Raw genomic sequence first — 56430 nt, forward strand, 5'->3', positions numbered from 1 at the left:
TCGCCAGTTCCTCCATCACGTCCCTGGGTGAGAGGTGGGAGAAACGCACCTTACCCTTCAGCGCCTCGGGCACCGGCGAATTCGCCAGTTGTTCAGACAGCACCACCACGGGCCTTTCATAGAACCAAGTGTCAAAGGTCAGTACCTTCTCGTAGCTTCCCCGCCCCATCACAATCACATCCTTGTCAGCAATGAAGTCTGAGTAGCCATGGTCCTCGGTTGGATCGTCGCGTTGCAAAAGCCAGTCGATGTCACCATCGGGCCGGGCGATGAAGCCATCCAGACTGGTGGCGATGAAAACGTGGGCAGTGGTCATCAGAATCTCCTTGCGGTGCGTGATCAAAAGCCGAATGAGAGGCCTTCCTTGTGTTCTGCCGCTCCGGGGTACGGCACGCAAAGAAAGGTACAGCCCTAATAGTTCTGGACTACGCTCTCCCGTTTACCACTGGGCACGAGGGCGTTGCCTTGTGTGGAACACCCCAAGAATTTGAAGCCGATCACCGAGTACCCGATAGGGAATGAGATAGGACCAATTAGGAACTGCCCATTCCCGTGTGTTCTTTACTCGACCTTCACGGCCCATGGTTGGGAATTGGGCCAACCGTTCTACGCTGGCAAAGATTGCATCGGAAAAGTCGTCAGCAGCCTTGGGGGTTTCAAGGGCTATGTAACTGGCTTCGTCTTCCAGGTTTTTAAGGGCTTTTTCCAGCCACTCAACCCGCATCCCTGCTCCAGCGTCGGGAACGCATCGCGGCTACTTGACCATCGGAGGCGAACTTACCTTGATCGGCCTCCTCTACCGCCAGCTCGATTTGTGCGGTCAACGCCTTCTCGTGCTCGATGTAATCACGAAGAACGTCCATCGCCAAATAGCTCACTGTTTGGCCATTCGTCTTGGCCAGATCAGAGAGTGAGTTCGAAAGGTCTTCCGGCAGGTTCAGGGAAATCCCGGTCATGACAGCCTCGATAGTGAGCGTTTGTTGAGCATCTTACACCGGCAAGAGCCCGCTTAAATTAGCAGGTCGTCGCGAGATACTTCGGGGCACTGTAGGAGCGGGCCTCAATCCGTCCGGCTGGAGCTTGGGGGTTTGGGCATGGATAAGAAGCACCGCTCCGCAGCCCAACGGGAGCAAGCGCCCTCGCCACGGGTTCTGGGGATATTCACCTTATCGCTCCCCCCGCCGATAGCCTCAAATAAGAACATCGTCCGCCCCAGGGCTCTGCTGTCACTCGACTACACTTGCCCAGAAATCACCGCTCCAGGAGCAGTAAGCGATGAAGATCCGCACCAAAGTCATAGGCTCGGGGTTGGTCAGTCTTTCTTTTGCGCTGTTGCTCGGTGGCATCGGGTTGTGGGGTTATCACTCCATGTCCGAGGCCCTGGTGCAGAGCGAGACCAGTATTTCGGCCATGCGCAAGCACATGGAGGCGGACATGATGCACGACGCCATTCGTGCCGATGTGTTGGCCGCTTTGTTGGTGGTGCGCGGGGATGCTCAGGGGGCCAAGGATGTGCTGGAGGCGTTTGACGAGCATTCCCAGCGGATGCGCAAGGTTATTGCCGAGAACGCCGAGGCGAAGTTGCCGGGGGCGGTCGCTCAGGCGATTACTGAGTTGAAACCACAAGCCGATACCTACATCGAGAAAGCCAAGCAGGTGATCGGCAAGGCGTTGAGCGGTGCCCAGGATGGTCATGCGTTGCGAGCCGAGTTCGACACGGCGTTTTCAGCCTTGGAGGAGCGCAACGAGGCGGTCAGCGAACTGATCGAAAACCAGGCGCAGACGTCGCGCGAGCATCAGGACAGCAGCATCCAAACTTCACAAAGTTGGTTGGTCATTACCTTGCTGGCCACGTGCGTGGCGTTGGCGCTGTTGTCGTGGAGCTTGCTCAAGGCGGTGCTCACGCCGCTGAACAAGATCATCCTCAATACCCAGGCGATTTCCCAGGGAGATTTGCAGCGGTCGATGGGAGCGCAAAGCAAGGATGAGCTGGGCCAGTTGCAAGGGGTGATCGAGCAGATGCAAACGAATCTGCGGCAGATGATCGCCACGATCCGTGGCCAGAGCGACGAGTTGAACGGCACGTCGCGGAATCTGGGCGACACGGCGCGGCAGATCGTGGCCAGTGCCGATCAGCAGGCGCAGAGTGCGACCAGCATGGCCGCGAGCATGGAGCAGATGATGGCGAACATCAGCCAGATCCATCAACACGCCGACAGCGCCCGGACGATTTCGGCGCAGTCCGAACAATTGGCTAGCAGCGGCGGGCAGGTGATTCTCGGGGTGGTGGAGGGCATGAACCGGATCGCCGAGGTGGTCAACCAATCTTCCAGCAAGATCACGGCGCTGGATGCGTCCTCCGAAGACATTCATTCCATCATCCAAGTGATCAAGAGCATCGCCGAGCAAACCAACTTGCTGGCACTCAACGCGGCCATCGAGGCCGCGCGTGCCGGCGAGGCGGGTCGCGGTTTTGCGGTGGTGGCCGATGAAGTGCGCAACTTGGCGGCACGCACCACTCAGTCCACCCAGGAAATCACCGCGATGATCGAGCGCATCCAGACCAGCGCCCGGGATGCGGTGGCGAATATGCAGGCGTGCGTCAGTCGGGTGGACGAAGGCGTGAACCTGGCCCAGCAGGCCGGGGTGTCCATCAGCGAAATCCGCACCGGCGCCCGGCATGCCGCCGAGGTGGTGGAAGAAATTTCCCAGACCATTGCCGAGCAATCGAAGGCCAGCGATGAAATGGCCCAGCGGGTCGAATCGATTGCCGAGCAATCCCGGAAAAATACCCGCTCGATCCACAACCTGACGCAAACGGCGGATCAACTGAATGACGCGGCGGGGTCGATGCAGGCTTCGGTACAACAGTTCAAGATCTGACCAGATGCCCGTGGCGGGGGCGCTTGCTCCCGCTGGGCTGCACTGCAGCCCTCCTTCACACCTCGCTCACCTCGAACACAAACGATATCTCCCGCTTCTGGGCACTCCAGACGTACCGAATATGCTTGCCTTGCACCGGAATCGACACCGCCGGTGGGCGAAAAGCGGCTACGCATTCGTGGCCGGGCAGGCGAACGCTGTTGTAGAGCAGCCCCCAAGACAAAGTTTCGCGCAGTTGTCGGGCGAACACTTGGGACGGACCGTAGGCGGCAGGGTCCGGATTGTGGAGGTGCGGGTAGTCGTGGCGGATGTCGTGCAGGGGTTTGACGACCTTGTTGACATAGGTGCGCATGGTCAATTCGAGGTCGGGCTCGTTGGTCGCCCCAAGGAATCGCGCCTGGTGATAGCAGGTTTCGGCGATAGCGGCTTCCTGGCTGCTGGCGGCATAGTAGACGCCGAAAGTGCCGTCGCTGAAGCGGCTGCTTTTGCCGATATGGGTAAACGCCGCCATCACGGGCGAGGAGCCGGGCCCGGAAACCCGGTCTTCGGGGCGCACCCGCGACAGCACGCCGGCTTCAGCCATGAGCCGATCATTGGTCAATGCTTCAAGGGCATAGGCAGTGGCCAGGTCCTCGGGGTCGAGCACGTCTTCAAACAATGTGATCGGCGGGAAGCTGCTGTTGACGATCCGATAGGCCCGTTTCCATTGCGGATCCACCAGCGGTGGCGTCATCAACCGCGCACTCCGTCCAGATAGCGCCGTACATCGGCGATGTCCACCACTCGTCCGGCCAGCATGTAGGTCAGCGCCGACTGGCCGTTGAACGGCGCAGCGGTGTTAGGGCTGCTGACCCATTGATAGGCACGGTCCCGACTGTTGCTGAAGATAATGCTCAGCGCCTTGTGAATACCCATCAGATAGGAAATACGCTCAAGGGTGTCGCGAGGCAGCCGTACGTTTTCCGGCAATTGTTTGTACTTATAGAAAGTCGTGTTTCCAACCTTGCCCAACAATATGCGCTGCTGCTCGACAGTGCAGCCCCAAAGCGTCATGAGATTGAAGAAGAATTTCAACGCGACTCGACCCGCGTCCGGGGAATCCAATTGTTGCTGTGCGTTGAGGGCAATCGAGGAAGTGGCCATGGGATTTGGGCTCCGTTGTTACGGGTGACGCCTAAATAGTAGTACACATATGGATGTAAATTAAGTTTTTATTCGCAAGCGAACAGTCTTTATCAGCCAAAGATGATTTACGCGACGTACTACACACTCCAATACACACCGAAACGGCATGAACGCTAAATGTTGCATAAGCTCCAAAGATCGCCTGCCGGAGCTTTTCGGCACAAAATCGCGACAACCGAGCCAAGGTGCATGATGATAGCCAACACGCACTCCCTGGCACGGGCCAGGTGCACAACAATAGCGAGCCCACTTAAGCAGAGGGCATTACCTCATGGATAGCAGAACCCTACGCAACCTCATGCGCATCGTGCAGACCGGTTCGTTGTCGGCTGCGGCCGAGCATTCGTGTCTTACGGTGCAGGCCCTGGCGGCGCAGTTGAATAAAGTCGAGGAGCAGTTCGGTTTCCGGTTGTTCCGGCGCTCGAACAAGGGCCTGACGTTGACGAGCCAAGGCTCGGAACTGACGCCTTTTATGGATCAGGTGCTGATCGCTACCCGGCAATTGGAAGAGAAAGTCGCGGCGCTCAAGACGCCTCGGCAACGCACGCTCAAGGTGGCGCTCAATACCACCCTGCCAACGGACTTCAACCGACGGATGATCGATCGATTGATCGGCGTCTTTCCCCAGTACCAGTTGGAGTTCAGTTACGCCGAGTCGATGGAGAACCTGAGCAAGCTCAAGAACGAAGCGTTTGACCTGGCGATCCTGATCGGCCAACAGCAAAGCGGCTTTTCCAGTATCACCATGCCGGATGTGCAGGTGCGGGTGGTCGGCGCCCATTGTGGCGACGAAGACGATTCCCTTGGCTTGCTCGGTGACAAGTTCCAGGTGCGTCCGGCAGAAGAATGTCCGTATTCCCACAGCTTTCTTCGCTTTTTGGATGCCGGCCTGGGTGAATATGGGTCAAGCCAGCGGATGGTCTATTCCTGCAGTGAAACCCTGACGTTGTCGTTGATCACTCAGCTCGACGGCCTGGGACTGGTGTCCCGGGAGGCGGCGCTGCGCAACGGGCTGACGATTTTCCCGGACTTCGAGGATTTCCTTGAAGTTCGCCTGACAGTGAACAATCCGGAGTTGTCTAGCCAGGCCCTGCACGATGTAGTGGATTTGCGGCTACAGGAAGGAACCGAGCGCGATGTACGCCGCCGTGCCCACCGCCACACTGAGAAACAGGTTGCGACTGAAATACGCACATAACAGCGTCGGGATCGCGGCGTAAAACTCCGGGCGGTCGAGCTGTATTCGCTGATCCTTGATCAGCAGCGGGGTCAGGCTGATGGCAGCGACGATCGCCACCGGCAGGTATTCCAGCGCGCGGGCGACAAACGGCGGCCAGTGTTCGGTATTGACCTGCAAAGGCAAGGCCCGTGGCAGGAAGGTCACGGCCATCATCAGGGCCACCACCAGGATCAGGAACGTTTGGTCAGGCATACGCCCACCCCGCAGCCAACGAACGTGGCAATGAAGACGTTGAACGGCGAACTGCCCAGCAGGCTCAGCACGCCCATGCAGACGACTGCCGCCAGGGCGGCGATCAGTTTGTTACGGGTATTGCACAATGAGACCAGCACGTAGAGCATCATCGCGGTCAGGGCATAGTCGAGCTGGTACTTGATCAGGTGCGCCGCGTATTGCGCACAAACGGCGCCCAACAAGCCACCCAGCACCCAGGACGTGTGGCAAAACAGGTTGAAGCCAATCAGGTAGCGCACGCTCACAGGCGCCCCACTGCCCAGCTTGACGCTGTGGAAGGCAAAGGATTCATCCGTCAGCCCCGCCGCGTAGCACCAACGCTCGAAACGACTCAGCCCCAATGCCCGCAACGCCTTGGCCATGTAGACGGACATGAGCATGTGCCGTGCATTGATCAGGAAGGTGGTGAGCACGATGGTGGTCAGCGACGCGCCGCTGGAGATCAGTGCCAGCGCCGCAAACTGCGACGCGCCGGCATAGACAAACAGGCACATCGCCACGGGTAACCACAAAGGCAGCCCGGCGTTGACCGCCATCAGGCCGAACACAAACGAAACCGTAAAATAACCCGCTACCACCGGACTGGCTTCAGCGAAGGTACGCGAGGCTTGTGGTTCGACCGCCAGCGGTTGGCTGGAAGTCTTGTTCATAAATCCCTCTCGAAGGTAATTTCACCCCGAGGCTCGCAGAACCCCTGGGCAGCCCAAAAGCGCTTGCCGGCCAGATTAGCATCGTCGACAAAAAGGAACATGCGCAGCACGCCGACCCGCTTCATGTCAGCCGATGCGGCTTCCACCAGGCGCTGGCCCAGGCCGCGGGTGCGATGGAGCGGGCTCACGGCCAGGTGATTGATGGTGCCACGGGTGCCGAGCATGCCGCCAATCACTGCCCCGACCACTTCTCCACTGGCATCGATGGCCAGGTACGCGGTGGTGGTTTCTTGCAACAACACACCGCGCAGGAACCGCGCATCCTGCCATTCACAGAACGACACTTCGTCGAAACCGCGGAAAAACCGCTCCAGGCGCTCGGCATCCCTGACCATGGCCCGACGCAACAGAACCTGCTGTTGCCCCGCGTCGTCCATGGGTTCGAGCTGTTCAGCGAACAATGTCGAAAGCGGTCCCGGGCCGCGAGAAGGAAATCGCCAGGATCTGCCTGAACGCCATCTCATGGCCGTGGGTGTTGCGGGCCGGAGTGACGTAATGGCGCATGTCGCGATCGAGGAAGAACGTGGTGTCGAGGATGTCCTCGTAGGTCGTCGCCGCCAGTTGCTCTTCCTGGGCGGTATACAGCCGGCTCTCTGCGCCAGCCACGTTATGACGGCCCCAGAAGTGCACACCGCTGAAAGGATACCCGTCGCAATGAATCCCTTCGGGGGTGATCTCCAGCTGTTTGCCCGGCTTGATCTCGATGCGAATCTGATGAATCTGGCATTGCCAGATTTCGTCGTGCAATTCCGGCGGCAGAACATTCTTGTAAACGTCGAAGTCCGTGTCGATCAGGCTGCGCATGACGGGGGAATTGATCACTTCGTTGGAAAAATCCTCGAAGTGCCGCTCCAGTCCGCCGACATAGCTGTTGTTGGCTTTGGACTGCACATAGGCCCGGTGTTCGAGCTGCTTGAGCTCACGGGTCGTCGGGTTGTATTCGAAGTCGCTGTAGCGGCGAAAACGCATGCCTGACTCGGCCTGGCCGTAATAGCTGTCGGGCTCCATGTTTTCCCAGCTTTTGGTCAGCCGGACAAAATCGCCGAAATGACCGTAGAGATTGAAGTCTCCACCGCGGACGTTGACGAATTTGTCACGTCTTAGCGCTTCGCCTACTTCCCTGTTCAGAACGATCATTTTTCATAGGTCTCCGCTGCGTTGAGCGGCCTAATCTAGTAGGTGCAGGATTTACGTCCATGAGAAAGTATTTGAAGCATTTCAAGCCCTGCTTGAAACGGAGGCTGAAGATCTATCAATAGAACTTTTTCTATGGAAAACAGAGGGATTTTGCGGTGCTTTTGCCGCTAAACGTTAAAAACCCCCGAGCTTGCGGTCGGGGGTTTTAATCAGGCGCTTATAACGCGATCAAGCATCAAAAGACATTGATCGGGTAGTCCACGAACACCCGCAGTTCGTTACCGCTGACGTTGTACTCGCTGGATTTCTGCGACACACGCAGCACGGAACTGCGCAACCTTACGCTCAGATCCTTGGCCGGTCCGCTCTGGACCACGTATTTGAACTGGTTGAAGATCTCGCGCTCGGTCCCGCCTTCGCTGGTGGAGGTAGTGATGTTGTCACCCCGTACATAAGCGACGTTATAGGTCAGGCCCGGTACGCCGAAGGTGGTGAAGTCCAGGCCATAGCCCAACTGCCAGCTGCGCTCGTCCTCGGCGTTGAAGTCGGACCAGTACGAGTTGGCGAGGTAGATGGTGTTGCCGCCATCACCCACACGGTTCTGATCGCGCTGATAACCGCCATAGGCGTAGCCCAGGTTGCTGTCGCCGGTGCTGCGCTGGTGGGCAAGCGTGAAGCTGTGCGGACCTGTGGCGAAGGTGGCGGCCAGGCTCCAGATCTTGTTGTCGTCGCCGGTGACGTCGTTTTCGCGAACGTAGCTGTTGTCCAGCTTGGTGCGATACCCGTTGAAATCCAGGGTCAGGGACTGATCCTTGGCCAGCGGGAACACATAGTTGGCGTTCACATATTGCTTCTTCAACACGTCTTCGACGTCCGAGGCATAGAGCGAAGCCTTGAACTGCTCGGTGAACTGATAGCTGCCGCCCAACACGTTGATCGACTTCAGGCCACCGCTGTCGCGGCCTTCGGCGCTCTTACGCGACTCGGCAGTGAAACGGCCAGCGTTCAGTTCCAGGCCTTTGATCTCTTTGGAGGTGATCAATGTGCCGGTGTAGCTTTCCGGCAACAGGCGCGAGTTGTCATAGCTCAGCACCGGCAGGGCCGGCATCTGGTCGCCATAAGCCAGCACGGTATTGGAGACGCGGAATTTGACCGCTGCACCGAACTTGGACAAGTCATCGGCCGCATTGCCGCTGTCGCCTCGCTTGAAGAAGTCGATGCCTTGTGCCCCGCTACGGCCCTTGCCGCCGTCCAGACGCAATGCGTACAGGCCGAAGGCGTCTACACCCACGCCCACCGTGCCTTGGGTGAAGCCGGACGAGAACGTTCCGATGGCCGCCTGGCCCCATTCGGCCTTGTCTTTGTTGCCGTCTTTGTAGTCGCGGTTGATGTAAGCGTTGCGCAACAGCACTTTCAAGCTGCTGTCTTCAACGAACCCCTTAGACTCAGCCTGGTCGTTGGCCATGGCGTGTGTCGAGCTCAAAATCCCCAATGCGATCAGACCGATGCGCTTGTTCAACATGATTATTTTCCTTATACGGGTTGATACGCACTGCGGCGGGCAGCCGAAACGGCGCTTTTTGCGCTCTTTTCCGGACTCTTGCTCCTGAAATAATGAAAAGGCCCGCCCACGAATATTCGTGTCGGGCCTTTTTATTATTTAAGAGTCATGGCTGTTAGCCACAGGCGTAGGACGAATGCTAGTCGCGCCGTCAATAGCGTGTCAATTTCGTGAATCGTCTGTAATTAGGCGAAAAACGTCTAACAACCTATCAAAGGGAACAGCCATCCAGGCCACAGGCCAGCGCAGCAGCCGGTGCCTGAACCGGCAGGGCTTGCGCCAGCCATTGGGCGAACGCCTCGGGCTTGCCGAACCACTGGCTGACGTCGATCAGCGTGAACCGGCCATCGCGCTCCAAGGCAAAGGTCGGGAAACCTTGCCCACCAACCTTCGCCAACAAGGTACGGCTGGCCTTGATATGGCCCTGCACATCAACCGCGTCCAGCGTCGCTTGAAACGTGCGTGCCTCAAAGCCGATGGATTGTGCAAGCGCCAGCAGGACGGCTTGGTCGGCGATGCGCCGACCCTCGACGTAATGGGCGGTTTGCAGGTGCCCCAGCAGCTCCAGGCCGCGCCCGCCAAGTTGCTCGGCAGCGAGGATCGCCGCAATTGGCGGTGCCGAGTCGAACACCGCGCTGTCATCGCGTAGCAAGCCTTCATAATAAGCATGGCCAAACGGTTGCCCAGTGTATTCAGCGATACGCCGGTCGTGGGGCATCACGTAGTTGCGCAACTGTGGCGAGACCTGTTGGCGATTGGCTCCGGTCATCATGCCACCGCCATGCAGGATTATCGGCAACACAGCACCGGCGGCCTCCACCAAGGGCTTGGCGCCGTAGCACCAGCCGCACAACGGATCGTAGATGTAATGTAGGGTGCTCATGGAAACTCCACTGGCCGTCAAGATTCGAGGGCAACAGAGTAGCCCCGCAGGCTTTGCGGAAAAACGCCGAAATGGTGTCCAGTCTGTTTCATGTATCGGTCAAATGCGCCGCTTGGGTGGATGACCACCTCCCACAAGGGTTTGGTGTCGATTCGGGAATCTCTTCGCATAAAAAAAGCGCTGCCATCCCGGCCAGCGCTTTTTATCAATCCGTCGAATTCTTATCCTTGCATCACATCCCACAATGCTTCGAGCTCTGCCTCGCTGAACAGGCCAGCAGGGTAACGCTCGACAATCATCAGGCGCGGATCAGGTTCTCTGATCTGACGCGTTCCGTTGGACTTCAACCACTGCGCCACAGCTTGAAGCGACTCACCATTGACGGCCAAGGGATGGCATGTGCTCTCGCTTATCATATTCATTCCAGCGACCCTCCTGGTTGATGAGCGGCCAATTTATCCAAGGGTTATGACAAAACAACTCAGCTCCGCTCCCTGGGACTGTCGGCAAACAGATACAAGAGCTATGCCAATGTTATTGGCAACGCCAATAAACAGGCGCAAAAAACCCGCGCCCCAATCGGGCCGCGGGTTTGCTGGTGTGGATCCAAAAGCGCCGGTCTAGAACCGGCGCGATGGATATCAGCTGGTTGTTACATCGACACTCAATTTGCCCGGGGCGCAGGCTGTTGTTGGGTAAGGCAATGGATATTCCCGCCCCCCAGTAACAATTCGCGACCTGGCACCATGACCACTTCGTGCTGCGGGAACAGGCCCTGCAGGATGGCCATGGCCGGTGCGTCCAGGGGATCGTCAAAACTTGGCGCGATGATGCCGCCGTTGACGATCAGGAAGTTCACGTAGGAACCGGCCAGCCGCACGCTCGGGTTGCGCTCTTGGGAACCTTGCACCGCGTCGACGCCGGCGCACTCCTCTTCGGTGGCATACAACGGCCCCGGGATCGGCATTTTATGCACGATGAATGGGCGCCCCTTGGCATCGGTGCTGTTTTGCAACACATCCATCGCGGCGTGGCAGCGACTGTAGTTCGGGTCCTGCGGGTCATCGGTCCAGGCAAGCAGCACTTCGCCAGGGCGGACGTAGCAGCAGAAGTTGTCCACATGGCCGTCGGTTTCGTCGTTGAACAGGCCATCCGGCAGCCAGATGATCTTGTCCACCGCCAACTGCGCGCTGAGCACCGCTTCGATCGCTTCGCGGCTCAGGTGCGGGTTGCGATTACGGTTGAGCAGGCATTCCTCGGTGGTGATCAGGGTGCCCTCGCCATCGACGTGGATAGAGCCGCCTTCAAGCACAAAGCCTTCGGTACGGTAACGTGGGCTGCGCTCGATCTCCAGGATCTTGCCGGCCACTTGCGAATCGCGATTCCACGGCGCATACAGACCACCGTCGAAACCACCCCAGGCATTGAAATCCCAATCGACGCCGCGCACTTCGCCGTTGTTATTGATCACGAACGTGGGGCCGGTATCGCGGACCCAGGCGTCGTCGCTGGACATTTCCACCAAGCGGATATTGGGCACATCAAGCCGCGCCCGGGCATTTTCGTACTGCGCCGCCGACACCGCCACGGTCACGGGTTCGAAGCGGGCGATGGCCTTGGCCACCGCCGCGTGGGCCGCCTGCGCGGGCTTGCCGCCCAGGCGCCAGTTATCCGGACGCTCGGGCCAAATCATCCAGACCTGGGTCTGGGCCGCCCACTCGGCAGGCATGTGGAAACCGTCCGCGCGGGGCGTGCTGTGCAACGTAGTCATGAATCAGGACTCCAGTGAGCCATCGAAATCATCTTCTGAGCGATGGGCAGAGTGGACTTTATAGCCGATAAAAATCGGCTATAAAAGGGAAAAATACGCAGGACTTCCTGCTACAGCCTAAAAAAATATCGACAAAAATCGGCTAAAGCTCACCGCAACACCTCTGTGAAAGCGAGCTGGCTCGCGATAGCGGTTGGTCAGTCAGATAATTATTGACTGAAAAATCGCCATCGCGAGCAAGCTCGCTCGCTCCCACCTGGATGGGGTAGGGATCTGCTACAGCCCCTCCTCCAGCACCTTCGCCAGCATATCGACGAAGAAGTCGACGCTCTGGCGCGAAGTGACCATGGGCGGCTTGATCTTGAGGATGTTCAGGTAATCGCCCGTGGGTTGCATGAAGATGCCCAGCTCGCGCAAGCGGTTGCACAGCGCCGTGGTTTCTTCGGTGGCCGGCTCCAAGGTGTCGCGGTTGCGGATCAACTCCACACCCAGGTAAAACCCGGAACCATGCACCGCGCCGACCAATGGGTAGCGATCGATCAAGGCTTCAAGCCGAGCCTTGAAATGCCCGCCGACCACTTTGGCGTTTTCCCAGAGTTTTTCTTCCTCCATGACGTCCAGCACCGCCATGCCGATCTGACAACTGACCGGGCTGCCGCCAGCGGACGAGAAGAAGTAGCCCTCGGCTTCCAGCGCCTCGGCGATTTCCCGCCGGGTGATGACGGCCCCCAACGGCTGGCCGTTGCCCATGCCCTTGGCCATGGTGATGATGTCCGGCACCACGCCTTGCTCTTCGAACCCCCAGAAAAACTCGCCCATGCGCCCGTAGCCGACCTGGACCTCATCGGCGATGCACACCCCGCCACGCTCGCGCACCAGGGCGTAGACCTGCTTCAGGTAACCGGGCGGCAGCGCGATCCCGCCTGCGTTGCCGTACACCGGCTCGCAAATGAAACCAGCGAGCTGGCGTTTGCTTTCGGCGATTTTCGCCAAGTTATGTTCGACGCTGCGCACATAATCCGGCGCGCTGTCGGGGCCACGGAATTCGCCACGATAGGTATTGGGAGCAGTCACCGGATGCACCCAGTCCGGACGACTGCTCAGGGCCTTGGGGTTGTCGGCGATGGACGTCGACACCGCATCGGCCGCCACCGACCAACCGTGATAGGCCTCCAGCACACTGAGCATGTCCCGTCCGCCGCTGTAGGCCCAGGCCAGGCGGATTGCCAGGTCGTTGGCCTCGGTGCCGCTGTTGACCAGGAATACCCGGTCCATGTTGGATGGCGACAACGCCAGCAGGCGTTCGGAAAAATCGGCGATGGCCGCATAGTGGAACCGCGAGTTGGTATTGAGCAGCGACCACTGCCGCGCGGCGACCGCCGCCATGCGCGGATGGCCGTGCCCCAGCACCGCAACATTGTTGAGCATGTCGAGGTAGGACCGGCCCTGCATGTCGATCAGGTGATTGCGCCAGCCGCGCTCGATGCGTGGCGGGTCGATGTAATAATGCTTCTGGGACCGGGCAAAACTGGCATCGCGGCGGGCCAGCAGCGCATCCGGATCGATCTCCGGTTCAGCATCGCAAGCCAACCCCAACAACACCGCCGGAGACGGGCACAACGCCTGCCAGGCAGCGGCCCTGGATGGCGTGCAGAACAGCGGCGGGTTCAATTGAGCTCCCCGGCACAACTGCACTTGCAATGGCCCCGCCACTTCGCCCAGCACCTGACCCTTGACCAGCGCCGCCCCGGAATGCAGCGGCGACGTCACGCCCCACAACCGTACGCTGAGCTGGGCGCTGTCCAGTTGCAGCATGCCGTCGGCCGACTTGTGCACGACCCCGGCGAACGGTGATTCGAGGGGCGTGCCAAGCGGTACGTTCAGTTCCACGTGCAACGGATAGGTATCAGGCTCAACGGCGCTGTCCGGCCGAGTGCGAGACAAGCGGTACTGCCCGTAGCGGCTGGCGGCCAATCCGTGAATCGCAGCGGCTTCGCTCAACAAGCGCCGGTCGACGTCCGGTTGCTCCCAGTTGCCGGCCTCGAAATGCGGGCTCAACACGCCCAGGTCAATCAGCGCAAATTCGCGGCCGACCAGGGTTGGCAGCAGCGGTGCGAAGCCTTCGCTGGCAATGGCGGGCAGGCTGTGGCCTGCGGCGCTGAGAATCGCCGCTTCCATCAGCTCGAACGGCACCGAATGGGCGACACGAAAGATTTCCCATTCATGGGCCAAATTATCGCGGCTGTACTGGTTGTCCGGGTCGATGGAAACCTGCTGTTCGCCGCTGAGCACCAATACGGCGGCGCGCGCCACGATCAGCGGCCAAAGCGCCAGTAGTTCCTGGCGCTGCAACGGATTGACCGCGTGATAGGCCTTGATTGCCGGCAAGATAAAGAACGGATCACCGTCGGCATGATGCAGCAGGGCGGCGCAGGTCACCGACAGGTCAGTGATGCGCCAAGTGCGAACCAGGTCGCCGAAATCAATGACGCCCTGCATCTGCCACTGGCGCTGGGCATCGCGCTGCCAGACCACATTGTCATCGGTAACGTCCATGTGGATCGCCTGCACCGGCAGGCTGGCCTTGAGCGGCAGCAAGCGCCGCTCGGCCTGTTCGGCGGTCTCGGCGATCAGCGTGCGCCGTGGCTCGTCCTGGATCACCGGTAGCAGATGGCCGATCAACGCATTGGCATGACGGGCGTCCCATTGCAGCGTGCGCTCCAAACCAGGGTGATCGAACGTGGCCAGGGCCAGGTCGATTTCCGCGCACAGGCGCCCCAAGCCGGTCACGAGGGCAGGTTCCAGATACTTGAGCTGCGTGAGGGACTGGCCGTCGATGTATTCCAGCAGCCGGACATGAACCGCTTGCCCATCGACGTCCAGTGTCAGCAGGTCCGAACCGTTATTGGCGACGATCACCTTCGGCACTTTCACCGCGCTGTGCCCGGCCAGCCGCTTGAGGGCCGCATGCTGGGCCTGGAGCTCCTGGACGTCGTAGTCGCCATGGCAGATCTTCAGCACGAATCGCCCGCGCTCGCTGTCGACGCGGTAATTGAGGTCTTGTTGGCTGCCAAGGGGTCGCAGGTCGCCGCTGAGTCCGTAATTTGCGCGCAGCAGCCCCACCGCCTGTTCGGCGTTGAGCTGTGGGCTTGGCAAACTGGCACGGTGGACCAACGTAGCGAGTGGCATACAACGACCCCTGAGGTGGTTTTGTCGGACGCCTATATCGCCACTGAGTCGGGGGATAAGCAACCCCCTTCTCAGCTGTAGCGTGGCTTGGCATATCGGGCAGGCTGCCGGAGCCCTGATACGACAAGGGTCTTGCCAATCCCATACCGGACAAATCCCTTGCACAGCCTTGATCATGCCGACAAGCTATGCTCCTACTGTTTGGTCGTCTCATGGAAAAAGGCTTAACCGGATGCGCATTCTCATCACCGGCGGTGCCGGCTTCATCGGCTCGGCACTTATACGGCACTTGATCCTTGAGACAGGACATCAAGTCCTGAACCTCGACAAGCTGACGTACGCCGGCAATCTCGAATCGCTGAGCAGCATCGATCACGACAGCCGCTACGAATTCGTCCAGGCCGATATCATCGACCAACCGACAGTCAGCGCGATCCTGACGCGATTCGAGCCCGACGCCATCATGCACCTGGCGGCTGAATCCCATGTGGACCGCTCCATTGACGGTCCGGCGGACTTCATTCAGACCAACATCGTGGGCACCTATAGCCTGCTCGAAGCCACCCGCGCCTATTGGCAGACGCTGGCCGAGCCGCGCAAGGGCGAGTTTCGCTTCCATCATATTTCCACCGATGAGGTGTATGGCGACCTGCACGGCCTGGATGATCTGTTCACCGAAACCACCTCCTATGCGCCAAGCTCACCGTATTCGGCGAGCAAGGCGGCGTCCGACCACTTGGTCCGCGCCTGGCAGCGTACCTACGGCTTGCCCGTGCTGCTGACAAATTGCTCGAACAACTATGGACCGTTTCACTTCCCCGAGAAGCTGATCCCGCTGGTGATCCTCAATGCCCTGGCTGGAAAACCGCTGCCGGTGTACGGAAATGGCGAGCAAGTACGCGACTGGTTGTACGTTGAAGATCATGCCCGGGCGCTGCTCAAGGTCGTCACCGAAGGCACGGTCGGCGAAACCTACAATATCGGCGGCCACAACGAGCAAAAGAACATCGACGTGGTGCGCAGCATCTGCGCCCTGCTCGAAGAACTGGCGCCACACAAACCCGACAGCGTCGAGCACTACGCCGACCTGATCACCTTCGTGAAAGACCGGCCCGGCCACGATCAGCGCTATGCCATCGACGCGGGCAAGATCGAACGGGAGCTGGGCTGGACACCCCGTGAAACCTTCGAAACCGGTCTGCGCAAGACCGTGCAGTGGTACCTCGAAAACCTGCTGTGGTGCCGGCGTGTCCAGGATGGCAGCTATCAGGGCGAGCGCCTGGGCTCGCTTGACCACAAGGATGCGATTGCATGATGAAAGGCATTGTTCTGGCCGGTGGTTCCGGCACGCGCCTGCACCCGATTACCCTCGGGGTTTCCAAACAGCTGCTTCCGATCTATGACAAGCCGATGATCTATTACCCGATCTCGGTGCTGATGCTCGCCGGTATCAAGGATATCTTGCTGATCTCTACGCCCCAGGACTTGCCGCAATATCGCAACCTGCTGGGCGACGGTAGCCAGTTCGGCGTGCAGTTCAGCTATGCCGAGCAGCCGTCACCCGATGGCCTGGCCCAGGCATTCCTGATCGGCGAGCAATTTATCGGCACCGACCCGGTGTGCCTGATCCTGGGTGACAACATTTTCCACGGACAACACTTCGGCGAACAATTGCAGGCTGCCGTCAACCGTCCCAGTGGCGCGACGGTGTTCGGTTATTGGGTCAAGGATCCCGAGCGCTTTGGCGTGATCGATTTCGACCCTGAGGGGCGAGCCATTTCCATCGAAGAAAAACCCTCCATGCCGAAATCCAGCTATGCGGTGACCGGCCTGTATTTCTACGATAACGACGTGATCCAGATCGCCAAGACCATCAAACCCTCCAAACGGGGCGAACTGGAAATCACCGACGTTAACAATGCCTATCTGAACCGCGGGGAGCTGCACGTCGAGCGTTTCGGCCGCGGCTTCGCCTGGCTCGACACAGGGACTCACGACAGCCTGCTGGAGGCCTCGCAATACGTGCAGACCATCGAGCATCGGCAAGGCTTGAAAGTCGCGTGCCTGGAAGAAATCGCCTACCAGCAGGGCTGGGTCAGCCGCGAGCATGTCCTGGAACGCGCCCAGTACTTCGGCAAGACCGGTTACGGCCAGTACCTGTTCAAGATCGCTGGTGAGACCCGATGAAAGTCATCGCCACGTCACTGCCGGAGGTGCTGATCATCGAACCGAAGGTGTTCGGTGACGAGCGCGGTTTCTTCTATGAAAGCTTCAATGCCAAGGCGTTTGCCGAGGCCACCGGCTGCACGCTGCAGTTCGTCCAGGACAACCATTCGCGATCGGCCAGGCATGTCCTGCGCGGCCTGCATTATCAGATCGAACAGGCCCAAGGCAAACTCGTGCGGGTGACGGCGGGAGAAGTACTGGATGTGGCGGTGGACATTCGGCGCAGCTCGCCCACTTTCGGCCAATGGACAAGCGCGCGCCTGTCGGCACAAAACCACCGGCAACTGTGGATTCCGCCTGGGTTCGCCCATGGCTTCGCGGTGCTGAGCGATTCGGCGGATTTTCTCTACAAGACCACAGACTATTACGCGCCATCCGCCGAGCGTTGTATTCGTTGGGACGACCCGGAGCTGGCCATCGACTGGGAACTGGATGGCACGCCGATCCTGTCGCTCAAGGATCAGGCCGGCAAGCCCCTTGGTGAGGCAGACCTGTTCCCATGAATGCTTCCTTGCGCATTCTGATCATCGGCGAGAACGGCCAGGTATCCCGGGCGCTCCAATCGCGCCTGGCCGGCATGGGCGAGCTGATCGTACGCGGCAGCGGCCAGCTCGATCTGGCACGCCCGGATTCCCTGCGCTCGCCCATCGTGGCCCTGAAGCCCGACCTGATTGTCAACGCCGCAGCCCACACGGCAGTTGACCTCGCGGAGACCGAACCGGAGCGAGCGTTCACCATCAACGCCACGGCGCCAGGCATTCTGGCCCAGGCGGCGTCAGAGCTGGGCATCCCGTTGATTCATTACTCCACCGATTACGTCTTCGATGGTCTCAAACCCGCCCCTTATACCGAGGACGACACGCCCACCCAGTGAGCGTCTACGGCCGCAGCAAACTGGCCGGCGAAGACGCCATTCGACACATCGTCGGCCAGCACCTGATCCTGCGCACCAGCTGGGTGTATTCCGTCGAAGGCCGCAATTTCTTGCTGACCATGCAACGCCTGCTACAAGAAAAACCGCAACTGCGAGTGGTGGCCGATCAGATCGGCGCGCCAACCTGGGCCGGCACCATCGCCGACAGCACCGCCCAATTGATCGAGCGCTGGCAGACCGGCCAACACGGGGCCTGGGGCACGTATCACTTGGCGGCCCGGGGCGAGACGTCCTGGTTCGGTTTCGCCCAGGCCATTGCCGAAAGCCTGGTCGAACAACACAAGCCTTGCGCCGTGCTCGAGCCCATCCCGTCCAGCGCTTACCCAACGCCAGCCCAACGTCCTTTGAACTCGCGCCTCGATTGCACACGCCTGTATCGCGAATGGGGCGTGAGCCAACCAGACTGGCGCAGCGCGTTACAGCAGTGTCTTGCCGGACAAGTCTAGTACGGCCTTACAAATAGTATTTGCGAGGCAACTAGGCATAATACGCCTGTCCCCACAGGCGCTCGATGCTCATGAATTCCACCCTTCCCCGCAGACCCCGTTGGCGCAGCCTGGCCTTGCTTGCCCTGTGCCTGGCGCCGTTGCTGTGGCCGCTGGAGCATTTGGCCGAGCGCTACTACCGCAGCGAACTGGCCGGGCAGAATCGCCAGACCCTGGACCTTTACGTCGCCAACCTGTTGGGCACCCTGCACCGCTATGAAGTGCTACCACAGATTCTCGCCGACCTGCCGGCCTTGCGCGCAGCGTTGTCGGCCCCGGACGACGGCGTTACTCAAGGCAACGCCAACCGGCTGCTGAAAAACATCAGCACCCAGACGGGGGCCGAAGTCATGTACCTGATGGACGCCACCGGCAAGACCCTGGCCGCGTCGAACTGGGACAAGCACGACAGTTTCGTCGGTCGCAACTTCGCCTTCCGGCCGTATTACATCGAAGCCATGGCCGGACGCCTTGGGCGCTTCTTCGGTTTGGGCACCACCTCGGCCAAGCGCGGTTATTTCTTTGCCGCCGCCGTGCGCGACCGCGAAAAAGTCATCGGTGTGCTGGTGGTCAAGGTCGACCTGGACCACACCGAAAGCCTGTGGGGCAAAACCCCGGAGCAACTGCTGGTGACCGACCATAATGGCGTGGTCATCCTTACGTCGCGACAGGAATGGCGATTCCGTGCGACCCGGCCCCTGAGCGACGACGAGAACAAGTCCATCAGCGCCGTGCAGCCCTATCCAACCCGCGACCCCAAGCCCTTGAACCTGGACGCCAATGCCTGGCTGACACAGACCCAGTCCATCGACGAAACCGGCTGGAGCGTAAGCATCCTGGCCCCGCGTACGTTGATCGATCGCCCGGTGCGCACGGTGGTCGCCATTGGCGGCGCGGCGCTGCTGGTCTTGATGTTATTGCTCGGCTTGATGATGCAGCGTCGGCGTCATTACCTGGATCGGATCGCCTTCGAAGCCAAGGCCCGTCATGAACTGGAAGGCCGCGTAGCCGAGCGGACCAGCGATCTGGAAGGCCTGAACCGGCGCCTGAAGCAGGAAGTACTGGAACGTGAACAGGCCCAGCAGGAATTGGTCCGCGCCCAGGATGACCTGGTACAGGCCGGCAAACTGTCGGCCCTGGGCACTATGTCAGCGAGTATCAGCCATGAACTCAACCAACCGCTGGCGGCGATTCGTAGCTACGCGGAAAACGCCGAGATCCTGCTCGACCACCAGCGCACCGACGACGCCCGTGGCAATCTCAAGCTGATCAGTGAATTGACCGGGCGGATGGCCTCGATCATCGCTCACCTGCGGGCCTTCGCCCGCCGCGACCGGCATGCGCCGGAGAGCGTTGCCCTGCAACCGGCACTGGACGATGCCCTGGCGCTGCTGGCCAAACGTCGGCGCAGCATGGAAGTCGAGCTGATCCGTGACCTGCCGGCCGCCACGCTGTGGGTCGAGGCCGGCGAAACCCGCTTGCGCCAGGTATTGGGCAACTTGCTGGCCAACGCCCTCGACGCCCTGACTGAAAAAGGCCCGCCGCGCAAACTCTGGCTCAGTGCCCAGGCCACCGAAACCGGCGTCAATCTGTGCATCCGCGATAACGGCCCGGGCTTCTGCATGGAAGCCCTTGGCCGCGCCGGCGAGCCTTTCTATACCACCAAGACCCGCACCCAGGGCCTTGGTCTGGGACTGGCGATCTGCGACACCTTGATGCGTGCCTTCGGCGGTGAACTGTCGTTCGCCAACCACAAGGAAGGCGGCGCCCTGATTACCTTGAAGCTGCGCGCGGGTGCGCCCGGAGTGAGCCTGCAACCGTCCGAGGACCGTAGTGTATGACCATCGATAACCAGATTGAGGTGGTGCTGATCGACGACGATGCCCACCTTCGTCAGGCCTTGAGCCAGACCCTCGACCTGGCCGGCTTGAAAATCCTGCCCCTGGCCGAAGCCCGGGGCGTGGCCGGACAACTGCCCCGGGACTGGCCGGGCGTGGTGGTCAGCGACATTCGCATGCCGGGCATGGACGGCCTCGAGTTATTGAACGAACTCCACGCCCAGGATCCGGAGCTGCCGGTGCTGCTGATCACCGGCCATGGCGACGTGCCGCTGGCGGTGCAGGCGATGCGTGCCGGGGCCTATGACTTTCTGGAAAAGCCTTTCGCCAGCGATCACTTGCTCGACAGCGTGCGCCGCGCCCTGTCCTTGCGCCGACTGGTGCTGGACAATCGCAGCCTGCGCCTGGCCCTCAGCGATCGCCATCAACTCAGCGCCCGCCTGGTCGGCCAATCCACGCCGATGCTGCGCCTGCGCGAACAGATCGGTGCCTTGGCGGCCACCCGTGCCGATGTGCTGATCCTGGGTGAAACCGGTGCGGGCAAAGAAGTGGTCGCTCGTGCACTGCACGACCTGTCGAGCCGGCGTAACGGGCCGTTCGTGGCCATCAACGCCGGAGCCCTGGCCGAGTCGGTGGTGGAAAGCGAGCTGTTCGGCCACGAACCCGGCGCGTTCACCGGCGCGCAAAAACGTCGCATCGGCAAGTTCGAGTTTGCCAACGGCGGCACCCTGTTTCTCGATGAAATCGAAAGCATGAGCCTGGATGTCCAGGTCAAGCTGCTGCGCCTGCTGCAAGAACGCATGGTGGAACGTCTGGGGGGCAATCAGCAGATCCCCTTGGACATCCGCGTCATCGCCGCCACCAAGGAAGACCTGCGCCAGGCTGCCGATCAAGGGCGCTTTCGCGCCGACCTGTATTACCGTCTGAACGTCGCGCCGCTGCGCATACCGCCGTTGCGGGAGCGGGGTGAGGACGCGCTGATGTTGTTCCAGCACTTCGCCAACGAAGCCAGCGCTCGCCACGGCCTGCCGCCCCATGAACTGCAACCGGCCCAACGGGCATTGCTGCTGCGCCACAACTGGCCGGGCAACGTGCGAGAACTGCAGAACGCCGCTGAACGCTTTGCCCTGGGCCTGGAATTGGCCCTGGACAACAGCGCACCAGACGGCGGTCCCGGCGCACCAGTAGAATTGGTCAGTGGCGGCTTGAGCGAACAGGTGGAAAACTTCGAGAAAACACTGATCGCCGCCGAACTGGCCCGCCCCCACAGCTCGGTCCGCAGCCTGGCCGAAGCGCTGGGCATTCCGCGCAAAACCCTGCACGACAAACTGCGCAAGCATGGGTTGAACTTCGATAGCAGCCACGGTGCGGCTGACGAATCCGATTGAACGCCCGTCAATCCACTTTCAAGCAAGAGGCCCGGCAATGAATCGCGACAGCCGTTACCTGGAATCGATCCTGCACCACGACATCCCGCTGACACGGGACATGGGCCTCAAGGTGCTTGATTGGCAAGCCCGGCAACTGCGCTTGTTCTTGCCGCTTGAGGCCAACGTCAACCACAAGAGCACCATGTTCGGCGGTAGCTTGTACTGCGGCGCGGTGCTCGGCGGCTGGGGCTGGCTGCACCTGGCCCTGCGCGAAGAAGGCATCGAAGACGGGCATATCGTGATCCAGGAAGGACAGATCAGTTATCCGCTGCCGGTCACCCACGACGCGGCTGTCGTCTGCGACGCGCCTGAGGAGAAGGTCTGGAAACGCTTCCTGGCCACCTACCGACGCTACGGCCGGGCGCGGCTGGCCTTGCAGACGCGGGTGATGAATGTCGCAAGCGAGGAAGTGGCGGTGCAGTTCGAGGGGCAGTACGTGTTGCACCGCTAAAAACACCGCAACTCCCCATAGTGAAGGGATTCATAGGGGGTACACCGCTGAAAAACACCATAAATCCCGTGGCGAGGGAGCTTGCTCCCGCTCGGTTGCGCAGCAACCGCCAAAAGCCGGGGCTGCTTCAGCCCAGCGGGAGCAAGCTCCCTCGCCACGGAACAGCAGCTACGGTTCAGGCGCGAGCCAGCTCGAGCAACTTGCCCCGCCACGCCGCTTTCGCCGGCAACGCCAGGAACGACGCGTTCAACAGCGATTCACGTGGCGGATAACAGAACGGCTCGCCGCTCAAGTCCAACACCTCGCCACCCGCTCCTTCCAGTACGCCCTGGGCGGCAGCGGTGTCCCACTGGGACGTCGGCGCCAGCCGTGGATAGCAATCCGCAGCGCCCTCGGCCAGCAGGCAGAACTTCAGCGAACTGCCAATATTGGTCAGTTGCAGTTCACCCAGGCTCGCGCTCAAGCCACTCAACAACCGCTCCTGTTCAGGACTGGTGTGACGGCGGCTGGCAACCACGGTGAACGCTTCACCCGGCGCCAACACGTTGCGAACTGCGATGTGCACAGGCGCGCCACCCTGGTCGCCACGCCAGGCACCCAGTCCCGCGCCACCGACGTAATAACGCCCATTGGTGGGCATCGATACCACGCCAAACACCACGCGGCCCTGTTCTACCAATGCGATGTTGACGGTGAACTCTTCGCTGCCGGAAATGAACTCCTTGGTTCCATCCAGCGGGTCCACCAGCCACCAGCGATGCCAGCCTGCACGCACGCTTTGGGCAATGTTGGCGTCCTCTTCAGAAAGGATCGGAATATCCGGGGCCAACGCTGTCAGCCCGGCCACGATCACATCATGGGCGGCCATGTCGGCAGCCGTCACCGGTGACTCGTCAGCCTTGTGGTTGACCTGCACGTTGGCCCGCCAGAACGGCAGGATCGCGTCTCCTGCCTGGAGCGCAAGCTCGATCACAGGCGCTATCAGCGGATGGGGGAAATTCATGACAGGAAGGCTCCGCGTTGGGACAGCAGGTCACGGGCCAGATAAAGCGCCGCCAGGGCGCGGCCTTCAGTGAATTGCGGGTTTTGCGCCAGGGCTGACAGTTCATGGAGATTGACCTTGTCGACGCGCATCGGCTCGGGCTCATCGCCCTCCAGTCGTTCTTCATAGAGGTCGGTCGCCAGCACCACTTGGATTTTCTGGCTCATGTAGCCAGGCGACAGGGACAACTCCGTCAGGTGTTCCAACTGACGCGCGCCGAAACCGGCCTCTTCCTTGAGCTCCCGCTCGGCCGCTGCCAACACGTCTTCACCCGGCTCGATCAGGCCCTTGGGCAGGGACAGTTCGTAGGCGTCGGTACCGCCGCAATACTCCTCCACCAATACCGCATGGTCAGCGTCGAGCATCGCCACAATCATCACAGCGCCATAGCCCGTGCCTTTGCTCGCCAGACGTTCGTAAGTGCGTTCCACACCGTTGGAAAAACGCAGTTTCAGTTCTTCCACGCAAAACAGGCGACTGGTGGCGACGATCCGACGATCGAGTATGGTGGGTTTCTGGCGCATAGACGGCTCCCTGGGCGATAGCGAGCTACTATACCCGGCCTATTCTGATTGTTTGTGTCGGATATCCGATTACCGCTGGAGAAGTTTTATGGCCATGCTGCCCTGGCATGAGATCGACACGGTGCTGCTGGACATGGACGGCACCTTGCTGGATTTGCATTACGACAACCATTTCTGGATGCAACACCTGCCCCAGCGCTATGCCGAACTGCATGGCGTGAGCCGGGCGATGGCCGAGATGGAGTTGCAACCGCTGTTCGAACGCAACGCCGGTCAACTGCAATGGTATTGCCTGGATTTCTGGAGCACCGAGCTGAAATTGCCGGTGCGCGAACTGAAACTGGAAACCGCGCACCTGATTGCCTTGCGCCCGGACGCCGATACGTTTCTGGCGGCGATCCAGCAAGCCGGCAAACGCGTGGTAATGATCACCAACGCTCATCGAGACTCGTTGTCCCTGAAGCTGGAGCGCATCGAGCTGGCCCCCTATTTCGAGCGCCTGATCAGTTCCCACGATTACGGTTTCCCCAAGGAAAACCCGCAATTCTGGGACGCCCTGCAAGCCGACCTGAACTTCGACCCGGCCCGTAGCCTGTTCATCGACGACACCTTGCCAGTATTGCGCAGCGCCCGGGACTTCGGCGTGGCACACCTGCTCGCCGTCAGCGAGCCGGACAGCCGCCAAGGGCCGAAGGATACGGCGGAGTTCGACGCGTTGATCGACTACCGGACGCTGATTGAAGGGCTCTGAGAAGACTTATGTAGGGAGGGCGCCTGCTCCATCCCCACAGAGGCCTGGTTACTCAGGGATACGCAACACCTGCCCTGGATAAATCTTGTCCGGGTGCGTCAGCATCGGTTTGTTGGCTTCGAAAATCTTGTTGTACTTGTTTGCATCGTGGTACTCAGCCTTGGCGATGGCGCTGAGTGTGTCGCCTTTTTTAACCGTCACGAAACGCGCCGCTTTTGCCACCGGACCGGTCACCGTGATCTGGTCGTCGACACTGCCGACACCGGCGATGTTACCCACCGCCAACAGAATTTTTTCCTTCTCTTCCTGGCTTTCCACTTCACCGGTAACCGTGACCTTGTCACCTTCGATGGTCGCCTGAACGTTCGGATTGCCCAGCCCGACCTTTTCAATGTGCTCTTTGAGCTGTTCGCTGGCATTGGCATTGCCGGGGGTCAGCAGATCGATCAGTTTTTCACCCGCTTCCTTCACAAAGCTAAAAATACTCATGGCGTACGCTCCTTGGGTTTAGTGTCCAGACGCAAAAGACTAGACCAGGCGAGGCGAACCCGGTTCCCAGCCGACCAATGACCCCGCCACCTGCAAGCGCTAGAATCCGAACCTTCCCGCGTCTTGGAGCGAAGATGGACATCAAGCAGCTGAAATTTCTGATCGCGCTGGACGAAACCCGCCACTTCGGCCAGGCCGCCGCCCGTTGCCATATCACCCAGCCGACCCTGTCGATGCGCCTGCGCAGCCTTGAAGAGGAACTCGACTTGCCACTGGTCAATCGCGGCCAGCGCTTTGAAGGTTTCACCGCCCCGGGGGAACGGGTGCTGGCATGGGCACGCACGGTGCTGGCGGCCTATGACGGCTTGCAGGCCGAAGCGGCGGCCTGTCGCGGCAACCTGGTCGGCACGCTGCGCCTGGGCGTGGTGCCGTTGTCGGACTTCGACCCGTTATCCATCATGCAACGCTTGCATGCCGAACACCCCAACCTGCGTTTCGAGCTGTCGTCCCTGAGCTCTGAAAACATCCTCGAACACCTGGCGAACAACCGCATCGACCTGGGCATTTCCTACCTGGAACGACTGGACAATGAACGGTTCGAAGCCCTGCCCTTCGCCCATACCCGCATGGGCCTTTTGTACGACCAACGCTACTTTTTCTTCGGCGAACAACCGCTGACCTGGGAAGCGCTGGTCGAATTGCCCTTGGGCATGCTCACCAGCGGCATGCATTTTCGCCAATCCATCGACCACAATTTCCACAGTCGGGGCCTCACACCACGCCCATTGCTGCAAACCGACGCCGTACATCAGTTGCTCCAAGCGGTACACGGCGGGCTGTGTTGCGCGGTGATGCCGTTGAACAGCGGCCTGGACGTACTGACTGAAGACTTACGTATTCAGCCCATGGAAAGCGCGCAAACCCTTGTCCCGCTTGGGCTGATCATGCGCCGTGGTGCCCCGCGCTCGGCCTTGGCCGAGGCCTGTTTCGCCCTCTATCAGAAATCATCAAGCCCTTCTTGATCGACGTCATCTATTGATGGATCAGTAATAGCAATTAGACGTGGCAGATTGCCGCATTTAGTCTTGTCACTATTCAAACCGTCGGTGATGCCATGAAAACCAAGCCTCCGGCCTGTCCGGTGCCCGCGGTGGAAGCGCCCGTGCCCGCCGCCAGCCAGAGCTATCGCTACTGCGATCTTGACCATTCCCAATCGGACAGCACCGCGCTGGCCGAGGAAGTGGCGTTGGCGATCGCCTATAACGGCATCAGCCAGGCCGTCATGCTGGTCACGCCTACCGATCTTGAAGACTTCATCGTCGGTTTCAGCCTCGGCAGCGGCATCATCAAAGATTCATCGGACATCTATGACCTGCAACTGAGCGGCGCCGGTTCTGCGCACTATGCCCAGGTGACCATCGCCAACCGCGCCTTCTGGAACCTCAAGCAGCAACGCCGGCAATTGGCGGGCACCAGCGGGTGCGGGTTATGCGGTGTGGAAGCGGTCGAACAGGCGCTGCCGAACCTAAAGAAATTGCCCGGCGCGCCGTTACCACCAGCACAGTGGCTCGAAGGCCTGCGCCAGCGCATCGGACAGTTCCAGCCCCTGGGCCAATACTGCGGGGCGGTTCACGCGGCGCTGTTCATGAATGCCGAAGGCGAGTTGCTGTTGGGCCGCGAAGACATTGGCCGGCACAACGCGCTCGACAAACTGATCGGCGCGTTGGTCCGGCAACAGGTCCCGGTGACCGGTGGCGTGGCGATCGTTACCAGTCGTTGCAGCCTCGAACTGATCCAGAAAGTGTTGCGCGCCGGCATCCAGACGCTGGTCAGCCTGTCGTCGCCCACCGGCCTCGCCGTGCAATGGGCCCGCCAGCACAACCTCAACCTTATCCACCTGCCGCAAAAGAGTGCGCCGCGGGTCTACAGCCCTGCGATGGAGAATCAAGCGTGAGCAATCATCAACAAGCCGACCAGAAACCCGTACCGCGCTACAAGCCTTACAAGGGCCCGGCCGGTGGTTGGGGTGCGCTGATCAGTGTCGCCCAGGCCTGGCTGACCAGCGACAATGCGTTGAAGAACATCCGCATGATGCTCAAGACCAACCAGAACGGCGGTTTCGACTGCCCAGGCTGTGCCTGGGGCGACTCGCCGGAAAGCGGCATGGTCAAGTTCTGTGAGAACGGCGCCAAGGCCGTAAACTGGGAAGCCACCAAGCGCCGTGTCGACGGGGCATTCTTTGCCAAGCACAGCGTGACGTCGTTGCTGGAGCAAAGCGATTACTGGCTCGAATACCAGGGTCGCCTGACCGAGCCGATGAGCTACGACGCCGCAACCGACCGTTACAAACCCATCAGCTGGGATGCCGCGTTTGCCCTGATCGGCCGGCACCTGCATGGGCTTTCCAGCCCCAACCAGGCCGAGTTCTACACCTCGGGCCGGGCCAGCAACGAAGCGGCCTACCTCTATCAACTGTTCGTGCGCACCTACGGCACCAATAACTTTCCCGACTGCTCGAACATGTGCCACGAAGCCAGCGGCGTGGCGTTGTCCCAGAGCGTCGGTGTGGGCAAGGGCACGGTGACTTTCGACGATTTCGAACACGCCGATGCGATTTTCGTCTGGGGGCAGAACCCCGGCACCAACCACCCTCGGATGCTCGAGCCGCTGCGTGAAGCGGTGAAACGCGGCGCTCAGGTGGTGTGCATCAACCCGCTCAAGGAACGCGGCCTGGAACGTTTCCAGCATCCGCAGCACCCGCTCGAAATGCTCACCAACGGTGATAAACCGACCAATACCGCCTATTTCCGTCCGGCCTTGGGTGGCGACATGGCGATCTTGCGGGGCATGGCGAAGTTCCTGCTGCAATGGGAACGTGATGCGCAAAACAGCGGCGCGGCAGCGGTGTTCGACCACGCTTTCCTCAACGAGCACAGCATCAATGTGCTGGATTACCTGGCCGTGGTCGACGACACCCCCTGGGAACAGATCGTCGAGCAGTCGGGCATGACCTTGGTCGAGATCGAGCAGGCGGCGCGCATGTACGCCAAAAGCAAGAATGTGATCATGTGCTGGGCGATGGGTATTACCCAGCATCGCCACTCGGTGGCGACCATCCAGGAAATCGCCAACCTGATGATGCTGCGCGGCAATATTGGCCGGCCGGGCGCAGGCCTGTGCCCGGTGCGCGGCCACAGCAACGTGCAGGGCGACCGGACCATGGGCATCAACGAGCGCCCGCCGGCGGCTTTCCTCGACGCGCTGGAGCGCCGCTTCCAGTTCAAGGTACCGCGCGAAAACGGCCACAACGTGGTCGAGGCGATTCATGCCATGGCTGATGGCCGGGCAAAGGTGTTCATCGGCCTGGGCGGCAACTTTGCCCAAGCCACGCCGGACAGCCACCGCACCTTCCAGGCCTTGGCCAACTGCGACCTGACCGTGCAGATCAGCACCAAGCTCAATCGCAGCCATCTGGCCCACGGCAAGGAGGCCCTGATTCTGCCGTGCCTGGGCCGTACCGACATCGATCTGCAAACCGAAGGCGCGCAAGCGGTGACCGTCGAAGACTCCTTCAGCATGGTCCATGCCTCAAAGGGCCAGCTACAGCCACTGTCGAACCAGATGCGCTCCGAGCCTTGGATCATCGCCGGTATCGCCGCCGCGACGCTGGGCAGCCGCCCGGTGGACTGGAACTGGCTGGTCGCCGACTACAGCCGCATTCGCGACCTGATCGCCGACACTGTCCCAGGGTTCAAGGACTTCAACGAAAAGCTCCAGAACCCCGGCGGTTTCTATCTGGGCAACAGCGCCGGAGCGCGTCGCTGGAGTACCGCTTCGGGCCGCGCCAATTTCAAGCCCAACAGGTTGCCGACTGACCTGGTGCACGAGCGCACCCGCGCTACCGGGCAATTGCCGGACCTGATCATGCAGTCCATGCGCTCCCACGACCAGTACAACACCACCATTTATGGCCTCGATGACCGCTACCGCGGTGTGAAAGGCCAGCGGGATGTGTTGTTCGTCAACGAAGCGGACATCATTCGCCTGGGCTTCAAGCCGGGGCAGAAGGCCGATATCGTTTCGCTCTGGGATGATGGCCGCGAGCGCCGCGTCAAGGGTTTCACCTTGCTGGCATTCGACATTCCTGCCGGGCAGGCCGCTGCGTATTACCCTGAGGTGAATCCGCTGGTCCCGCTGGAAAGCACCGGTGACGGCAGCGACACCCCGACCTCGAAATTCGTGGCAATCCGCCTGGAAGCAGCAAGCGAGAGCGGGATGATCCTGGCCAAGTCGGCCTGACACAGCCTGGGTGATGGGGGCGCTCGCCCTCATCACGCTTTTCGAGCGCCCACAAAAAAGGCCGTTTTCCATAGAAAACGGCCTGTCCGAAGTAGCTAAAGACCGGCCAAACCTGCTTAAGTTCCGACCAGAAAACAATAACTTAGCGAATTGTGCACAAGTCGTGTTACTCGTCGGATTTCTATTGTCAGCAAGCGAAGCCAGCCTCAGGATCGCGCCGTCATCCCTTTGAGGCTCCTCTATGAAGTTCTCCTCCATTCTCTTGTTGTCCCTTGGCCTGATCAGTGGCGTCGCTTCTGCCGGCGGCACTGCCGAAGCAGGTGTTGGCGGCGCATTGGGCGGGGTTTTGGGTTCGGTCGTCGGCCAGTCCCTGGGCGGCAACACCGGTTCCACTATCGGCGCAGCCCTGGGTGGCGCTGGCGGTAGTGCGGTCGGTGCAGACAAACACAGCCGCGGCGAAGCAGCCATCGGCGGCGCGTTGGGCGCAGCGGGCGGTAACGTGGTCGGTCGTAGCGTCGGTGGCAGCACCGGTAGCCTGATCGGTGCGGCAGCCGGCGGTGGTGCTGGCGGCGCGCTGGGTAACTACATGGGCAAGGACGACGATGATGATCGTCGTTACGATGATCGTCGTGGTGACCGTCGCTACTACCGTGACGGCCATCCAGGTCGCGGCCATGCCTATGGGCATCGCAAGAAGCATCATCGCTACTACCGCGACTAACGGCTGATCGATACTAGCCGTTGAAGATCGCAGCCTCCGGCAGCTCACATAGCTGACTGGAGGCTGCGATTTTTTATTTCAGACCACCAAACGCTCCAAAGCCCCGCGCAACGGATCCGGAATCGCAACTGGCCGATTCGAGGCCCGATCCACGAACACATGCACGAAGCGTCCCGCCGCACAGGCCTCTTCCTCGCCGGCCTTGAACACCGCCAACTCGTACTGCACGGAACTGCTGCCCAGCTTCCCGACCCTCAAGCCGATTTCAATCCGGTCCGGAAACGAGATCGAGGCAAAATAGTCGCAGGCCGAACTCACCACGAACCCCGCCACCTCTCCATCATGGATATCCAGGCCGCCGACTTCGATCAGGTAGGTATTCACTGCCGTATCGAAAAAGCTGTAGTACGTGACGTTGTTGACGTGACCGTACACGTCATTGTCGTGCCAGCGCGTGGTAATGGGCTGCAAGTGCGGGTATTCGTTACGTTGGGGCATCAGTTGCTCTTCATGGTTGTTCAATGGTCCACGGGATGACGACTTATCGGTTCGCGAATCCCTTGCCTTGTGCTGCCAGCTCCCCGATCAGTCGCGCAGGCTTCCACTGGTCGCCCTGCTTCGTTTCGAGCTCCAGCAGGCGTGCGTGGATATCGTCGAGTCCCTGCCCGTCGGCCCAAGCCATCGGGCCGCCCTTGTCCGCTGGAAACCCGTAGCCGTTGAGGTAGACCAGGTCGATATCATGGGCCGACTCGGCGATGCCTTCCTGCAGGATCTTGGCGCCTTCGTTGACCAGCGCCAGCAAGCAGCGCTCAAGGATTTCCTCCGGGCCAATCTCGCGACGCTGGAACCCCAACGCCTCACTGACCCGCAGCACCAGTGCATCGACCTCGACGTCATGCTCGGCCTGTCGACTACCCGGTTCGTAGTGGTAGTACCCATTGCCGCTTTTCTGACCGAACCGTCCCAGTTCGCACAAGCGATTGTCCACCTGCACCTCGGGCGCATCCTGGCCTTTGCCTGCCAGCTCACGGGCGCGCCATTCCAGGTCGATCCCGACGACGTCGTACATACGAAACGGCCCCATGGCGAAACCGAAGCCTTGCAGCGCCCCATCGATCTGATGGGGAAAAACCCCCTCCAGCAGCATCTTGCGAGCCTCCAGCACATAGGGGTGGAGCATGCGGTTGCCGATGAAACCATGACAATTACCCGAGACCACGCTGACCTTGCCCATGCGCTTGCCCAACACCAGGGCCGCGTCCAGCACGGCTTTGGAGGTTTGCGCTCCGCGAACGATCTCCAGCAGTTTCATGATGTGCGCCGGACTGAAGAAATGCAGCCCCAGCACCTGGCTGGGCCGGCGGGTAGCGGCGGCGATGGCATCGATATCCAGCGCCGAGGTATTGCTCGCCAGGATGGCCTCTGGCTTGAGCAGGCCGTCCAGCTCGCGAAATATCTTCTGCTTGAGTTCCAGGTTTTCGTAGACCGCTTCGATCACCAGATCCACATTGCGGATCGCCGCGTAGTCATCCGCTCGCGTCACCCGAGCGATCCGGGCATCGGCCTCGTCCTTGTCGATACGGCCCTGGCGCACGCTATGGCCGTAGGTCTGTGCCACCGCCAGCAGCGCCTGTTCGAGCATCTGCGGGTTGTTGTCGACCCATTGCACCGCGACGCCGGCATTGGCCAGGCACATGACGATGCCGCGACCCATGGTGCCCGCCCCGACCACTGCGGCGCGCTGAATATCGAAGGTTGTCTGGCTCATGTTTGCTCTCTTGTTGGCGATCCAAGGACAGCGTTCACCATAGTCAGGCCCAGGGGGTTTTTGAAATTTATTCGTGTGATGGAGGGCATTCATCGGATGGATTCAGCTCAGAGGTACCTTTGGGCCCACTGGCGAACTTCAGCGTACGGATACTCTTCCAAGGCGCCGTATCCGCGAATCTTCCGCGCCTTCAATCGGGTGAACAGCGGCACGCTGATCCCTAACAGGAACCGGGTCAGTCGCTCAGCGGAAGGCACGCTACCGGTGTGCTGCTCATGCTTGTGGATAAAATCCGTGCACAGCGCCTCGAAGCTTTTATCCACAAGCGCGGGCAACTCAGGCGGATCCGGCAGGCGGGCGACCTGCCCATGGCACACTGAGCAATGGCCGCACTGCCGGGGCGCATTGTCATCGCCAAAATACTGCGCCAACCGATAGCCGAGGCAGCGATCAGTGGCAAACAACTCGAGCATGGCGTGGATCCGTGCGATTTCACCGCGCTCATGTCGGGTGAAATAAGCGTGCAGCTCGTGGCTCAGGGGCTGTGGGTCAAAGGCCGTTTCCAGCACGCTATACACCTCGGTCATCTGTTTGCTTTCCAGCTCAATCCAGCCCTTCTCCTGGAAATAATCCAATGCCTTGACCACCCGATGACGCTCCGCGTGATACTGCTGGTATATCCCGTCGAAGTTCACCGTGGCCCAGGTCCGGGCACGGCTGGAGGTCTGGATGATCGCCGAGACGAAATCCCTTCGCTCACCTTCGAAGTGTTCCAGCAGCACTTGCGGCTCGCTCAGGAACTTGAAGCGGTACTCCGCGAAATAGGCATAACGCGGTGCGATCAGCCGGCGCAGCTCCAACTGGACGAGCAGCGTCTTGAGCGGTAGCTGGCGAATGTTGCTCTGATCAGCCAGCGGCCCCAGCAGGAATTCCCATTGCCCATCGAGTGCGGCGGCTTTCAGCTCGTCCAGCACGCAACCAATGCCGTCCAGCTCGGGCGTATCGCCGTAGACGAAGTTTTCCAGCACATTGAGGCTGTCGCGGTTGGCCAGCACCAGGCAATTGGAGGGGTGCCCGTCCCGCCCGGCCCGGCCGATCTCCTGGCTGTAGTTTTCGATGGATTTGGGCAGGTCGAAATGCACCACGTTGCGGATATCACTCTTGTCGATGCCCATGCCGAACGCGATGGTCGCAACGATACAGTTGGATTGTCCCTCCATGAACCGTCGCTGGATGGCTTCGCGCTGCTCATGGGGCAAGCCGGCGTGATAGGCCTCGGCACCAATACCGTGCCGGTCCAGGTGCTCGGCAATCTGCTCGGCGGTTCGCTGCAGGGTGACATAGACGATGCTCGGTTGCCCGGGCCGTTCGCCCAGCCATTGCACCAGTCGCCCACGCTTGTCCGCGCCGCTCACGGGCTCGACCAGCAAATTGAGGTTGGGCCGGTAGAAGCCGGTCGTCACCACATCGGCGGCGGCGATGGCGAACTTCGCCTGCATGTCGGCGATCACCGGCGGGGTCGCGGTGGCTGTCAGCAGCAACACCTGGGGGATGTCGAACTGACGCTGATAGTCGGGAAGCTTGAGATAGTCAGGACGAAAGTTATGTCCCCATTCCGAAATGCAGTGCGCTTCGTCTACTACCAGCAATGAAATCGGCACTTGCTGCAAGAAGTTACGAAAACGCTCGTTCTTCAGGCGCTCCACGGAAACCATCAGGATCTTCAACTCGCCCGAACGGGCCCGTGCCATGGCATCGCTGGCGTCGTCACGGCTTTGTGCCGAATCGATACTGGCGGATGGGATGCCATGGCGCTGCAGGAACGCCAATTGGTCCTGCATCAGCGCCAGCAGTGGCGAGACCACCAGGGTCAGGTGTGGTAACAGCAGGGCCGGCAATTGATAACACAGGGACTTGCCGGACCCGGTGGGAAAAATGGCGGCTGCCGACCGACCAGCCAGCACCGCGCCAATGGCAGCCTCCTGACCGGGACGAAACTGTGAATAACCAAAAACCTGTTCCAGGGTGCTGTGCATGCGCGGTCGCTCCTTTGACTGCTGCGATGCCCAAAGCCTAGCGGGGCTACGCAGCGAGTCGAGAAAAGGTCAGGGTAAAAACGATACCGGATGATACAGCCTCAAGCTGCTTATGCTTTGCCACGAGGCGATACAAATCCAGGCACTTTGATGCCTCGTCCCGACTTCGTTGCCACGGTAAGGTGCGTCCCAAATCCATGCGTTACGTCAAGGCCAGGAAGCCTGACGCTCACCTCTATTCAAGGAACGAACCGTGCCACACCTACTTTGCGCTCTACGCGTCCTGACGATAATGTCGGTCTCACTGCTGGCCGGTTGCTTGACCGTCCCGGAACGATCCGGGGTGGATCCGGCTCTATTCGAAACGCCGGAGTATCAGGCCCAGCAAGGCCTTGCCGTCGTCAAGGCTTCCGCGCTCTATGCACGTGGCGGGACCGGCCAGGATGTTGTCGTGGCGCTGATCGACTCGGGGCTCGACGCCAGCCTCAAGGAGTTCGAAGGCAGGTTGGCTGATTCTGGATTTGACTATGTCGAGGACCGTCCCGGCACAGTCGACCGCATCGGCCATGGCACGCAGATGGCCGGCATTCTCGCTGCCAACAAGGACGACCAGGGCATGCACGGCATCGCGTTCAATGCACGGTTGATCCCCTTTCGTTTTGGCGATAACAACGAGCCGTTTTTCTTCGACAGCGAGATCGCCCAATCCTGGCAAAGCGGTTTCGACAAGGGCGCCCGCCTATTCAACAACTCGTGGGCCAACGCCATCCCCGCCACGGAAATCAACGAGGCACGCTACAACCAGGTGATGCCCGACTCCCTGGCCGTTGCCCGAAAATTGGTATCCGACGGTGCCGTGTTCATCTTCCCTACCGGCAACGAACTCAAGCGCGAGCCCCTGGCCGAACCGGGGTTGCCGGTGGCCTTGCCTGAACTGGAAAAAGGCTGGATCGCGGTGGTTGCATTAAAGAACGACGGCAGCGCCATCAATGGAAAATCCAACTACTGCGGTCTCGCAGCTGCGTGGTGCATCGCCGTCCCAGGCGGCGATGCGGGCGCACAGGCAGGCTTGCTCACGGTGGGCAAGGATGGCCTTTACGTCCAAACCGCCGGCACCTCCCCGGCCGCAGCCTTGGTCAGTGGCGCCTTGGCGGCGCTACAAAGCCTTTACCCGCAGCTCAGCCCTCAGCAGATACGCGAACATCTACTGGCGACAGCCAACCGCACAGGTGTCTACGCCAACAGCGAAGCCTATGGCCGAGGGTTGATGGACCTGGAAGCTGCGTCACGACGCGCTCCTGAACCAGTGGCGGTTCAATAATCACAGTGAGTCCAAACCTTCAGAAATCTGCTCGCAGCCTTCCAATTCTCAGTATGTCAAACACATCAATGCGAAAGACGTTCCCAGATGGCTAGCCATTGCATTACGGGCATCAGGCCGCTACCGACAAGCTGATGCACTGGTTCCGAGACCGTTGTGAGACCTTACTTCTTTCCCAACTGACGTCCGTTTCCCCTAAACTTTCCAGCGATACAGACGCGCCTCTTTTTACTTCGGACCTTTCACCATGCATCTCGCGCCAGACTTCCCCGACGACCACGCCATGCGCCAACTCATGGAACTGCTCCACGAAGAAATCGGCTTGCCTGAACGCAAGACGATTCGCCTGGAGACCGCGATCAATCTGGATTTGGGTTGCGATGGGGCGGACGCGCGGCATCTGATGGAAGCCTTGGAAGAGCGGTTCGCCATCGACCTCATCGATTACGACGCTTATCGCTATTTTCAGCCGGAAGGCTTCGATGTCTTTCAAAAGCGCAGGGCCAAGGGCCGTGGCAAGAAGGTGCCGCTGACCATTGCCATGCTCTACAAAGCAGTCAAGGCGCAGAGATGGGACACGCAGGAAGTGGAAGGGGTCTAGGGGACTCGAAAGTCTTCGACATAATCAGTCGCTCATAAAAAAGCCGCCCTGATCAGGCGGCTTTTTTGTCGGCTAACCGACTCTTACAACTGCGGACCCGCCGCCTTGATCGCGTCGCTCACGTCGAACTTCTTGAAGTTCTCGATGAACAAACCGGCCAAGGCCTTGGCTGCTTCGTCGTAGGCAGCTTTGTCGGCCCAGGTGTTACGTGGGTTCAACAGACCGGTCTCGACGCCTGGAACGGCCAGGGGCACGTCCAGGTTGATGATGTCCAGGTGTTCGGTTTCAGCACCGATCAGCGCGCCGCTCTGAATCGCTGCGATCACCGCACGGGTGGTCGGGATGTTGAAGCGTTTGCCAACGCCGTAGCCGCCACCGGTCCAGCCGGTGTTGACCAGATAGACCTTGGAACCGAAGCCACGGATACGCTTGATCAGCAGTTCCGCGTATTCGCCGGCTGGGCGCGGGAAGAACGGAGCGCCGAAGCAGGTGGAGAAGGTCGACTTGATGCCGCTGCCCGAACCCATTTCGGTCGAGCCAACCAGTGCGGTGTAGCCGGACAGGAAGTGATAGGCAGCTTGTTCTTCGCTGAGGATCGACACAGGCGGCAGCACGCCGGTCAGGTCGCAGGTCAGGAAGATCACGGCGTTGGGCTCGCCACCGAGGTTTTTCGGTGCGCGTTTTTCGATCAGTTCACGCGGATAGGCCGCGCGGCTGTTCTGGGTCAGGCTGTCGTCGGCGTAGTCGGCTTTCTTGGTGACTGGGTCCAGGACAACGTTTTCCAATACCGCGCCGTGCTGGATGGCTTTCCAGATAACCGGCTCGTTCTTCTCGGACAGGTCGATGCACTTGGCATAGCAACCGCCTTCGATGTTGAAGACCACGCCCACACCCCAACCATGCTCGTCGTCACCGATCAGGTAACGGCTTTCGTCGGCGGACAGGGTGGTCTTGCCGGTGCCGGACAGACCGAAGAACAGGGTTACATCGCCCTCTTCGCCCATGTTGGCGGCGCAGTGCATCGGCAGCACGTCAACAGCCGGCAGCAGGAAGTTCTGCACGGAGAACAGGGCTTTCTTCATTTCACCGGCGTAGCGCATGCCGGCGATCAGCACTTTCTTGGCCGCGAAGTTGAGGATCACGGTGCCGTCGGAGTTGGTGCCGTCGCGCTCAGGCTCGCAGACAAAATTCGGAGCGTTGAGGATCTGCCATTCATCCTTGCCACCGGCATTGTACTGCTCGGGGTTGATGAACAGGCAACGACCGAACAGGTTGTGCCAGGCAGTCTCGGTGGTCATCTTGACCGGCAGGTAGTGCGCAGGATCGGAACCTACATGCACGTGGGAGACAAAACGCTCGCGCTCGCCCAGGTAGGCTTCAACGCGATTCCACAGGGCGTCGAACTTGTCGGCTGGGAACTTGCGGTTGATCGGGCCCCAGGCGATAGCGTCCTGGGTGGTTGGCTCTTCTACGATGAAACGGTCGACCGGCGAACGACCGGTACGGTGACCGGTACGAACAACCAGCGCGCCAGTATCGGCAAGCTCGCCTTCACCGCGATTCAGGGCTTCTTTGACCAGATCATCGACACTCAGATCGGTGTACACGGCGTTATTGGCTTGCGTCATGAGATTCCCCGTCGGCCCGTGGCCGAGTGCTCCAAACGTTTTGTAGTAGGAAGTCGCGCACTACTACCCGAAAAAAGTGGGCCGGATTATGCCAGAAAAGCCCAAAAAAAGTAGGGCCCTCCCGTCAGTACGGCGTAAATCCGGCGTTTGCCAGGAGATTTACCTGCGCTGAAGCGTTTTAGTGACGGGTATCTGACGGTGTGTCGACACCCGCACCCGCGAACAATTGTGCAATGTCCGCCGCGTCGAACAGGTAGCGCTCGTTGCAGAACTGGCAATCCACCTCGATGGCCCCGCCATGTTCGATCACCAGTTGCTGCGCATCTTCCAGACCCAGACTGACCAGCGCATTGCCGGAACGTTCACGGGAGCAACTGCATTGGAAGCGCAACGGCTGGCCGTCGAACAGGCGCACCTGCTCTTCGTGATAAAGACGATGCAGCACGGTTTCGTTGTCCAGGCCCAGCAGTTCATCGGCGCTCAAGGTGCTGGCCAGGGCGGTGACGTGCTGCCAACTGGCATCGCGCTCTTCCGGGTCACGAATGCGATCGGCAGGCAATTGCTGCAACAGCAGACCGCGTGCGCGCCGACCGTCGGCATAGAGCCAGAAACGCGTATTGGTTTGTTGGGACATGACGAAGTAGTTGGTGAAGCATTCGGACAAGCTCGCACCGTCCAGATCGACGATGCCCTGATAGCGCTGCCCCTGGGTCGGGTCGACTGTGAGGGCCAGCACACCATTGGGCATCATGTCGGCCAGTGTCGCGTCGGGGGCGATCTGTTCGGCGTCATAACGGGCCAGGCCACGGATCTCGCGCTCACTGGAGCACTCGATCATCAGCAGCGGCACCGGGCCTTCGGAGCGGGCCTGGAGGATCAGCAAGCCATCGAACTTCAAGGTGCCGACCAGCAGCGCCGCGGCGGCCATCAGTTCGCCGAGCATCTGCGCGACCGGCTCCGGATATGGATGCTTGGCGAGGACTTCGGCGTAGCTACGCTCCAACGCCACCAGCTCGCCGCGGGCGTCGCTGTCATCGAAGATGAAACGCTGGGTGTAGTCGGTATCCGGTAAATCAGTCATAGGGTCTGGTATCTGAAGTGGTGACAAGTAATGACGGGCATTTTATGGGCATTGCCGGTGGGTTCCAAGCAAGCCGAGGGTTTGTCTGACCGGAAGAGCCTGATAACGCAATCTGAAATGTAATCGTGGCGAGGGAGCTTGCTCCCGCTCGGTTGCGCAGCGAGCGTAAGATTTCGGGGCCGCTGCGCAGCCCAGCGGGAGCAAGCTCCCTCGCCACGGGCCTTGCGCCAGCCTTTCTTATTCGCTGTTGCTGCCATGGAACCTGAACAAATCCCGGCGCTGTTTCTTGCTCGGCTTGCCATCGGTGCTGACACCCAGGGCGCCGGCCTTGCGTTGAGCTGCCGCGGCTTCGCGCTTGGCAATGCTGGCATCCGTTTCACGATAGAGCGCCTGCGCTTGCGGCGCGCCGCGCCGTACGATCGACAGGGCCTCCACCACCACGGTTTTTTCATCGAACCCGGTGCGAATGACAAACTCATCGCCGACACGCGGCTCTTTACCCGGTTTGCAACGTTCACCCCGGTGATGAACCTTGCCGCTTTCGATAGCGGCCTTGGCGAGGGCCCGCGTCTTATAGAATCGCGCCGCCCACAGCCATTTATCGAGACGGACCTTGTCGTCCTCTTCCTTTTTTTGTGTCACTGCAATTCCTCTTTCTGCCAATAGTCAGAACTGTACTACCGTTTTTGTCGGGCGCACGAATCCGGCCCGACAGATAGAATGCCGCCGAGCCGACTTCCCCGGCCCGGTTTGCCTGCAACGTCACGAGCGCAAACAGGCAGGTAGATAACTGTCGCCATTTTGTGATTATTCTGCGTGAATACCGCGATCCGCGGAGTCCACGATCCGATGCATCGATCGCAGGTTGTTTTTATTGAAGACTTTTAACCATTTGACCGTTGTCGGCCTGCGCGAGTGGGTAGCGCTCCCTGATTTGGGAGTCGCGGGCCTGCGGGCAAAAATCGACACCGGGGCCAGCACCTCCAGCTTGCACGCTACCGACATCGAGCCATTCGAGCGCGACGGCGAAAAATGGGTGCGCTTCACCGCGCACCTCGGCACGGTGGTGCAACTGCGTCATCGCCGCTGCGAAGCCCCCTTGGTGGCGCGCAAGACGATAAAGAGTTCCAACGGCCACGCTCAGGTCCGCTACGTGATCAGTACCACGTTGGCGCTGGGTGATCGGATCTGGCGAGTGGAGTTCACCCTCGCCTGCCGCAAGTCCATGCGATATCGCCTGTTATTGGGTTCCAAAGCCTTGATCGACGGCCAGTTGGTGGTCAATCCGGGTACCAAATACGTTCAGGACAAACCGGCATTCCCGGTGTCCACTCTCTCTGCCACAGGTGTTGCATGAAGATCGCTGTGCTGTCGCGTAACCCGCGTCTGTATTCCACCCGTCGCCTGGTCGAAGCCGGGACCGAACGGGGCCATGAAATGGTGGTGATCGATACCCTGCGCGCCTATATGAACATCGCCAGCCACAAGCCGCAGATTCATTACCGTGGCAAACCGCTGGAAGGGTTCGATGCAGTGATCCCGCGCATCGGCGCATCGGTGACGTTCTATGGCTGCGCCGTGTTGCGCCAGTTTGAAATGATGGGGGTGTTTCCCCTCAACGAATCCGTGGCCATCGCCCGCTCCCGGGACAAGCTGCGCTCCCTGCAGTTGCTGTCGCGGCGCGGTATCGGCCTGCCGGTAACCGGCTTCGCCCACTCGCCGGATGACATTCCCGACTTGATCGCCATGGTCAACGGCGCGCCATTGGTGATCAAGGTGCTGGAAGGCACCCAGGGCATCGGCGTAGTCCTGTGTGAAACCGCAACCGCGGCCGAATCGGTGATCGAAGCGTTCATGGGCCTGAAGCAGAACATCATGGTGCAGGAGTACATCAAGGAAGCCGGCGGCGCGGACATTCGCTGCTTCGTGGTCGGTGACAAAGTGATTGCCTCGATGAAACGCCAGGCGCGGCCTGGTGAGTTTCGCTCCAACCTGCACCGCGGCGGCAGTGCCAGCTTGATCAAGATCACACCGGAAGAACGCATGACAGCCCTGCGCGCCGCCAAGGTCATGGGCCTGGCCGTGGCCGGCGTCGACATCCTGCGCTCCAATCACGGGCCACTGGTGATGGAGGTGAATTCCTCGCCAGGCCTGGAAGGAATCGAAACCACCACCAGCAAGAACGTGGCAGGAATCATCATCGAACACTTGGAAAAGAATGGCGGGCCAAACATGACCCGGACCAAGGGCAAGGGCTGACCCTGCACAAAACCCTGTGGGAGCGAGCTTGCTCGCGATGGCGATATTTCAGTGACGATGATATTGGCTGACACACCGTCATCGTGAGCAAGCTCGCTCCCACAAGGCATCGGCGTGACCTAAGGGAAACTGCTAAACCGCATCCCTTGGCAACATCAGCCCCAACGGCAACCGCACCCGCGCTTCCAGCCCGCCACCCACGCGATTGCGCAGTTCGACGTTACCGCCGTGCATCGAGGCTATGCGCTTGACGATGGCCAGGCCCAGCCCCGTGCCCTTCCCGCCCCGGGCACGGTCGCCTCGGGTGAAGGGGTTGAAAATGGCTTCCAATTCCGACGGATCGATGCCGGCGCCACGGTCCATGACGCTCAGCACCACATAGGGCGCGCTGGTATCACCGGAGACATAAGCCGCCACCTCCACGCCAGTACCGGCATGGTTCAAGGCATTACCGATCAGGTTATTCAGCAAGCGTTTCATCGACACCCGGCGCAGCGGGAACGGCTGGATAGGCTCCAGGCGCAGGTGCACTTTCTCATCGTTCTGGTTATAGGGCGCGGCCACTTCCCGCACCAGCTCGCTGAGGTCCACTTCTTCCACGGACTCGTCGCGACCGTCACGAATGAACGCCAGGAACTGGTCGAGAATCGCATCCATGTCTTCAATGTCGCGGACCATTTCATCGGTCAGGTCGGTGTGCTCGCCCATCAATTCCAGCGACAGCCGCAGCCGGGTCAGCGGCGTACGCAGGTCGTGGGAAACGCCGGCCAGCATCAATTCGCGCTCCCGCCCGGCTTGTTCGACGTCCTCGGCCATCTGGTTGAAGGCGCGATAGACCTCGGTCATTTCGCTGGGTGTATCGCTGACGGGCAGTCGTACGCTGCGCCCTTGGCCCAGTTGGCGGGCGGCATAGACCAGGCGTTTCAAGGGTTGGTTGAGCTGACTGACGAAGATCCACGCCGAAGCCGTCGACAGCAGGCCGATGGCCAGGAACCAACCGAGCACGTTCCAGATCTTCTGGCCACGCAGCGGATGAGGGTACAACGGCACTTTCAGCCAACCATCGCCCAGGCTTGGCGCCCGCACCCACAACGCCGGTGGCGAATGCATGCGCAGTCGCACCTCGGTATCGGCGCCGAGTTCGGCCTGCATCTGCCGCTGATAGATTTCGCTGTAGGGCCAGTGTTGTTCGCCTTCCGGCACACCTGCACCGACGACCCGGATCAGTGTCGCCGCTTCAGCGATCTTCGCCCGGTTGGTCTCGTCCGCCGCCCAGTAAGCCCTTAGTGTCAGGGCAACGCCGTGGCTGTATTGCCGATCAACGAGCACATCCTCGTTCATCAGCAGGTACACCAGGGTCAGTGCCTTGGAGAAGAGCACGACAATGAGCACCAGCCAGAGGGTGCGGGAAAAGAAGCTCTGGGGGAACCAAACCGGGGTTTTCATGAATAACCGCTACACACTTGCAGGAGCGAGCGATGCTCGCACAATAACGGACCGCGAGTCGCCTGGAGGAAGACATTCAGCCCGCCAGGCCACCCGCTCCTACAAATCGCCGATCATTTGCTGGCGGCGCCATCCGGCACGAATACATAACCCACGCCCCACACCGTCTGGATATACCGTGGCTTGGAGGGGTCGGGCTCGATCATCCGGCGCAACCGGGAAATCTGCACGTCGATGGAACGCTCCAGCGCATCCCACTCGCGACCGCGAGCCAGGTTCATCAACTTGTCGCGGGTCAGCGGCTGGCGAGCATTCATCACCAAGGCCTTGAGCACCGCGAACTCGCCGGTGGTGAGCATGTGGATCTCGTTGCCGCGCTTGAGCTCGCGGGTCGCCAGGGACAGCTCATAGTCGCCGAAGGTCACGCTCTCGTCTTCGCTGCCCGGCGCACCAGGCACCGGTGCCGATTGACGGCGCAGCACGGCCTTGACGCGGGCCATGAGCTCGTCCGGGTTGAACGGCTTGGCCAGGTAATCGTCGGCGCCCAGTTCAAGCCCCTTGATACGGCTCAGCTCGTCGCCCTTGGCGGTGAGCATGATGATCGGGATCTGGTTGTTGGCGCCACGCAGGCGGCGGCAGGCGGTCAGGCCGTCTTCACCAGGCAGCATCAAGTCGAGCACCACCAGGTTGAAAACCTCGCGGGCCAGCAACCGGTCCATCTGTTCGGTGTTCGGTACGGTGCGGGCGCGATAGCCCTTGCTGACGAAAAAACGCTCCAGCAGGCTGCTCAGCCCTGGATCGTCGTCAACGATAAGAATTTTTTCGCCTTCAGCAGTTTGTGCTGTGCTGCTCATAGGAAGCTCCTTTGATCTCGGCGCGCATTATGGCCTAGCTGCCGTTATACGCACCGTGTGCATTGTTAGCAGATTTTTCCTCTATCGCCACAAATCCGGGTATCCAGCCTACAGGCCTCGCCCCCCTTAAGCGCGGAACGCTGGTTATAATGCGCGGCCCTTTGTGCCAGGAAATGCCGGATCGATAACCCGGCGCGCCACTTTTCTTGCCCTGGCCAGGCAGCACTTTTTGAATTTCGCGGGTCAACAGGCAGCCTTTTGACCCAGGCAGCGGCGCAAGCCAGGCCGCTCAACCAGTCTCGCCGAGCCCGGCTCACGCGGTGGCGAGCCTGATTTCACAATTTGTCAGGTGGTTTTATGGACAGCATCAACAGCCGCATCGCCGAGGAACTCGGCGTACGCCCACAACAGGTCGAAGCGGCCGTCGCGCTACTCGATGAAGGTTCGACGGTACCTTTCATCGCCCGTTACCGGAAAGAAGTGACCGGCAGCCTCGATGACACGCAATTGCGGCATCTGGAAGAGCGCCTGCGCTACCTGCGAGAACTCGACGAACGGCGCATCAGCATCCTGGCCAGCATTCAGGAACAGGGCAAGCTGACCCCGCAGCTCGAGCGCGACATCAAGCTGGCAGACACCAAGACCCGTCTCGAAGACTTGTACCTGCCCTACAAGCAAAAACGCCGGACCAAGGGCCAGATCGCCCTGGAAGCCGGGCTCGGCGACCTGGCCGACGGCCTGTTCAACGATCCGACCCTGGCGCCGGAAACCGAAGCCGCACGTTTCGTCAACGCCGAAAAGGGCGTGGCCGACATCAAGGCCGCGTTGGAAGGCGCCAAGTACATTCTCATGGAGCGTTTCGCCGAAGACGCCAACCTGCTGGAAAAACTGCGCAACTTCCTCAAGCAGGAAGCCATCCTCAGCGCCCGCGTGATCGCCGGCAAGGAAGAGGAAGGCGCCAAGTTCCGCGACTACTTCGAACACGACGAACCCCTCAAGAGCATGCCGTCTCACCGCGCCCTGGCGATTTTCCGTGGCCGCAACGAAGGCATTCTCAGCTCCGCGCTGAAGGTCGGTGAAGAACTGCCAGGTACCATGCACCCGTGCGAAGGCATGATCGGCCAGCAGTTCGGCATCCAGAACCAGAACCGCCCCGCCGACAAATGGCTGGCCGAAGTGGTGCGCTGGACTTGGAAGGTCAAGCTCTACACCCATCTGGAAACCGACCTGCTGGGCGAGTTGCGCGACGGCGCCGAGACCGAGGCGATCAACGTATTCGCCCACAATCTGCACGACCTGCTCCTGGCCGCGCCGGCCGGCCCGCGTGCCACCCTGGGCCTCGACCCGGGCCTGCGTACCGGTTGCAAGGTGGCGGTGGTGGATTCCACCGGCAAGCTGCTGGACCACGCCACGGTCTATCCGCACGTGCCGCACAACAAGTGGGACCAGACCCTCGCCGTACTGGCCGCCCTGTGCGCCAAGCATTCGGTGGACCTGATCGCCATCGGCAACGGCACCGCCAGCCGCGAGACCGACAAGCTGGCCGCCGAGCTGATCAAGAAATACCCAGCCATGAAGATGACCAAGGTCATGGTTTCCGAGGCCGGCGCTTCGGTCTATTCCGCATCGGAACTGGCTTCCAAGGAATTCCCGGACCTGGACGTATCGATTCGTGGCGCGGTGTCGATTGCCCGTCGCTTGCAAGATCCACTGGCGGAACTGGTGAAGATCGACCCGAAATCCATCGGCGTCGGCCAATACCAGCATGACGTTTCCCAGTTGAAGCTGGCCCGTGGCCTGGACGCGGTGGTGGAAGACTGCGTGAACGCCGTGGGCGTGGACGTGAACACCGCTTCGGTGGCGCTGCTGGCGCGGATCTCCGGCCTGAACGCCACGCTGGCGCAGAACATCGTCACCCACCGCGACGAGCACGGTGCGTTCAAGACCCGCGCCGCGTTGAAGAAAGTCCCACGGCTGGGTGAAAAAACCTTCGAGCAGGCTGCCGGCTTCCTCCGGGTCATGAACGGCGACAATCCGCTGGATTCGTCGGCCGTCCACCCCGAAGCCTATCCGCTGGTACAACGCATCGCCGCCCAGACCGACCGCGACATACGCTCGCTGATCGGCGACGCCGCGTTCCTCAAACGCCTGGATCCGAAAAAATTCACCGACGAAACCTTCGGCCTGCCCACCGTGACGGACATTCTCCAGGAACTGGAGAAACCGGGCCGCGACCCGCGTCCCGAGTTCAAGACCGCCGAGTTCCAGGACGGCGTCGAGGACCTCAAGGACCTGCAGCCAGGCATGATCCTCGAAGGCGTCGTGACCAACGTTACCAACTTCGGTGCCTTCGTCGACATCGGCGTGCACCAGGACGGGCTTGTGCACATTTCGGCATTGTCCGAGAAGTTCATCAAGGACCCGCGCGAAGCGGTGAAGGCCGGTGACGTGGTGAAAGTGAAGGTCATGGAAGTCGACATTCCGCGCAAACGCGTCGGCCTGTCGATGCGCATGAGCGACACACCGGGCGAGAAAGTCGACGGTGCCCGCGGCGCTCGCCCCGGCTCGACCCCGCGTCAATCGCAGAACACCGCGCCGCGCAAGGAAACCGCCACCGCAGCGCCGACGAACAATGCCATGGCCTCGTTGTTCGCCAACGCCAAGCAATTGAAGAAACGCTGATGGACGTGCCGGCCGGGTTGGTGGAGAGCGCGTTTTTCAAGTTGCTCGGCTGCCGTCTGCACAGCCTTGGGGACGGGATGGCGCAAGTCGCCCTGGGCCTTGAGCCGCCGTTGCGCAATCGGGGCAACAAGCTGCACGGCGGAGCATTGTTCAGTCTGGTGGACATCGCCATGGGGCTGGCGTGTTCCAGCGTCCACGGTTTTGACCAGCAGAGCGCGACCATCGAATGCAAGATCAACTACATTCGCGCCGTGTCCGACGGTGAAGTGTTGTGCACCGCCCGGGTCATCCATCCGGGCCGGCGCACGCTGGTGGTTGAGGCCGATGTGATGCAAGGCGACAAACTGGTCGCAAAAGCGCAAGGCACGTTCGCTGTCCTATAGCTCCCTGTCATCGATTTGGGGTAATTTCGACGCTACGAATGCGGCGCCGCAATTATCTGTGGGAGCGGGCTTGCTCGCGAAGGCGGTGTGTCAGCGACTTCCATTGCTGACAGATACGCCCTCTTCGCGAGCAAGCTCGCTCCCACAGTAATGGTGGCGGAGTCCTTAGCCGTACAAAAACCAGGCGAAAACGCCAGTTTTAACTTCACCCTTGTAGACCGTCTTGCCCACCCCCATATTGGGGCGACTGACGCGTGAAGGAATTCAACTTGAGCGACCTTTTAAACCGCCGCCTGGCCCTGCTTGGCGAGCGCGCCAACCTCTCCCTGCTTGAGCAATGCCTGCACGGCATCGAGCGTGAATGCCTGCGCGTCACGGACAATGGGCGCCTGGCCCAGACCCCGCATCCCGAGGCCCTGGGTTCGGCGTTGACCAACGAACAGATCACCACCGATTACTCCGAGTCGCTGTTGGAGTTCATCACGCCGGCCCTCGCCAACCCGGCCGACACCTTGCGCAGCCTGGACAAGATCCACCGCTTTGCCTATAGCAAACTGGGCGACGAATACCTGTGGAGTCCTTCGATGCCGTGCCCTTTGCCGGCCGAAGAGGACATCCCGATTGCGTACTATGGCACCTCGAATATCGGTCGGCTCAAGTACGTCTACCGCAAGGGCCTGGCGCTGCGCTATGGCAAGACCATGCAATGCATCGCCGGGATCCACTACAACTTTTCCCTGCCGGAAAAGCTCTGGCCGCTGCTCCGCCAGAGCGAAGCCGCCGAAGGAAGCGACCGGGACTTCCAGTCTTCAGCCTATATCGCGCTGATCCGAAATTTCCGCCGCTACAGCTGGCTGCTGATGTACCTGTTCGGTGCTTCGCCGGCGCTGGACGCCGGTTTCCTGCGAGGTCGCCCGCACCAGCTGGAACAACTGGGCCCAGACACGTTGTACCTGCCTTATGCCACCAGCCTGCGCATGAGCGACCTGGGTTACCAGAGCAACGCCCAGGCCGGCCTCACACCGTGCTACAACGATCTGGAGAGCTACACCGACAGCCTGCGCAAAGCGGTGGCGACGCCCTATGCGCCTTACGTCGAAGTCGGCACCCACCAGAACGGCGAGTGGGTGCAGCTCAACACGAACATTCTGCAGATCGAAAACGAGTACTACTCCAATATCCGCCCCAAGCGCGTGACCTACACCGGCGAGCGCCCGATCCAGGCATTGATGGCCCGGGGCATCCAGTATGTCGAAGTGCGGTGCCTGGACATCAACCCGTTCCTGCCGATGGGCATCGACCTCACCGAGTCGCGATTCCTCGACGCATTCCTGCTGTATTGCGGCCTCAATGACAGCCCGCAACTGGAGAACAACGAGTGCGGCAACGCGACGAGCAACTTCCTCACCGTGGTCAAGGAAGGCCGCAAGCCTGGCCTGCAATTGCAGCGACAGGGTCAGCCGGTGGACATGCAAGCCTGGGCCGTCGAACTACTGGAAAAAATCGCGCCGCTGGCCTCGCTGCTTGATCAGAGCCAGGGCGGCGACGCTCACCGCCAGGCATTGGACGCACAATTGGCGAAGGTCCGGGACCCGTCCCTGACCCCTTCTGCCCAGGTGCTGGCCGCCATGGCCGAACATCAGGAAAGCTTCGCCCAGTTCTCCCTGCGCCAAAGCAAGGTCCACGCTGAATTCTTCCGTGCCGAACCGCTGCCTGTCCAAGAGCAGCAAGCATTCGAAGCAACCGCCCGCGAATCCCTGGTTCAACAAGCAGAACTGGAGCAGAACGAGGTGGGGGATTTCGACGTGTTCGTGGGCTCGTATCAGGCGAGCATCCTGGCGATCAGTAACTGAACACCACTTTTTGACTGGAATGCTCTTGTGGCGAGGGAGCTTGCTCCCGCTGGACTGCGCAGCAGGCCCTTCTTTACGGTTGCTGCGCAACCGAGCGGGAGCAAGCTCCCTCGCCACATGTAATCTCCACGCGCATAGATTTTTTCGCAAATAAGCTAATTCGAAAAAGTTATTTATTTAGCGATTCTTAGATCATTTAGTCTCCTCAAACGCCGAACACCCGGCGGCCTGTTGAGGAGCTTTCCCATGACGTTCAGTTTTCCCCTTCGCCTTCTCGCGGCCGCCTCCCTGGCCGTCACGAGTCTATTGACCCAGGCAGCCGACCTGACCGTCGCCTACCAGACCACCGTCGACCCGGCCAAAGTCGCCCAGGCCGACGGCGCCTATGAAAAAGCCACCCAAGCCAAGATCGACTGGCGCAAGTTCGACAACGGCGCCGACGTCATCACCGCCATCGCCTCGGGCGACGTGCAGATCGGTTACCTCGGTTCCAGCCCGCTGACCGCGGCCATCACCCGCAAGGTCCCGGTGGAAACCTTCCTCATCGCCACCCAGATTGGCGCCGCCGAAGCCCTGGTGGCCCGCGACGGTTCCGGGATCAAGACGCCCCAAGACCTGATCGGCAAGAAAATCGCCGTGCCGTTCGTTTCCACCGGCCATTACAGCCTGCTCGCCGCGTTGAAGCATTGGAACATCGACCCATCGAAAGTCACCATCCTCAACCTGGCACCACCGGCCATCATCGCCGCCTGGAAGCGCGGCGACATCGACGCCACCTACGTCTGGGACCCGGCGTTGGGCGTGGCCAAGGAAAACGGCAAGGTGCTGATCACTTCCGCAGAGCTGGCCAAGTTCGGTGCGCCAACCTTCGACGCCTGGATCGTGCGCAAGGACTTTGCCCAGAAGCATCCTGAAATCGTCACCGCCTTCGCCAAAGTCACCCTGGATGCCTACGCTCAGTACCGCAAGGACCCGCAAGCCTGGCTGGCCGATGCATCCAACATCGACAAACTGGTGAAGCTCTCCGGTGCCAAAGCCAGCGATATCCCGCTGTTGCTGCAAGGCAACGTCTTTCCCCTGGCAGCCGATCAGGTCGTGAGCCTCGGCGCTCCGACAACCAAAGCCATCACCGACACCGCAGTCTTCCTCAAGGAACAAGGCAAGGTCGAAGCCGTGCTGCCGGACTACGCGCCTTTCGTCAGCGCCAAATACATCACTCAGTGATCGATCAATAGAAGGAGCCACGGCAATGGCCTTGCTACAGCTGGAGCGTATCAGCGCACAGTACCCCGGCGCGGCGGAACCCGTGCTGGCGGATATCTCCCTGACCCTGGGCCCCCAGCAATTGCTGGTCGCCCTCGGCCCGTCCGGCAGTGGCAAGACTTCGCTGTTGAACCTGATCGCCGGGTTCGTCGAGCCCAGCGCCGGGCAAATCACCCTGGACGGCGTGCCCGTCAAAGGACCGAGTGCCGAGCGCGGCGTGGTGTTCCAGGACGATGCACTGTTGCCCTGGCAGGACGTGCTGGCAAACGTAGGATTTGGCCTGGAACTGGCCGGCGTCGCCAAGCAAAAGCGCGAGGCCCGAGCCCGGGAAATGCTCGCCTTGGTGGACCTCGCCGGTTTCGATCAACGCCGCGTCTGGCAGCTTTCCGGCGGCCAGAAGCAGCGCGTCGGCCTGGCACGGGCGCTGGCGGCTGATCCGCGTGTGTTGCTCATGGACGAGCCTTTCGGTGCGCTCGACGCTTTCACCCGCGAGCAAATGCAGGAGCTGTTGCTGCAGGTCTGGCAACGCACCGCCAAACCGGTGTTCCTGATCACCCATGACATTGAAGAGGCGGTGTTTCTCGCCACGGACCTGATCCTGCTGGCGCCCAACCCCGGGCAGATCGTCGAGCGCCTGCACCTGGACTTTGGCCAGCGCTACGGGGCCGGGGAATCCGCCCGGTCGATCAAATCCGACCCGCGCTTTATCGAAACCCGTGAGCATGTGCTCGCCAAGGTGTTCTCCCAACGCAGCGCCACTCGGCCACAGGAGCGCGCATGAGCAGCTACGAAATTCCAGCCGTGGTCAGCGAACCGGCAGACAAACGCCCGGCCACCGGCTCGCGGCTCAACCTGAGCACGCGATGGATCAGCGGCTTGACCCTGTTCGTATTGCTGGCCGTCTGGTGGGTAGTCACCGCCAGCGGCCAGATCGAACCCTTGTTCCTGCCTTCGCCCTCCGCCGTGCTGCAAAAAGGCTGGCTGCTGGCGACCAGCGGCTACATGGATTCCACCCTCTGGCAGCACTTGGGCGCAAGCCTTGAACGGATCGGCCTGGGTCTGTTGTTCGCGGTGCTGACGGCCGTGCCGGTGGGCATCGCCATTGGCGCCAATCGTATCGCAAGAGGGGTACTCGATCCGTTGATCGAGTTTTACCGACCGATCCCACCATTGGCGTACCTGCCATTGATCGTGATCTGGTGCGGCATCGGTGAATTGTCGAAGGTGCTGCTGATTTACCTGGCGATCTTCGCACCGATCGCCATCGCCACCGCCACCGGCGTGCGCACCGTGGACCCGGCGAAATTGCGCGCCGCACAGTCCCTCGGTGCCACACGAGTTCAGTTGATTCGCCATGTGATCGTGCCCAGCGCCCTGCCGGATATCCTCACCGGGATTCGCATCGGGTTGGGCGTGGGCTGGTCGACACTGGTGGCCGCTGAGCTGATCGCCGCCACCAGCGGCCTGGGGTTCATGGTGCAGTCTGCGGCGCAGTTCCTGGTCACCGATGTGGTGGTGCTGGGGATTCTGGTGATCGCGCTGATTGCCTTCGCCATGGAAATGGGCTTGCGCGCTCTGCAACGCAAACTGGTGCCGTGGCACGGCCAGGCCCATTGACACCTAATGACCACGCCGACCATTCGGCGCCCAGAGCGAGAACGTACGATGAATCGCCCGACCATTACCCCGTTGAGCACCGCCCTCGGCGCGCAGATCAGCGGGATCGACATCAGCCAGCCGTTGCTTCCTGAACATCACCAAGTGATAGAGCAGGCGCTGCTTGAACATCAGGTGCTGTTTTTTCGCGACCAGCCCATCGAGCCGGTGCAGCAAGCACGTTTCGCTGCGTATTTCGGCGACCTGCACATTCATCCGATCTACCCCAACGTGCCCGAGCAGCCCGAAGTATTGGTGCTCGACACGGCTGTCACCGATGTGCGCGACAACGCCGTGTGGCACACCGACGTGACCTTCCTGCCGACGCCCGCCATGGGCGCGGTGCTCAGTGCCAAGCTGCTGCCGGCGTTCGGTGGCGATACGTTGTGGGCCAGTGGCATTGCCGCTTATGAAGCCTTGTCGGCGCCATTGAAGCGCTTGCTGGAAGGCCTGACGGCGACCCACGATTTCACCCGGTCCTTTCCGTTGGAGCGCTTTGGCAATAGCGCCGAAGACCTGGCGCGCTGGGAAGAAGCGCGGCGCAAGAATCCACCGTTGTCCCATCCGGTGATCCGCACCCATCCGGTGAGCGGGCGCCGCTCGCTGTTCGTCAATGAAGGCTTCACCACACGCATCAACGAGCTGTCGGAAACCGAAAGCGAGGCGATCCTGAAACTGCTGTTCGCCCATGCCACGCGCCCGGAATTTACCCTTCGCTGGCGCTGGCAGGCCAATGACGTGGCATTCTGGGACAACCGCGTGACCCAGCATTTCGCCGTGGACGATTATCGTCCTGCCCGGCGCGTGATGCACCGGGCGACGGTGTTGGGGGATGTGCCGTTTTTCCGCTGAACACACCGCCCACCCGTGGCGAGGGAGCTTGCTCCCGCTCGGCTGCGCAGCAGTCGTAAAACCGGCTGACCCGGTCTGACTGGAAAAATGCGTTATGCCGATTGGGGCCGCTGCGCAGCCCAGCGGGAGCAAGCTCCCTCGCCACGGGGGGTTTGTGTTATTCAGCTGACGAAGGTTTTTCCCAAAGATTGATCCCGCCTTCCTGGGCAAACCGGTCGATCTCCGCCAGTTCTTCGGCGCTGAAGTTGAGGTTGCGCAGCGCTCCGACGTTCTCAATGATCTGCTCCGGCCGGCTGGCACCGATCAGGGCCGAGGTGACCCGTGGATCGCGCAAGGTCCAGGCCAGGGCCATCTGCGCGAGGCTTTGACCGCGGCGCTGAGCGATTTCGTTAAGGGCGCGCACGTGAGCGATATTGTCTTCGGACAGGTGCGAAGCCTGCAACGAACCGCCACCCGGACGATTGACCCGCGCGTCGGCCGGAATACCCTTGAGGTACTTGTCGGTCAGCAGCCCTTGGGCCAGCGGGGTGAAGGCGATAACACCGGTGCCCAGCTCCTCGGTAGCGTCCAGCAGGTCCTTTTCCACCCAACGATTGAGCAGGTTATAGGCCGGCTGGTGAATCAGCAGCGGGACTTTCCACTCGTTGAGCAGCGCGGCCATCTCCCGGGTCTTCACGCCCGAATACGAAGAGATACCAATGTACAGCGCCTTGCCCTGCTGCACGGCGGTGGCCAGCGCACTGGCAGTTTCTTCCAGCGGCGTTTCAGGGTCGAAGCGATGGGAATAAAAGATATCCACATAGTCCAACCCCAGGCGCTGCAGGCTCTGGTCGAGGCTGGCGAGCACGTACTTGCGCGAGCCACCGCCCTGGCCGTAAGGTCCCGGCCACATGTCCCACCCGGCCTTGCTGGAAATGATCAGCTCATCGCGGTACTGCTTGAAGTCCTCACGCAGCAATCGGCCGAAATTGATCTCGGCGCTGCCATAGGGAGGCCCGTAGTTATTCGCCAGGTCGAAGTGGTTGATGCCCAGGTCAAACGCCGTACGCAGCAAGGCGCGCTGGGCGTCGATGGGCGTGCTGTCGCCAAAGTTGTGCCACAACCCCAACGACAGCGCCGGCAGTACCAGCCCACTGCGACCGACGCGGCGGTAAGGAATGGACTCGTAGCGGTTTTCGGCAGCGGTGTAGGTCATCGAAAAGCTCTCTGTTCGGGCATCTGGATGGCAGACGCTAACATTTCACAGACGCATCGGTCAGGCCGAAAGTTCGCTTATCCCTGTGGGAGCGAGCTTGCTCGCGAAAGCGCTGTGTCAGCTTACGGTGACGTTGGATGTGCCGACGTCTTCGCGGGCAAGCCCGCTCCCACAGGAAATTCGTGATACCTGAACATTTGGAGGCGATATTAACGAGCCTTGGCAAACACCTCCGCCAGCCAATCCACAAACACGCGAACCCGTGGCGACATGTGGCGATTGTGGGGGTAGAGCACCGAAATCGGCATGGACGGTGGTGGCGTGGCGGTGAGGATTTCCTGGATCAGGCCTTGTTGGATCTGGGTTTCCATCCGGTAGTAAGGGCATTGGATCAGGCCCAGGCCGGCGATGGCGGAGGCGGCATAGATTTCGGCGCCGAACACTGAGATTGCGCCGTCTATGGCTACTTCCCGAAGTTCGCCGTCGACCATGAACTCGAACGGATACAGTTTGGCGGTGGTACGCGAGACGTAGTTCACCGCCCGGTGCTGTCTCAGGTCGTCGAGGCTTTTCGGCTCTCCGTACTGGCGCAGGTAGGCCGGACTGGCGCAGGTGATCTGGCGCAGGTTGGCGACGCGGCGCCCTATCAGCGACGAATCCGCCAGCGTGCCAGCCCGCAGCACGCAATCGACCCCTTCGGTAATAAGGTCGACAAAACGATCGGCCTCGCTGATGGACAGCTCGATGTCTGGGTATTGCGCCATGAACTGCGGCAGCGCCGGGATCACAAAATGTCGGGCGAGCGTGCCATGCATGTCCACCCGCAACCGCCCCTTGGGCGCCACGCTGCGAAACGCCAGTTCGGCTTCTTCCAGCTCTGCTAGCAATTGCACGCAGCGCGGGTAGTAAGCCTCGCCATCGAGGGTCGGGCGCACTTTGCGGGTGCTACGCTCCAGCAAGCGCACGCCCAGCCAGGCTTCGAACTGGTTGAGGGTGTGGGTCAGCGTGGCGCGGGGCAGGTTCAAGTCATCGGCGGCCAGGGTAAAGCTGCTGCGTTCGTAGATGCGCACGAACACCTTCATCGCCTTGACTTGATCCATTTGGAATCTTACGCCCTGATTGTTGGCAACTATTGAACAGTCAAGGCCACTCTCCTGTATTTATCGCCGCAAGTAAACATGTGAATCTCGCTTCACCCCACTTCAAGAGGAGCACACCCATGACGACTCAAACGCCCAAAGTTGCCATCATCACTGGCGCCTCCCGCGGCATCGGCGCCGAAATCGCCAAGCATTTGGCCAGCGAAGGTTTTGCCGTTGCCATCAACTATGCCAGCAGCGCCACCGAAGCTTCGAAACTGGTGGTGCAGTTGCGCCAAGCCGGTCACCAAGCCATAGCGGTCAAGGCGGATGTGTCTTCTGCCAGCGATGTCCGGCGGTTGTTCGATGAAACCGAGGCGCAACTGGGCAAGGTCGATGTGCTGGTCAACAACGCCGGCATCCTTCAGGTAATGCCCTTGGCGCAGCACAGCGATGAGCTGTTCGAGCAGACGTTCGCCATCAACACCCGTGGCACTTTCAACACCCTGCGCGAAGCCGCAACCCGCCTGAATGACGGTGGCCGAATCGTGAATTTTTCCAGCAGCACCGTTGGCCTCAACCTGCCCGGCTACGCTGTGTACATCGCCAGCAAGGCTGCAGTGGAATCGTTGACCCAAGTGTTTGCCAAGGAGCTGCGCGGGCGTCAGATCACCGTCAATGCCGTGGCCCCCGGCCCCGTCGCCACCGAACTGTTCATGCACGGCAAGAGCGAAGAACAAGTGCAGCATTACGCCAAGATGCCGCCCTTGGAACGCCTCGGCCAGCCGCAAGACATCGCCCGCGTCATCGCCTTCCTGGTGAGCCCGGATGCCGGCTGGGTGAACGGGCAGATCCTGCGGGCCAATGGCGGGCTTGTCTGAGATTCAGCCCGCTCAGCGCACCAAGTGCAGGAACTGCATGTGCCGCTCGTACTGGTCGAGGATGTCGTTGATGACCTGCTCTCGGGTGTAGCCCACCAGGTCATAATCCTGGCTACCCTCGCTCAGGTGCACTTCGGCACGGTAATAACGGCGATTGTTGAGTTCCTTGGAACCCATGCCGCCCCGGGCGAAGGACGGCGTGAAGTAGCCGCGCATCTGCACCTGATAAATGAACGGATGCTGCTCGCCGTGGCCGATTTCCAGGCTGACGCTGTCATTGGCCGGGTCTGGCTGGGTCACGACCGTGAGGCCCTTCTCGGCGAATACCGCCTTCACGTCTTCAACGGCCGGACGCACTGTCGTGTCGAGAAACCGATACACCTCGTCGCGAGACGGGAAATGCACCGCCTGGCTCAAGCGCTGGCGCCAGCCGCCCGTGCCCCGGCGTGAACCCGACACCGGTGCGAGGGAATGCAATTGCGCGATCTGCTTCTGGGACTCCAGGTAGAACGCCTTGTGCAACCCCCACATCATCAACAAAAGAATCAGCGAGAACGGCAACGACGTCAGCACCACCGCCGACTTCAAGGCATCGATGCTGCCGGAGAACAGCAATGCGCTAGTCACCAGGGCGGTCATCGCGCCCCAGAACACCCGCAGCCATTTCGGCCCGTCTTCATCGGGATTGCCGCCCTTGGCCGACAGCGTCGAAAGCACCACGGTGCCCGAATCGGCGGACGTGACGAAGAAGACGAAGCTGATGAACACCGTGACCGCGATGACGGTCTTGCTCCACGGGTAGGTTTCCAGCAACAGGTACAGGCTCATCGACGGATTTTCCAGGGCGCTCATGCCCAAGGCGCTCATGCCATGGTTCAGCACCTGGTCGATGGCGCTGTTGCCGAAGATCGACATCCACGCCAGGGTGAAGCCCAAGGGAATCAGCAACACACCAAACACAAATTCGCGGATGGTCCGGCCACGGGAAATCCGTGCGATGAACAGCCCCACGAACGGCGACCACGCAATCCACCAGGCCCAGTAGAACACTGTCCAGCCGCCCAACCAGTCGCTGGGTTTGTTGTAGGCGTACAGGTCGAAACTCTTCATCGGCAAGGCGCCGAGGTAATCGCCGATGTTCTGGATCAACGTATTGAGCAGATGCTGGGTGGGCCCGGCGAACAGCACGAACAACAGCAACGCGCAGGCCAGCAGCATGTTGATGTCGGACATGACCCGCACGCCTTTATCGACGCCCGCCACTGCGACGATGATTGCCGCGCCCATCATCAGCACGATCAGACCGACCTGGATCCACTGGGTATGGGCGATGCCGAACAGGTAATCGAGCCCGGAATTGAGGTGCAATACACCAAAGCCCATGTCCGCCCCGAGGCCGAACACGGTGGCGATGATGCCAAAGCCATCCACCGCATAGCCGATGGGGCCATTGATGCGCTTGCCGATCAGCGGGTACAGCGCCGAACGCAGGGCCAGTGGCAGGTTGTGCCGATAGGCGAAGTACGCCAAAGCCATGCCGACGAAAGCGAACACTCCCCAGCCGTGCAGCCCCCAGTGCAAGAACAGGATCTGCATGGCCTGGCGCGCG

The 56430-nt window shown here is 60.7% G+C and carries 53 protein-coding genes and 1 pseudogene (2 of these 54 only partly in view); 26 read left to right on the top strand and 28 right to left on the bottom strand.

The annotated features are described in order from the left end of the window. The 3 genes from PFLQ2_RS01480 to PFLQ2_RS01470 form a co-directional block, all read right to left on the bottom strand. Positions 1 to 316: the 5' portion of a dihydrofolate reductase family protein gene (locus tag PFLQ2_RS01480; RefSeq protein WP_003186776.1), read on the bottom strand. Its footprint begins 221 nt before the window's first position; only the first 316 of its 537 coding nucleotides appear in the window; its start codon is at positions 314 to 316; its stop codon lies off the left edge, out of view. 123 nt (positions 317 to 439) lie between these two features. Continuing rightward, entirely contained in the window at positions 440 to 724 is a 285-nt protein-coding gene (locus PFLQ2_RS01475) for a type II toxin-antitoxin system RelE/ParE family toxin (RefSeq protein ID WP_003186777.1), read from the bottom strand. Next, entirely contained in the window at positions 714 to 956 is a 243-nt protein-coding gene (locus PFLQ2_RS01470) for a CopG family ribbon-helix-helix protein (protein ID WP_003186778.1), read from the bottom strand. The genes PFLQ2_RS01475 and PFLQ2_RS01470 overlap by 11 nt, the downstream gene beginning before the upstream one ends. A gap of 319 nt (positions 957 to 1275) precedes the next feature. On the opposite strand from PFLQ2_RS01470, the gene PFLQ2_RS01465 reads away from it, so the two are divergent. Continuing rightward, the gene (locus tag PFLQ2_RS01465; protein WP_003186779.1) at positions 1276 to 2883 is read left to right on the top strand and encodes a methyl-accepting chemotaxis protein; all 1608 of its coding nucleotides are present in this window, start codon (positions 1276 to 1278) and stop codon (positions 2881 to 2883) included. Between the two features lie 55 nt (positions 2884 to 2938). Here the strand turns inward: PFLQ2_RS01465 and PFLQ2_RS01460 are convergent, their stop codons facing one another. Continuing rightward, complete coding sequence (locus tag PFLQ2_RS01460; RefSeq protein ID WP_003186782.1) at positions 2939 to 3616, bottom strand: RES family NAD+ phosphorylase; 678 nt, start codon at positions 3614 to 3616, stop codon at positions 2939 to 2941. Beyond that, on the bottom strand, positions 3616 to 4026 hold the full coding sequence (locus tag PFLQ2_RS01455) for an MbcA/ParS/Xre antitoxin family protein (protein WP_003186783.1): 411 nt from the start codon (positions 4024 to 4026) through the stop codon (positions 3616 to 3618). Before PFLQ2_RS01455 ends, PFLQ2_RS01460 begins: the two co-directional genes overlap by 1 nt. A gap of 313 nt (positions 4027 to 4339) precedes the next feature. Between PFLQ2_RS01455 and PFLQ2_RS01450 the strand changes: the two genes are divergently transcribed. After that, the gene (locus PFLQ2_RS01450; protein ID WP_003186784.1) at positions 4340 to 5266 is read left to right on the top strand and encodes a LysR family transcriptional regulator; all 927 of its coding nucleotides are present in this window, start codon (positions 4340 to 4342) and stop codon (positions 5264 to 5266) included. Here the strand turns inward: PFLQ2_RS01450 and PFLQ2_RS28260 are convergent. The 9 genes from PFLQ2_RS28260 to PFLQ2_RS01410 all read right to left on the bottom strand — a co-directional run bounded on the left by PFLQ2_RS28260 (position 5183) and on the right by PFLQ2_RS01410 (position 14793). Beyond that, entirely contained in the window at positions 5183 to 5500 is a 318-nt protein-coding gene (locus PFLQ2_RS28260) for an AzlD domain-containing protein (protein WP_033046341.1), read from the bottom strand. The genes PFLQ2_RS01450 and PFLQ2_RS28260 overlap by 84 nt on opposite strands. Then, a complete protein-coding gene (locus PFLQ2_RS01445) occupies positions 5479 to 6192 on the bottom strand; it encodes an AzlC family ABC transporter permease (protein WP_003186785.1) in 714 nt (237 codons plus the stop codon). Before PFLQ2_RS01445 ends, PFLQ2_RS28260 begins: the two co-directional genes overlap by 22 nt. Beyond that, a complete protein-coding gene (locus tag PFLQ2_RS01440; RefSeq protein WP_003186786.1) occupies positions 6189 to 6629 on the bottom strand; it encodes a GNAT family N-acetyltransferase in 441 nt (146 codons plus the stop codon). Before PFLQ2_RS01440 ends, PFLQ2_RS01445 begins: the two co-directional genes overlap by 4 nt. A gap of 13 nt (positions 6630 to 6642) precedes the next feature. Next, entirely contained in the window at positions 6643 to 7389 is a 747-nt protein-coding gene (locus PFLQ2_RS01435) for a 2OG-Fe dioxygenase family protein (RefSeq protein ID WP_003186787.1), read from the bottom strand. A gap of 235 nt (positions 7390 to 7624) precedes the next feature. Further along, positions 7625 to 8911 carry an OprD family porin gene (locus tag PFLQ2_RS01430; RefSeq protein ID WP_003186788.1) on the bottom strand — a complete coding sequence of 429 codons (1287 nt, stop codon included), beginning with the start codon at positions 8909 to 8911 and terminating at the stop codon, positions 7625 to 7627. 250 nt (positions 8912 to 9161) lie between these two features. Then, entirely contained in the window at positions 9162 to 9833 is a 672-nt protein-coding gene (locus PFLQ2_RS01425) for a DsbA family protein (RefSeq protein WP_003186789.1), read from the bottom strand. A gap of 221 nt (positions 9834 to 10054) precedes the next feature. Beyond that, a complete protein-coding gene (locus PFLQ2_RS01420; RefSeq protein ID WP_003186790.1) occupies positions 10055 to 10255 on the bottom strand; it encodes a hypothetical protein in 201 nt (66 codons plus the stop codon). A 242-nt stretch (positions 10256 to 10497) separates the two neighbouring features. Next, positions 10498 to 11604 (bottom strand): agmatine deiminase, encoded by a 1107-nt coding sequence (gene aguA / locus PFLQ2_RS01415; RefSeq protein WP_003186791.1) that lies wholly within the window; start codon positions 11602 to 11604, stop codon positions 10498 to 10500. Between the two features lie 276 nt (positions 11605 to 11880). Then, the gene (locus PFLQ2_RS01410; RefSeq protein ID WP_003186792.1) at positions 11881 to 14793 is read right to left on the bottom strand and encodes an aminotransferase; all 2913 of its coding nucleotides are present in this window, start codon (positions 14791 to 14793) and stop codon (positions 11881 to 11883) included. Between the two features lie 232 nt (positions 14794 to 15025). On the opposite strand from PFLQ2_RS01410, the gene rfbB reads away from it, so the two are divergent. From rfbB to PFLQ2_RS01380, 7 genes and pseudogenes are all read left to right on the top strand, one after another. Further along, the gene (rfbB, locus tag PFLQ2_RS01405) at positions 15026 to 16108 is read left to right on the top strand and encodes a dTDP-glucose 4,6-dehydratase (protein ID WP_003186794.1); all 1083 of its coding nucleotides are present in this window, start codon (positions 15026 to 15028) and stop codon (positions 16106 to 16108) included. Next, positions 16105 to 16980, top strand: coding sequence for a glucose-1-phosphate thymidylyltransferase RfbA (gene rfbA / locus PFLQ2_RS01400; RefSeq protein ID WP_003186795.1), 876 nt, complete (start codon positions 16105 to 16107; stop codon positions 16978 to 16980). Before rfbB ends, rfbA begins: the two co-directional genes overlap by 4 nt. Beyond that, positions 16977 to 17522, top strand: coding sequence for a dTDP-4-dehydrorhamnose 3,5-epimerase (gene rfbC, locus PFLQ2_RS01395; protein ID WP_003186796.1), 546 nt, complete (start codon positions 16977 to 16979; stop codon positions 17520 to 17522). The genes rfbA and rfbC overlap by 4 nt, the downstream gene beginning before the upstream one ends. Further along, a pseudogene (rfbD, locus tag PFLQ2_RS28265) lies at positions 17519 to 18399 on the top strand (dTDP-4-dehydrorhamnose reductase). Before rfbC ends, rfbD begins: the two are co-directional and overlap by 4 nt. 71 nt (positions 18400 to 18470) lie before the next feature. Next, positions 18471 to 20279, top strand: a complete 1809-nt coding sequence (locus PFLQ2_RS01390) for a sensor histidine kinase (RefSeq protein ID WP_003186799.1) — start codon at positions 18471 to 18473, stop codon at positions 20277 to 20279. Then, a complete protein-coding gene (locus PFLQ2_RS01385) occupies positions 20276 to 21664 on the top strand; it encodes a sigma-54-dependent transcriptional regulator (RefSeq protein ID WP_003186800.1) in 1389 nt (462 codons plus the stop codon). The genes PFLQ2_RS01390 and PFLQ2_RS01385 overlap by 4 nt, the downstream gene beginning before the upstream one ends. Before the next feature lie 37 nt (positions 21665 to 21701). Next, positions 21702 to 22157 carry a YiiD C-terminal domain-containing protein gene (locus PFLQ2_RS01380; RefSeq protein ID WP_003186801.1) on the top strand — a complete coding sequence of 152 codons (456 nt, stop codon included), beginning with the start codon at positions 21702 to 21704 and terminating at the stop codon, positions 22155 to 22157. Between the two features lie 175 nt (positions 22158 to 22332). On the opposite strand, the gene cysQ is transcribed toward PFLQ2_RS01380, so the two are convergent. Continuing rightward, on the bottom strand, positions 22333 to 23160 hold the full coding sequence (cysQ, locus tag PFLQ2_RS01375) for a 3'(2'),5'-bisphosphate nucleotidase CysQ (RefSeq protein WP_003186803.1): 828 nt from the start codon (positions 23158 to 23160) through the stop codon (positions 22333 to 22335). Next, positions 23157 to 23723 carry an ADP compounds hydrolase NudE gene (gene nudE / locus PFLQ2_RS01370; RefSeq protein ID WP_003186805.1) on the bottom strand — a complete coding sequence of 189 codons (567 nt, stop codon included), beginning with the start codon at positions 23721 to 23723 and terminating at the stop codon, positions 23157 to 23159. The genes cysQ and nudE overlap by 4 nt, the downstream gene beginning before the upstream one ends. A gap of 88 nt (positions 23724 to 23811) precedes the next feature. Here nudE and yrfG point away from each other — a divergent pair, with 88 nt between their 5' ends. Next, a complete protein-coding gene (yrfG, locus tag PFLQ2_RS01365) occupies positions 23812 to 24474 on the top strand; it encodes a GMP/IMP nucleotidase (RefSeq protein WP_003186806.1) in 663 nt (220 codons plus the stop codon). Positions 24475 to 24522: 48 nt separating this feature from the next. Here yrfG and lysM read toward each other — a convergent pair whose 3' ends face one another. Continuing rightward, positions 24523 to 24963, bottom strand: a complete 441-nt coding sequence (lysM, locus tag PFLQ2_RS01360) for a peptidoglycan-binding protein LysM (protein ID WP_003186807.1) — start codon at positions 24961 to 24963, stop codon at positions 24523 to 24525. Between the two features lie 134 nt (positions 24964 to 25097). Between lysM and PFLQ2_RS01355 the strand changes: the two genes are divergently transcribed. From PFLQ2_RS01355 to PFLQ2_RS01340, 4 genes are all read left to right on the top strand, one after another. Beyond that, positions 25098 to 25985: a LysR family transcriptional regulator gene (locus tag PFLQ2_RS01355; protein ID WP_003186808.1), complete on the top strand. Its 888-nt coding sequence runs from the start codon at positions 25098 to 25100 to the stop codon at positions 25983 to 25985. A gap of 92 nt (positions 25986 to 26077) precedes the next feature. After that, positions 26078 to 26917, top strand: coding sequence for a formate dehydrogenase accessory sulfurtransferase FdhD (gene fdhD / locus PFLQ2_RS01350; protein ID WP_003186809.1), 840 nt, complete (start codon positions 26078 to 26080; stop codon positions 26915 to 26917). Further along, positions 26914 to 29262, top strand: coding sequence for an FdhF/YdeP family oxidoreductase (locus PFLQ2_RS01345; RefSeq protein ID WP_003186810.1), 2349 nt, complete (start codon positions 26914 to 26916; stop codon positions 29260 to 29262). The genes fdhD and PFLQ2_RS01345 overlap by 4 nt, the downstream gene beginning before the upstream one ends. Positions 29263 to 29503: 241 nt before the next feature. Then, positions 29504 to 29983 (top strand): glycine zipper domain-containing protein, encoded by a 480-nt coding sequence (locus tag PFLQ2_RS01340; RefSeq protein WP_003186811.1) that lies wholly within the window; start codon positions 29504 to 29506, stop codon positions 29981 to 29983. A gap of 78 nt (positions 29984 to 30061) precedes the next feature. Here the strand turns inward: PFLQ2_RS01340 and PFLQ2_RS01335 are convergent, their stop codons facing one another. From PFLQ2_RS01335 to PFLQ2_RS01325, 3 genes are all read right to left on the bottom strand, one after another. Beyond that, entirely contained in the window at positions 30062 to 30481 is a 420-nt protein-coding gene (locus PFLQ2_RS01335; RefSeq protein ID WP_003186812.1) for an acyl-CoA thioesterase, read from the bottom strand. Positions 30482 to 30524: 43 nt separating this feature from the next. After that, positions 30525 to 31751, bottom strand: coding sequence for a 3-hydroxyacyl-CoA dehydrogenase (locus PFLQ2_RS01330; RefSeq protein WP_003186813.1), 1227 nt, complete (start codon positions 31749 to 31751; stop codon positions 30525 to 30527). A gap of 107 nt (positions 31752 to 31858) precedes the next feature. After that, positions 31859 to 33787: a RecQ family ATP-dependent DNA helicase gene (locus PFLQ2_RS01325; protein ID WP_003186814.1), complete on the bottom strand. Its 1929-nt coding sequence runs from the start codon at positions 33785 to 33787 to the stop codon at positions 31859 to 31861. Between the two features lie 292 nt (positions 33788 to 34079). Between PFLQ2_RS01325 and PFLQ2_RS01320 the strand changes: the two genes are divergently transcribed. Beyond that, on the top strand, positions 34080 to 35108 hold the full coding sequence (locus PFLQ2_RS01320; protein WP_033046344.1) for a S8 family peptidase: 1029 nt from the start codon (positions 34080 to 34082) through the stop codon (positions 35106 to 35108). A gap of 247 nt (positions 35109 to 35355) precedes the next feature. Then, entirely contained in the window at positions 35356 to 35709 is a 354-nt protein-coding gene (locus tag PFLQ2_RS01315) for a DUF1493 family protein (protein WP_003186816.1), read from the top strand. An 83-nt stretch (positions 35710 to 35792) separates the two neighbouring features. Here the strand turns inward: PFLQ2_RS01315 and PFLQ2_RS01310 are convergent, their stop codons facing one another. The 3 genes from PFLQ2_RS01310 to PFLQ2_RS01300 all read right to left on the bottom strand — a co-directional run bounded on the left by PFLQ2_RS01310 (position 35793) and on the right by PFLQ2_RS01300 (position 39060). Beyond that, positions 35793 to 37337 (bottom strand): phosphoenolpyruvate carboxykinase, encoded by a 1545-nt coding sequence (locus PFLQ2_RS01310; protein ID WP_003186818.1) that lies wholly within the window; start codon positions 37335 to 37337, stop codon positions 35793 to 35795. A 178-nt stretch (positions 37338 to 37515) separates the two neighbouring features. After that, a complete protein-coding gene (hslO, locus tag PFLQ2_RS01305) occupies positions 37516 to 38418 on the bottom strand; it encodes an Hsp33 family molecular chaperone HslO (protein WP_003186819.1) in 903 nt (300 codons plus the stop codon). Positions 38419 to 38655: 237 nt separating this feature from the next. After that, positions 38656 to 39060, bottom strand: coding sequence for an RNA-binding S4 domain-containing protein (locus tag PFLQ2_RS01300; RefSeq protein WP_003186820.1), 405 nt, complete (start codon positions 39058 to 39060; stop codon positions 38656 to 38658). A 250-nt stretch (positions 39061 to 39310) separates the two neighbouring features. On the opposite strand from PFLQ2_RS01300, the gene PFLQ2_RS01295 reads away from it, so the two are divergent. Next, the gene (locus tag PFLQ2_RS01295; RefSeq protein WP_172680644.1) at positions 39311 to 39775 is read left to right on the top strand and encodes an ATP-dependent zinc protease family protein; all 465 of its coding nucleotides are present in this window, start codon (positions 39311 to 39313) and stop codon (positions 39773 to 39775) included. Continuing rightward, the gene (gene rimK / locus PFLQ2_RS01290) at positions 39772 to 40677 is read left to right on the top strand and encodes a 30S ribosomal protein S6--L-glutamate ligase (RefSeq protein WP_003186822.1); all 906 of its coding nucleotides are present in this window, start codon (positions 39772 to 39774) and stop codon (positions 40675 to 40677) included. The genes PFLQ2_RS01295 and rimK overlap by 4 nt, the downstream gene beginning before the upstream one ends. A 132-nt stretch (positions 40678 to 40809) precedes the next feature. Here rimK and PFLQ2_RS01285 read toward each other — a convergent pair whose 3' ends face one another. Next, positions 40810 to 42123, bottom strand: a complete 1314-nt coding sequence (locus tag PFLQ2_RS01285; RefSeq protein ID WP_003186824.1) for an ATP-binding protein — start codon at positions 42121 to 42123, stop codon at positions 40810 to 40812. Positions 42124 to 42236: 113 nt separating this feature from the next. Further along, positions 42237 to 42977, bottom strand: coding sequence for a two-component system response regulator OmpR (gene ompR, locus PFLQ2_RS01280; protein ID WP_003186825.1), 741 nt, complete (start codon positions 42975 to 42977; stop codon positions 42237 to 42239). A 357-nt stretch (positions 42978 to 43334) separates the two neighbouring features. On the opposite strand from ompR, the gene PFLQ2_RS01275 reads away from it, so the two are divergent. From PFLQ2_RS01275 to tauD, 7 genes are all read left to right on the top strand, one after another. Next, positions 43335 to 45659, top strand: coding sequence for a Tex family protein (locus PFLQ2_RS01275; RefSeq protein ID WP_003186826.1), 2325 nt, complete (start codon positions 43335 to 43337; stop codon positions 45657 to 45659). Further along, on the top strand, positions 45659 to 46042 hold the full coding sequence (locus PFLQ2_RS28270; protein WP_003186827.1) for a PaaI family thioesterase: 384 nt from the start codon (positions 45659 to 45661) through the stop codon (positions 46040 to 46042). The genes PFLQ2_RS01275 and PFLQ2_RS28270 overlap by 1 nt, the downstream gene beginning before the upstream one ends. Before the next feature lie 269 nt (positions 46043 to 46311). After that, positions 46312 to 47895: a glutamate--cysteine ligase gene (gshA, locus tag PFLQ2_RS01270; protein WP_033046346.1), complete on the top strand. Its 1584-nt coding sequence runs from the start codon at positions 46312 to 46314 to the stop codon at positions 47893 to 47895. A 246-nt stretch (positions 47896 to 48141) separates the two neighbouring features. After that, positions 48142 to 49119 carry a taurine ABC transporter substrate-binding protein gene (tauA, locus tag PFLQ2_RS01265; protein WP_003186829.1) on the top strand — a complete coding sequence of 326 codons (978 nt, stop codon included), beginning with the start codon at positions 48142 to 48144 and terminating at the stop codon, positions 49117 to 49119. 25 nt (positions 49120 to 49144) lie between these two features. Then, positions 49145 to 49939, top strand: coding sequence for a taurine ABC transporter ATP-binding subunit (gene tauB, locus PFLQ2_RS01260; protein ID WP_003186830.1), 795 nt, complete (start codon positions 49145 to 49147; stop codon positions 49937 to 49939). After that, positions 49936 to 50775: a taurine ABC transporter permease TauC gene (gene tauC, locus PFLQ2_RS01255; protein ID WP_003186831.1), complete on the top strand. Its 840-nt coding sequence runs from the start codon at positions 49936 to 49938 to the stop codon at positions 50773 to 50775. Before tauB ends, tauC begins: the two co-directional genes overlap by 4 nt. Positions 50776 to 50823: 48 nt before the next feature. Beyond that, entirely contained in the window at positions 50824 to 51666 is an 843-nt protein-coding gene (gene tauD, locus PFLQ2_RS01250; protein WP_003186833.1) for a taurine dioxygenase, read from the top strand. A gap of 157 nt (positions 51667 to 51823) precedes the next feature. On the opposite strand, the gene mgrA is transcribed toward tauD, so the two are convergent. Together mgrA and PFLQ2_RS01240 are read right to left on the bottom strand one after the other, a co-directional pair. Beyond that, complete coding sequence (mgrA, locus tag PFLQ2_RS01245) at positions 51824 to 52861, bottom strand: L-glyceraldehyde 3-phosphate reductase (protein ID WP_003186835.1); 1038 nt, start codon at positions 52859 to 52861, stop codon at positions 51824 to 51826. A 209-nt stretch (positions 52862 to 53070) separates the two neighbouring features. Next, complete coding sequence (locus tag PFLQ2_RS01240; RefSeq protein ID WP_003186837.1) at positions 53071 to 53961, bottom strand: LysR family transcriptional regulator; 891 nt, start codon at positions 53959 to 53961, stop codon at positions 53071 to 53073. 119 nt (positions 53962 to 54080) lie between these two features. Between PFLQ2_RS01240 and PFLQ2_RS01235 the strand changes: the two genes are divergently transcribed. Next, the gene (locus PFLQ2_RS01235) at positions 54081 to 54821 is read left to right on the top strand and encodes an SDR family oxidoreductase (RefSeq protein ID WP_003186838.1); all 741 of its coding nucleotides are present in this window, start codon (positions 54081 to 54083) and stop codon (positions 54819 to 54821) included. A 12-nt stretch (positions 54822 to 54833) separates the two neighbouring features. Here the strand turns inward: PFLQ2_RS01235 and betT are convergent, their stop codons facing one another. Further along, positions 54834 to 56430: the 3' portion of a choline transporter BetT gene (betT, locus tag PFLQ2_RS01230; protein ID WP_172680645.1), read on the bottom strand. The gene runs 365 nt beyond the window's last position; the window shows 1597 of its 1962 coding nt (coding positions 366-1962); its start codon lies off the right edge, out of view; the stop codon is at positions 54834 to 54836.

The organism is Pseudomonas fluorescens Q2-87 (assembly GCF_000281895.1).
Classification (GTDB): Bacteria; Pseudomonadota; Gammaproteobacteria; order Pseudomonadales; family Pseudomonadaceae; genus Aquipseudomonas; species Aquipseudomonas fluorescens_S.

Coding starts and splice junctions, on each gene's coding strand:
- PFLQ2_RS01475 (WP_003186777.1), bottom strand. CDS start 724: ATGCGGGTTGAGTGGCTGGAAAAAGCCCTTAAAAACCTGGAAGACGAA.
- PFLQ2_RS01470 (WP_003186778.1), bottom strand. CDS start 956: ATGACCGGGATTTCCCTGAACCTGCCGGAAGACCTTTCGAACTCACTC.
- PFLQ2_RS01465 (WP_003186779.1), top strand. CDS start 1,276: ATGAAGATCCGCACCAAAGTCATAGGCTCGGGGTTGGTCAGTCTTTCT.
- PFLQ2_RS01460 (WP_003186782.1), bottom strand. CDS start 3,616: ATGACGCCACCGCTGGTGGATCCGCAATGGAAACGGGCCTATCGGATC.
- PFLQ2_RS01455 (WP_003186783.1), bottom strand. CDS start 4,026: ATGGCCACTTCCTCGATTGCCCTCAACGCACAGCAACAATTGGATTCC.
- PFLQ2_RS01450 (WP_003186784.1), top strand. CDS start 4,340: ATGGATAGCAGAACCCTACGCAACCTCATGCGCATCGTGCAGACCGGT.
- PFLQ2_RS28260 (WP_033046341.1), bottom strand. CDS start 5,500: ATGCCTGACCAAACGTTCCTGATCCTGGTGGTGGCCCTGATGATGGCC.
- PFLQ2_RS01445 (WP_003186785.1), bottom strand. CDS start 6,192: ATGAACAAGACTTCCAGCCAACCGCTGGCGGTCGAACCACAAGCCTCG.
- PFLQ2_RS01440 (WP_003186786.1), bottom strand. CDS start 6,629: ATGGACGACGCGGGGCAACAGCAGGTTCTGTTGCGTCGGGCCATGGTC.
- PFLQ2_RS01435 (WP_003186787.1), bottom strand. CDS start 7,389: ATGATCGTTCTGAACAGGGAAGTAGGCGAAGCGCTAAGACGTGACAAA.
- PFLQ2_RS01430 (WP_003186788.1), bottom strand. CDS start 8,911: ATGTTGAACAAGCGCATCGGTCTGATCGCATTGGGGATTTTGAGCTCG.
- PFLQ2_RS01425 (WP_003186789.1), bottom strand. CDS start 9,833: ATGAGCACCCTACATTACATCTACGATCCGTTGTGCGGCTGGTGCTAC.
- PFLQ2_RS01420 (WP_003186790.1), bottom strand. CDS start 10,255: ATGAATATGATAAGCGAGAGCACATGCCATCCCTTGGCCGTCAATGGT.
- aguA (WP_003186791.1), bottom strand. CDS start 11,604: ATGACTACGTTGCACAGCACGCCCCGCGCGGACGGTTTCCACATGCCT.
- PFLQ2_RS01410 (WP_003186792.1), bottom strand. CDS start 14,793: ATGCCACTCGCTACGTTGGTCCACCGTGCCAGTTTGCCAAGCCCACAG.
- rfbB (WP_003186794.1), top strand. CDS start 15,026: ATGCGCATTCTCATCACCGGCGGTGCCGGCTTCATCGGCTCGGCACTT.
- rfbA (WP_003186795.1), top strand. CDS start 16,105: ATGATGAAAGGCATTGTTCTGGCCGGTGGTTCCGGCACGCGCCTGCAC.
- rfbC (WP_003186796.1), top strand. CDS start 16,977: ATGAAAGTCATCGCCACGTCACTGCCGGAGGTGCTGATCATCGAACCG.
- PFLQ2_RS01390 (WP_003186799.1), top strand. CDS start 18,471: ATGAATTCCACCCTTCCCCGCAGACCCCGTTGGCGCAGCCTGGCCTTG.
- PFLQ2_RS01385 (WP_003186800.1), top strand. CDS start 20,276: ATGACCATCGATAACCAGATTGAGGTGGTGCTGATCGACGACGATGCC.
- PFLQ2_RS01380 (WP_003186801.1), top strand. CDS start 21,702: ATGAATCGCGACAGCCGTTACCTGGAATCGATCCTGCACCACGACATC.
- cysQ (WP_003186803.1), bottom strand. CDS start 23,160: ATGAATTTCCCCCATCCGCTGATAGCGCCTGTGATCGAGCTTGCGCTC.
- nudE (WP_003186805.1), bottom strand. CDS start 23,723: ATGCGCCAGAAACCCACCATACTCGATCGTCGGATCGTCGCCACCAGT.
- yrfG (WP_003186806.1), top strand. CDS start 23,812: ATGGCCATGCTGCCCTGGCATGAGATCGACACGGTGCTGCTGGACATG.
- lysM (WP_003186807.1), bottom strand. CDS start 24,963: ATGAGTATTTTTAGCTTTGTGAAGGAAGCGGGTGAAAAACTGATCGAT.
- PFLQ2_RS01355 (WP_003186808.1), top strand. CDS start 25,098: ATGGACATCAAGCAGCTGAAATTTCTGATCGCGCTGGACGAAACCCGC.
- fdhD (WP_003186809.1), top strand. CDS start 26,078: ATGAAAACCAAGCCTCCGGCCTGTCCGGTGCCCGCGGTGGAAGCGCCC.
- PFLQ2_RS01340 (WP_003186811.1), top strand. CDS start 29,504: ATGAAGTTCTCCTCCATTCTCTTGTTGTCCCTTGGCCTGATCAGTGGC.
- PFLQ2_RS01335 (WP_003186812.1), bottom strand. CDS start 30,481: ATGCCCCAACGTAACGAATACCCGCACTTGCAGCCCATTACCACGCGC.
- PFLQ2_RS01330 (WP_003186813.1), bottom strand. CDS start 31,751: ATGAGCCAGACAACCTTCGATATTCAGCGCGCCGCAGTGGTCGGGGCG.
- PFLQ2_RS01325 (WP_003186814.1), bottom strand. CDS start 33,787: ATGCACAGCACCCTGGAACAGGTTTTTGGTTATTCACAGTTTCGTCCC.
- PFLQ2_RS01320 (WP_033046344.1), top strand. CDS start 34,080: ATGTCGGTCTCACTGCTGGCCGGTTGCTTGACCGTCCCGGAACGATCC.
- PFLQ2_RS01315 (WP_003186816.1), top strand. CDS start 35,356: ATGCATCTCGCGCCAGACTTCCCCGACGACCACGCCATGCGCCAACTC.
- PFLQ2_RS01310 (WP_003186818.1), bottom strand. CDS start 37,337: ATGACGCAAGCCAATAACGCCGTGTACACCGATCTGAGTGTCGATGAT.
- hslO (WP_003186819.1), bottom strand. CDS start 38,418: ATGACTGATTTACCGGATACCGACTACACCCAGCGTTTCATCTTCGAT.
- rimK (WP_003186822.1), top strand. CDS start 39,772: ATGAAGATCGCTGTGCTGTCGCGTAACCCGCGTCTGTATTCCACCCGT.
- PFLQ2_RS01285 (WP_003186824.1), bottom strand. CDS start 42,123: ATGAAAACCCCGGTTTGGTTCCCCCAGAGCTTCTTTTCCCGCACCCTC.
- ompR (WP_003186825.1), bottom strand. CDS start 42,977: ATGAGCAGCACAGCACAAACTGCTGAAGGCGAAAAAATTCTTATCGTT.
- PFLQ2_RS01275 (WP_003186826.1), top strand. CDS start 43,335: ATGGACAGCATCAACAGCCGCATCGCCGAGGAACTCGGCGTACGCCCA.
- PFLQ2_RS28270 (WP_003186827.1), top strand. CDS start 45,659: ATGGACGTGCCGGCCGGGTTGGTGGAGAGCGCGTTTTTCAAGTTGCTC.
- tauA (WP_003186829.1), top strand. CDS start 48,142: ATGACGTTCAGTTTTCCCCTTCGCCTTCTCGCGGCCGCCTCCCTGGCC.
- tauB (WP_003186830.1), top strand. CDS start 49,145: ATGGCCTTGCTACAGCTGGAGCGTATCAGCGCACAGTACCCCGGCGCG.
- tauC (WP_003186831.1), top strand. CDS start 49,936: ATGAGCAGCTACGAAATTCCAGCCGTGGTCAGCGAACCGGCAGACAAA.
- tauD (WP_003186833.1), top strand. CDS start 50,824: ATGAATCGCCCGACCATTACCCCGTTGAGCACCGCCCTCGGCGCGCAG.
- mgrA (WP_003186835.1), bottom strand. CDS start 52,861: ATGACCTACACCGCTGCCGAAAACCGCTACGAGTCCATTCCTTACCGC.
- PFLQ2_RS01240 (WP_003186837.1), bottom strand. CDS start 53,961: ATGGATCAAGTCAAGGCGATGAAGGTGTTCGTGCGCATCTACGAACGC.
- PFLQ2_RS01235 (WP_003186838.1), top strand. CDS start 54,081: ATGACGACTCAAACGCCCAAAGTTGCCATCATCACTGGCGCCTCCCGC.